50 protein-coding genes (2 of these 50 only partly in view) are annotated in these 56,494 nt (G+C 67.9%); 17 read left to right on the plus strand and 33 right to left on the minus strand.

Features of this window, described 5'->3' with window-relative positions; all coding sequences use genetic code 11:
- Positions 1-1,723, plus strand: the 3' portion of a protein-coding gene (locus AVME950_RS20075) for an ABC-F family ATP-binding cassette domain-containing protein (RefSeq protein ID WP_284431154.1). It extends 320 nt beyond the left edge of the window; the window shows 1,723 of its 2,043 coding nt (coding positions 321-2,043); the start codon falls outside the window, past its left edge; the stop codon is at positions 1,721-1,723.
- Positions 1,724-2,131: 408 nt separating this feature from the next.
- Here AVME950_RS20075 and phbB read toward each other — a convergent pair whose 3' ends face one another.
- From phbB to AVME950_RS20090, 3 genes are all read right to left on the minus strand, one after another.
- Positions 2,132-2,869, minus strand: a complete 738-nt coding sequence (gene phbB / locus AVME950_RS20080; RefSeq protein WP_284404332.1) for an acetoacetyl-CoA reductase — start codon at positions 2,867-2,869, stop codon at positions 2,132-2,134.
- Positions 2,870-3,087: 218 nt separating this feature from the next.
- Positions 3,088-4,269 (minus strand): acetyl-CoA C-acetyltransferase, encoded by a 1,182-nt coding sequence (locus AVME950_RS20085; protein WP_272569517.1) that lies wholly within the window; start codon positions 4,267-4,269, stop codon positions 3,088-3,090.
- Positions 4,270-4,378: 109 nt separating this feature from the next.
- Positions 4,379-6,103 carry a PHA/PHB synthase family protein gene (locus AVME950_RS20090; protein WP_284431155.1) on the minus strand — a complete coding sequence of 575 codons (1,725 nt, stop codon included), beginning with the start codon at positions 6,101-6,103 and terminating at the stop codon, positions 4,379-4,381.
- A 133-nt stretch (positions 6,104-6,236) separates the two neighbouring features.
- On the opposite strand from AVME950_RS20090, the gene AVME950_RS20095 reads away from it, so the two are divergent.
- Complete coding sequence (locus tag AVME950_RS20095) at positions 6,237-6,584, plus strand: hypothetical protein (RefSeq protein WP_284431156.1); 348 nt, start codon at positions 6,237-6,239, stop codon at positions 6,582-6,584.
- On the opposite strand, the gene AVME950_RS20100 is transcribed toward AVME950_RS20095, so the two are convergent.
- Entirely contained in the window at positions 6,492-7,388 is an 897-nt protein-coding gene (locus tag AVME950_RS20100) for a purine nucleoside phosphorylase YfiH/LACC1 family protein (RefSeq protein ID WP_284431254.1), read from the minus strand. The two genes, AVME950_RS20095 and AVME950_RS20100, sit on opposite strands and share 93 nt — an antisense overlap.
- A gap of 14 nt (positions 7,389-7,402) precedes the next feature.
- A complete protein-coding gene (gene maiA, locus AVME950_RS20105) occupies positions 7,403-8,071 on the minus strand; it encodes a maleylacetoacetate isomerase (RefSeq protein WP_284431157.1) in 669 nt (222 codons plus the stop codon).
- A 159-nt stretch (positions 8,072-8,230) separates the two neighbouring features.
- On the opposite strand from maiA, the gene AVME950_RS20110 reads away from it, so the two are divergent.
- A complete protein-coding gene (locus AVME950_RS20110) occupies positions 8,231-8,926 on the plus strand; it encodes a fumarylacetoacetate hydrolase family protein (protein ID WP_272552681.1) in 696 nt (231 codons plus the stop codon).
- A gap of 95 nt (positions 8,927-9,021) precedes the next feature.
- A complete protein-coding gene (locus AVME950_RS20115; RefSeq protein ID WP_284431158.1) occupies positions 9,022-9,570 on the plus strand; it encodes an NUDIX hydrolase in 549 nt (182 codons plus the stop codon).
- A gap of 135 nt (positions 9,571-9,705) precedes the next feature.
- On the opposite strand, the gene AVME950_RS20120 is transcribed toward AVME950_RS20115, so the two are convergent.
- From AVME950_RS20120 to AVME950_RS20155, 8 genes are all read right to left on the minus strand, one after another.
- Complete coding sequence (locus tag AVME950_RS20120) at positions 9,706-10,488, minus strand: transporter substrate-binding domain-containing protein (protein WP_442867380.1); 783 nt, start codon at positions 10,486-10,488, stop codon at positions 9,706-9,708.
- Positions 10,489-10,729: 241 nt separating this feature from the next.
- Positions 10,730-13,306, minus strand: a complete 2,577-nt coding sequence (locus AVME950_RS20125; RefSeq protein WP_284431159.1) for a penicillin-binding protein 1A — start codon at positions 13,304-13,306, stop codon at positions 10,730-10,732.
- 104 nt (positions 13,307-13,410) lie between these two features.
- Entirely contained in the window at positions 13,411-15,639 is a 2,229-nt protein-coding gene (ligA, locus tag AVME950_RS20130) for an NAD-dependent DNA ligase LigA (RefSeq protein ID WP_502869431.1), read from the minus strand.
- Positions 15,632-16,168 carry a hypothetical protein gene (locus tag AVME950_RS20135; protein ID WP_284399789.1) on the minus strand — a complete coding sequence of 179 codons (537 nt, stop codon included), beginning with the start codon at positions 16,166-16,168 and terminating at the stop codon, positions 15,632-15,634. The genes ligA and AVME950_RS20135 overlap by 8 nt, the downstream gene beginning before the upstream one ends.
- A gap of 33 nt (positions 16,169-16,201) precedes the next feature.
- The gene (locus AVME950_RS20140; RefSeq protein ID WP_284425601.1) at positions 16,202-17,308 is read right to left on the minus strand and encodes a cell division protein FtsZ; all 1,107 of its coding nucleotides are present in this window, start codon (positions 17,306-17,308) and stop codon (positions 16,202-16,204) included.
- 28 nt (positions 17,309-17,336) lie between these two features.
- Positions 17,337-20,861 (minus strand): chromosome segregation protein SMC, encoded by a 3,525-nt coding sequence (gene smc / locus AVME950_RS20145; RefSeq protein ID WP_284431160.1) that lies wholly within the window; start codon positions 20,859-20,861, stop codon positions 17,337-17,339.
- A gap of 210 nt (positions 20,862-21,071) precedes the next feature.
- Positions 21,072-21,404: a YnfA family protein gene (locus tag AVME950_RS20150; RefSeq protein ID WP_284431161.1), complete on the minus strand. Its 333-nt coding sequence runs from the start codon at positions 21,402-21,404 to the stop codon at positions 21,072-21,074.
- A gap of 76 nt (positions 21,405-21,480) precedes the next feature.
- A complete protein-coding gene (locus AVME950_RS20155; RefSeq protein WP_284431162.1) occupies positions 21,481-24,633 on the minus strand; it encodes a bifunctional diguanylate cyclase/phosphodiesterase in 3,153 nt (1,050 codons plus the stop codon).
- Positions 24,634-24,872: 239 nt separating this feature from the next.
- On the opposite strand from AVME950_RS20155, the gene AVME950_RS20160 reads away from it, so the two are divergent.
- Positions 24,873-25,343 carry a CopD family protein gene (locus AVME950_RS20160; RefSeq protein ID WP_284431163.1) on the plus strand — a complete coding sequence of 157 codons (471 nt, stop codon included), beginning with the start codon at positions 24,873-24,875 and terminating at the stop codon, positions 25,341-25,343.
- A gap of 60 nt (positions 25,344-25,403) precedes the next feature.
- Here the strand turns inward: AVME950_RS20160 and AVME950_RS20165 are convergent, their stop codons facing one another.
- From AVME950_RS20165 to AVME950_RS20180, 4 genes are all read right to left on the minus strand, one after another.
- Positions 25,404-26,582: a hypothetical protein gene (locus tag AVME950_RS20165; RefSeq protein ID WP_284431164.1), complete on the minus strand. Its 1,179-nt coding sequence runs from the start codon at positions 26,580-26,582 to the stop codon at positions 25,404-25,406.
- A 378-nt stretch (positions 26,583-26,960) separates the two neighbouring features.
- Positions 26,961-27,299, minus strand: coding sequence for a DUF3325 domain-containing protein (locus tag AVME950_RS20170; RefSeq protein ID WP_284431165.1), 339 nt, complete (start codon positions 27,297-27,299; stop codon positions 26,961-26,963).
- Positions 27,292-28,974 carry a PepSY-associated TM helix domain-containing protein gene (locus tag AVME950_RS20175; protein WP_284431166.1) on the minus strand — a complete coding sequence of 561 codons (1,683 nt, stop codon included), beginning with the start codon at positions 28,972-28,974 and terminating at the stop codon, positions 27,292-27,294. Before AVME950_RS20175 ends, AVME950_RS20170 begins: the two co-directional genes overlap by 8 nt.
- 88 nt (positions 28,975-29,062) lie before the next feature.
- Positions 29,063-29,362 (minus strand): iron uptake protein, encoded by a 300-nt coding sequence (locus AVME950_RS20180; RefSeq protein WP_272569545.1) that lies wholly within the window; start codon positions 29,360-29,362, stop codon positions 29,063-29,065.
- 166 nt (positions 29,363-29,528) lie between these two features.
- Here AVME950_RS20180 and AVME950_RS20185 point away from each other — a divergent pair, with 166 nt between their 5' ends.
- Positions 29,529-30,200 carry a hypothetical protein gene (locus AVME950_RS20185; protein ID WP_284431167.1) on the plus strand — a complete coding sequence of 224 codons (672 nt, stop codon included), beginning with the start codon at positions 29,529-29,531 and terminating at the stop codon, positions 30,198-30,200.
- Positions 30,201-30,241: 41 nt separating this feature from the next.
- On the opposite strand, the gene AVME950_RS20190 is transcribed toward AVME950_RS20185, so the two are convergent.
- A complete protein-coding gene (locus AVME950_RS20190; RefSeq protein WP_284431168.1) occupies positions 30,242-31,507 on the minus strand; it encodes an SLC13 family permease in 1,266 nt (421 codons plus the stop codon).
- Positions 31,508-31,751: 244 nt separating this feature from the next.
- On the opposite strand from AVME950_RS20190, the gene AVME950_RS20195 reads away from it, so the two are divergent.
- Together AVME950_RS20195 and AVME950_RS20200 are read left to right on the plus strand one after the other, a co-directional pair.
- Entirely contained in the window at positions 31,752-33,587 is a 1,836-nt protein-coding gene (locus AVME950_RS20195; protein ID WP_284431169.1) for an ABC transporter ATP-binding protein, read from the plus strand.
- 234 nt (positions 33,588-33,821) lie between these two features.
- The gene (locus AVME950_RS20200) at positions 33,822-33,974 is read left to right on the plus strand and encodes a hypothetical protein (protein WP_272569550.1); all 153 of its coding nucleotides are present in this window, start codon (positions 33,822-33,824) and stop codon (positions 33,972-33,974) included.
- 133 nt (positions 33,975-34,107) lie between these two features.
- Here AVME950_RS20200 and AVME950_RS20205 read toward each other — a convergent pair whose 3' ends face one another.
- From AVME950_RS20205 to AVME950_RS20235, 7 genes are all read right to left on the minus strand, one after another.
- Entirely contained in the window at positions 34,108-35,028 is a 921-nt protein-coding gene (locus tag AVME950_RS20205) for an NAD(P)/FAD-dependent oxidoreductase (protein WP_284431170.1), read from the minus strand.
- Positions 35,018-35,479 (minus strand): Rrf2 family transcriptional regulator, encoded by a 462-nt coding sequence (locus AVME950_RS20210; RefSeq protein ID WP_272569551.1) that lies wholly within the window; start codon positions 35,477-35,479, stop codon positions 35,018-35,020. The genes AVME950_RS20205 and AVME950_RS20210 overlap by 11 nt, the downstream gene beginning before the upstream one ends.
- Before the next feature lie 77 nt (positions 35,480-35,556).
- Entirely contained in the window at positions 35,557-36,117 is a 561-nt protein-coding gene (locus tag AVME950_RS20215) for a sugar O-acetyltransferase (RefSeq protein ID WP_284431171.1), read from the minus strand.
- Positions 36,118-36,279: 162 nt separating this feature from the next.
- Complete coding sequence (locus tag AVME950_RS20220) at positions 36,280-36,603, minus strand: helix-turn-helix domain-containing protein (protein WP_284399824.1); 324 nt, start codon at positions 36,601-36,603, stop codon at positions 36,280-36,282.
- Positions 36,604-36,634: 31 nt separating this feature from the next.
- A complete protein-coding gene (locus AVME950_RS20225) occupies positions 36,635-37,948 on the minus strand; it encodes a type II toxin-antitoxin system HipA family toxin (RefSeq protein WP_284431172.1) in 1,314 nt (437 codons plus the stop codon).
- 114 nt (positions 37,949-38,062) lie between these two features.
- Positions 38,063-39,352, minus strand: coding sequence for a M20/M25/M40 family metallo-hydrolase (locus AVME950_RS20230; RefSeq protein WP_284431173.1), 1,290 nt, complete (start codon positions 39,350-39,352; stop codon positions 38,063-38,065).
- Between the two features lie 90 nt (positions 39,353-39,442).
- The gene (locus tag AVME950_RS20235) at positions 39,443-40,330 is read right to left on the minus strand and encodes a LysR family transcriptional regulator (RefSeq protein ID WP_284431174.1); all 888 of its coding nucleotides are present in this window, start codon (positions 40,328-40,330) and stop codon (positions 39,443-39,445) included.
- Between the two features lie 98 nt (positions 40,331-40,428).
- Here AVME950_RS20235 and AVME950_RS20240 point away from each other — a divergent pair, with 98 nt between their 5' ends.
- Positions 40,429-40,857: a nuclear transport factor 2 family protein gene (locus AVME950_RS20240; protein ID WP_284431175.1), complete on the plus strand. Its 429-nt coding sequence runs from the start codon at positions 40,429-40,431 to the stop codon at positions 40,855-40,857.
- Here AVME950_RS20240 and AVME950_RS20245 read toward each other — a convergent pair.
- Positions 40,844-41,770, minus strand: a complete 927-nt coding sequence (locus tag AVME950_RS20245; protein WP_272563647.1) for a LysR family transcriptional regulator — start codon at positions 41,768-41,770, stop codon at positions 40,844-40,846. The genes AVME950_RS20240 and AVME950_RS20245 overlap by 14 nt on opposite strands.
- Positions 41,771-41,878: 108 nt before the next feature.
- On the opposite strand from AVME950_RS20245, the gene metE reads away from it, so the two are divergent.
- A complete protein-coding gene (metE, locus tag AVME950_RS20250) occupies positions 41,879-44,269 on the plus strand; it encodes a 5-methyltetrahydropteroyltriglutamate--homocysteine S-methyltransferase (protein ID WP_284431176.1) in 2,391 nt (796 codons plus the stop codon).
- Positions 44,270-44,283: 14 nt separating this feature from the next.
- On the opposite strand, the gene AVME950_RS20255 is transcribed toward metE, so the two are convergent.
- Positions 44,284-45,234: a hypothetical protein gene (locus AVME950_RS20255; protein WP_284431177.1), complete on the minus strand. Its 951-nt coding sequence runs from the start codon at positions 45,232-45,234 to the stop codon at positions 44,284-44,286.
- 214 nt (positions 45,235-45,448) lie between these two features.
- Between AVME950_RS20255 and AVME950_RS20260 the strand changes: the two genes are divergently transcribed.
- Positions 45,449-45,607 (plus strand): DUF3309 family protein, encoded by a 159-nt coding sequence (locus AVME950_RS20260; protein WP_284404388.1) that lies wholly within the window; start codon positions 45,449-45,451, stop codon positions 45,605-45,607.
- Positions 45,608-45,688: 81 nt separating this feature from the next.
- Here the strand turns inward: AVME950_RS20260 and AVME950_RS20265 are convergent, their stop codons facing one another.
- From AVME950_RS20265 to AVME950_RS20285, 5 genes are all read right to left on the minus strand, one after another.
- A complete protein-coding gene (locus AVME950_RS20265; protein WP_284431178.1) occupies positions 45,689-45,952 on the minus strand; it encodes a hypothetical protein in 264 nt (87 codons plus the stop codon).
- 127 nt (positions 45,953-46,079) lie between these two features.
- On the minus strand, positions 46,080-46,610 hold the full coding sequence (locus AVME950_RS20270; protein WP_284431179.1) for an EF-hand domain-containing protein: 531 nt from the start codon (positions 46,608-46,610) through the stop codon (positions 46,080-46,082).
- Positions 46,611-46,811: 201 nt separating this feature from the next.
- Positions 46,812-48,263: a D-serine/D-alanine/glycine transporter gene (gene cycA, locus AVME950_RS20275; protein WP_284431180.1), complete on the minus strand. Its 1,452-nt coding sequence runs from the start codon at positions 48,261-48,263 to the stop codon at positions 46,812-46,814.
- A 568-nt stretch (positions 48,264-48,831) separates the two neighbouring features.
- A complete protein-coding gene (locus tag AVME950_RS20280) occupies positions 48,832-49,287 on the minus strand; it encodes a DUF2846 domain-containing protein (protein ID WP_284431181.1) in 456 nt (151 codons plus the stop codon).
- Between the two features lie 107 nt (positions 49,288-49,394).
- Complete coding sequence (locus tag AVME950_RS20285) at positions 49,395-50,303, minus strand: LysR family transcriptional regulator (RefSeq protein WP_284431256.1); 909 nt, start codon at positions 50,301-50,303, stop codon at positions 49,395-49,397.
- 252 nt (positions 50,304-50,555) lie between these two features.
- Here AVME950_RS20285 and AVME950_RS20290 point away from each other — a divergent pair, with 252 nt between their 5' ends.
- The 4 genes from AVME950_RS20290 to mmsB all read left to right on the plus strand — a co-directional run bounded on the left by AVME950_RS20290 (position 50,556) and on the right by mmsB (position 54,805).
- Complete coding sequence (locus AVME950_RS20290) at positions 50,556-52,094, plus strand: CoA-acylating methylmalonate-semialdehyde dehydrogenase (RefSeq protein ID WP_284431182.1); 1,539 nt, start codon at positions 50,556-50,558, stop codon at positions 52,092-52,094.
- Between the two features lie 53 nt (positions 52,095-52,147).
- A complete protein-coding gene (locus tag AVME950_RS20295) occupies positions 52,148-52,573 on the plus strand; it encodes a lysozyme inhibitor LprI family protein (protein ID WP_284425624.1) in 426 nt (141 codons plus the stop codon).
- A gap of 80 nt (positions 52,574-52,653) precedes the next feature.
- Positions 52,654-53,820, plus strand: coding sequence for an acyl-CoA dehydrogenase family protein (locus AVME950_RS20300; RefSeq protein WP_284431183.1), 1,167 nt, complete (start codon positions 52,654-52,656; stop codon positions 53,818-53,820).
- 88 nt (positions 53,821-53,908) lie between these two features.
- The gene (gene mmsB / locus AVME950_RS20305; protein ID WP_284431184.1) at positions 53,909-54,805 is read left to right on the plus strand and encodes a 3-hydroxyisobutyrate dehydrogenase; all 897 of its coding nucleotides are present in this window, start codon (positions 53,909-53,911) and stop codon (positions 54,803-54,805) included.
- A 37-nt stretch (positions 54,806-54,842) separates the two neighbouring features.
- On the opposite strand, the gene AVME950_RS20310 is transcribed toward mmsB, so the two are convergent.
- Positions 54,843-55,418: a retropepsin-like aspartic protease family protein gene (locus tag AVME950_RS20310; protein WP_284431185.1), complete on the minus strand. Its 576-nt coding sequence runs from the start codon at positions 55,416-55,418 to the stop codon at positions 54,843-54,845.
- Positions 55,419-55,704: 286 nt separating this feature from the next.
- On the opposite strand from AVME950_RS20310, the gene AVME950_RS20315 reads away from it, so the two are divergent.
- Positions 55,705-56,406: a superoxide dismutase family protein gene (locus AVME950_RS20315; protein WP_284431186.1), complete on the plus strand. Its 702-nt coding sequence runs from the start codon at positions 55,705-55,707 to the stop codon at positions 56,404-56,406.
- Positions 56,406-56,494: the start of a TonB-dependent receptor family protein gene (locus AVME950_RS20320; RefSeq protein ID WP_502869432.1), read on the plus strand. It continues 2,011 nt past the right edge of the window; the window shows 89 of its 2,100 coding nt (coding positions 1-89); it begins with the start codon at positions 56,406-56,408; its stop codon lies off the right edge, out of view. The genes AVME950_RS20315 and AVME950_RS20320 overlap by 1 nt, the downstream gene beginning before the upstream one ends.

Here is a 56,494-nt window from a genome sequence, read left to right on the forward strand (position 1 = left end):
CATGGCCATCGCGCATGCCTATTCCGACCTGGCCGATGCGGGCGACCATGACGCCGTGCCGCGCGCCCAGGCGCTGATCCTGGGCCTGGGGTTCCGCGTGTCCGAGCTGGAGCACCCCGTGAACAGCTTCTCCGGCGGCTGGCGCATGCGCCTGCAGTTGGCGCGGGCGCTGATGAGCCCCAGCGACCTGCTGCTGCTCGATGAACCCACCAACCACTTGGACCTGGACGCTCTGGTGTGGCTGGAAGCGTGGCTCAAGCGCTATGCCGGCACGCTGATCGTGATCAGCCATGACCGCGAATTCCTCGATGCCATCACCAACGTCACGTTGCAGATCGAGAACGCCCAACTGAACCGCTACGGCGGCAACTACAGCCGCTTCGAGGAACTGCGTGCCCAGCAGATCGAGCTGCAGCAGGCCTCGTTTGCCAAGCAGCAGGACAAGATCGCCCACCTGCAGAAGTTCATCGACCGCTTCAAGGCCAAGGCCAGCAAGGCCAAGCAGGCACAAAGCCGCGTCAAGGCGCTGGAGCGCATGGAAAAGATCGCGCCCCTGCTGGCCGAGGCGGAGTTCACTTTTGAGTTCAAGGAGCCGGTCAACCTGCCCAACCCCATGCTGGCGATCAGCGACGCGTCGTTCGGGTACACGCCCGAGGAAGGCGAGCCGACGACCATCCTGCGGCACGTGAGCCGCTCCGTGCTGGCAGGCCAGCGCATCGGCATCCTGGGCGCGAACGGCCAGGGCAAGTCCACGCTGGTCAAGACCATCGCGCGCGAGATGAAGCCGCTGGCCGGCTCAGTCACCGAGGGCAAGGGCTTGTCCATCGGCTATTTCGCGCAGCAGGAACTGGACGTGCTGCGGCCTTCCGACAATCCGCTCGAGCACATGATCCGCCTGGCCAAGGAACTGGGCCCCAACGCCCGCGAGCCCAGCCGCGAGCAGGACCTGCGCAGCTACCTGGGCAGCTTCAATTTCTCCGGCGACATGGTCAAGCAGTCGGTCGGCACGATGAGCGGTGGCGAAAAGGCCCGCCTGGTGCTGGCGATGATCGTCTGGCAGCGCCCCAACCTGCTGCTGCTGGACGAGCCTACCAACCACCTGGACCTGGCCACCCGCGAGGCGCTGTCCATGGCGCTCAACGAGTTCGAAGGCACCGTGATGCTGGTCAGCCATGACCGGGCGTTGCTGCGGGCGGTGTGCGATGAATTCTGGCTGGTGGGACGCGGCGTGGTCGGCCCGTTCGACGGCGATCTGGACGATTACCAGCGCTACCTGCTGGAGGAATCCAAACGCCTGCGCGAGCAGGCCAAGGCGGCCGAGTCCGCGGCTTCGTCGGCACCCGTGGCGGTGGTGACCGCCGCGCCGGTGGCAGCCCCCGTTGCCCCTGCGCCTTCGGTGACGCCCGCGCCAGTGGCCGCTGCGCCCGTGGCGCGCGATGCGCGGGAGCAACGCAAGCTGGGTGCCCAGGCCCGGCAGCAGCTGGCCGAGAAAACCCGCCCCTTGAAGCGCGAACTGGAGAAGGTCAACCAGCGGTTGGCCGCGCTCACGGCCGAGAAAGCCGAGATCGAGGAACGCCTGACCCAGCCACTGCCGCCGGCCGAAATCGCGGAAAACGGGCGCCGGCTGAAAGCCTGTGCCGATGAAACCGACCAACTCGAAGAGCGCTGGCTGGAAATTTCATCCGAGGTGGAAACCCTTGAATCTCAAGCCGGCGAAGCGTAAAACCATGTAACCATTGCCACTGAATTCAGGTTTAGTGGCAAATGGGGCCTCATTGATTAGCTACGTTTTTAGGAGCAAAAAAATCGCCGTCAACTGGTTGCGTTTTTTTGCATTCTTCTGTCAACGGGCCTTCCGGGCGGGGCGTTGTTCATCCATCACAGGAGATAACCGTATGACTACCACCGCTATCATGTCCGCCTGGCCCGAAGACGAACGCGACCGCAAGCGCGCACCGGCCCGCCTCTAAGGGCTGGCGCTTCGGCCCAGAAGGCTCAGGTCACTTCGACACCACAGCCTCCGCCAGCGCCTCCTTCCCTTCTCCCCCATTTCCTCCCCCCATTGAAAAAACCCCGCCTCGGCGGGGTTTTTGTTGCCTTGATGGGTGCCGCGAAAAGCGGCATCCGCCGTTCAGCCCATGTGCAGGCCGCCGTTGACCGAGAAATCGGCCCCCGTGGCGTAGCCGCCCTCTTCCGAGGCCAGCCAGGCGATGATCGATGCGATCTCGCTCGGTTCGCCCAGGCGTTTGACCGGAACCGTGGCCACGATCTTTTCCAGCACGTCGGGACGGATGGCTTTCACCATGTCGGTGCCGATGTAGCCCGGGCTCACGGTGTTCACCGTCACGCCCTTGGTCGCCAGTTCCTGCGCCAGCGCCATCGAGAAGCCGTGCATGCCCGCCTTGGCGGCGGAATAGTTGGTCTGGCCGGCCTGGCCCTTCTCGCCGTTCACGCTGCTGATGTTGATGATGCGGCCCCAGCCCTTTTCCACCATGTCGCCCACGACCTGTTTGGTCACGTTGAACATGCTGTTGAGGTTGGTTTCGATGACCGCATCCCAGTCTTCGCGCGACATCTTGAGGAACATGCGGTCGCGCGTGATGCCCGCGTTGTTCACCAGCACGTCGATGGTGCCGTGATCGGCTTTGGTGGCCGTGAAGGCCTCCACGGTGGAATCCCAGTCGCCGACATTGCCCACCGAGGCATAGAAGGTGTAGCCCAGCGCCTTTTGCTCGGCCAGCCATTTGGCGTGGTCGCGCGTGGGCCCGCAGCCCGCGATGACCTTGAAACCATCCTTGTGCAAACGCTGGCAGATGGCCGTTCCGATGCCACCCATGCCCCCTGTGACATACGCTACTTTCTGGTTCATGTGAGTTCTCCTTATCAACGATTCACGCGAGCACTCTAACCAAGATTCCACGCCCGGCCGCTGAGGAAAACACCGAGCCACACAAATTTTGACAAAGCCGTGCGGGCCCCGCGTGCTATCAGAACCGCAGCAGCCACGCCGCAGGCAAAAAAAAGCCGCACCGAAGTGCGGCTTTTGGCTTGATGCAGCAGCGCGGTGGTCGAAGCACCGCGCGCCGCTCAGGCCCGCTCGACCGCCAGCGACACGCCCATGCCGCCGCCGATGCACAGGGCGGCCACGCCCTTCTTGGCGCCGCGGCGCTTCATCTCGTGCAGCAGCGTGACGAGCACGCGGCAGCCGGACGCTCCGATGGGGTGGCCGATGGCGATGGCGCCGCCGTTCACGTTCACCTTGGCGGCATCCAGCCCCAAAGCCTGGTTCACCGCGCAGGCCTGGGCGGCGAAGGCCTCGTTCAGCTCGAACAGGTCCACGTCGTCCGCGGTCCAGCCGGCGCGCTTCAGCGCCTTGCGGGTCGCCGACACCGGGCCCATGCCCATCGTGGCGGGATCCAGGCCGCTGGTGCCGTAGGACACGATGCGTGCCAGGGGCTCCAGGCCCAGTTCAGCGGCCTTCTTGGCACTCATCACCACCACGGCGGCAGCGCCGTCGTTCAGACCCGACGCATTGCCCGCGGTGACGGAGCCGGCCTTGTCGAAGGCCGGGCGCAGGCCCGACAGGGCTTCCGCATTGGTCTTGCGGTTGAGGTATTCGTCGGCGTTGAAGAGCACGGGGTCGCCCTTCTTCTGCGCCAGGCTGACGGTCACAATCTCATCGGCGAACTTGCCGGCGTCCTGTGCCGCGGCGGCCTTCTGCTGGCTGCCCAGGGCCAGCGCATCCTGCTGCTCGCGGGTGATGCCGTGTTCCTTGGCCACGTTCTCGGCGGTGATGCCCATGTGGTACTGGTTGTACACGTCCCACAGGCCGTCGACGATCATGGTGTCGGTCATCTTCCAGTCGCCCATGCGCTGGCCTTCGCGCGAGCCGTTGAGCACGTGGGGCGACAGGCTCATGTTCTCCTGGCCGCCGGCCACCACGATCTCGCTGTCGCCCGTGGCGATGGCCTGGGCGGCCAGCATGACGGCCTTCAGGCCCGAGCCGCAGACGGCGTTGATGGTGAGGGCGGGGGTTTCCTTGGCCACGCCGGCCTTCATCATGGCCTGGCGCGCGGGGTTCTGGCCGACGCCGGCCGTCAGCACCTGGCCCATGATGACTTCGCCGACCTGGTCCAGCGGCACCTTGGCGCGGGCCAGGGCCTCCTTGATGACGATGGCGCCCAGTTCGGTGGCGGGGGTCTTGGCGAGCGCGCCGCCGAACTTGCCCACGGCCGTGCGAACGGCGGAAACGATGACGATGTCTTCCATATCAGTCCTTTTTGTGCAGAAACGGGAATCTTGAAATCGGGGAGCCCTGCGGGCCGCGGCGCGCCCGTGCGGCCGATTGTGTCAGCCGCCCGGCGCACACACTGCGGCGTCAGGCTTTTTGCTTGACGTAGCGCCCCGGCGCCGGTTCGGTGGCCTTGAAACGCGTGCCGCGGCCATAGGCCTTGGGCGCCGCGACCAGCTTGCCCGCATGGCCCTTGAGCCAGCGCGACCAGTCGGTCCACCAGCTGCCAGGGTGCTCGGTGGCGCCCTTGAGCCATTCGTCGAGCGTGCCGGGCAACTGGCCGTCCTCGCGCAGCCAGTGGCTGCGCTTTTTCTTGGCGGGCGGGTTGATCACGCCGGCGATGTGGCCGGATGCGCCCATGGCGAAGCGCTTCTTGCCCGGCAGCACCTGGGTGGAGGCATACGCCGCGTCGATGGGCACGATGTGGTCTTCGCGCGAGCCGTAGATGTACACCGGCAAATCCACGAGGTTCAGGTCGATGGCTTCGCCGCACACCGTGAGCCGGCCGGGCCGCACCAGGTTGTTTTCGAGGTAGAAGTTGCGCAGGTACCAAGCATAGAAGGGCCCGGGCAGATTGGTGCTGTCGCTGTTCCAGTAGAGCAGGTCGAACGGCGGCGGCGTCTCGCCCTTGAGGTAGTTGCCCACCACGTAGTTCCACACCAGATCGTTGGGCCGCAGGAAGCTGAACGTGGAGGCCAGATCCTGCCCCTTCATCATGCCGCCCTTCCCCATCTGCAGCTCGCGGAACTGCACGAACGCCTCGTCGATGAACACGTCCAGGATGCCGGTGTTGGAAAAGTCGATGAGCGTGGTGAGGAAGGTGGCGCTCGCCACCGGCTCTTCGCCGCGCGCGGCCAGCACGGCCAGCGCATTGCTCAGGATGGTGCCGCCCACGCAGAAACCCAGGGCGTTGATCTGCGCCGCGCCGGTGATGTCCTGCACCGTGCCGATGGCGGCCAGCGCGCCCTCTTGCACATAGTCGTCCCAGGTTTGATGGGCCAGCGAATCGTCCGGATTGCGCCAGCTCACGACGAAGGTGCGGTGCCCCTCGCTCACCGCATGGCGGATCAGCGAGTTCTCGGGCTGCAGGTCGAGGATATAGAACTTGTTGATGCACGGCGGCACCATGAGGAAGGGCCGCTCGTGCACCTTGTCCGTGAGCGGCTTGTATTCGATGAGCTGGAACAGCGCGTTCTCGAACACGACCGCGCCCTCGGTGGTGGCCACGTTGCGGCCGACCTCGAACAGGCTTTCGTCGGTCATCGAGACGTGGCCCTGGCGCAGGTCGTGCAGCAGGTTGGCCACACCCTTGGCGATGCTCTCGCCTTGCGTTTCGATGGCCTTCTTCTGGGCCTCGGCATTGAAGGCGAGGAAGTTGCTGGGCGCCATGGCGGCCATCCATTGCTCCACGCCGAACCGGATGCGTGCGCGGGTCTTGGCATCGGCTTCGACCGCATCGACCAGGCCCATGAGGGTGCGCGCGTTGAGCAGGTAGGCCGCCGCCGAGAAGGCGGCCACGGGGTTCTGGGCCCAGGCCTCGCCGCTGAAACGGCGGTCCGCGCTGGCGTTGGCCTGCGCCCCCTGCGTCCACAGCGCGGTGGCCTCCTTCACATACTGCTGCTGCAGGGCCGCGAGCTTTTCGGGGGCGAACTGCACCGAAGCAGCAGGCGCCTTGGCGAAGGCGCCGGCAGCGCCCGCCGGGGCGGCCTGCTGGAAAGCCTGCATCGCCTGGGTCCAGCCCTTGCCCAGCATTTGCTGGAACTGCTGGAATGCCTGGGTGTCCGCTCCCCAGGGTGCTTCAGAATCCGCCATGTTCGTCTCCTCCACAAGAATATGCATGGCCGCGTCAGGGGCGGACCATTGCGGCCATTGTTGCCGAGCGGCGAGCACCGTGGCAACGCCGCTTGCCTTTTTTCACCAACTGCCTTCCAACCCAGGCCCTCACATGTATCTCGTTGTCATTGGATGGCTGTATGTCACGCTGCTGATGGCGGTGGCCGAAGCCATGGCCCCGAACGGCACGGTGCTTGGCGCCATCGTTACCTTCGCCCTCTACGGGCTGCTGCCCATGTCGATCGTGGTGTACATCCTGGGCACGCCGGGCCGCAAACGCGCGATCCATGCGCGGCAGCTGGCCGAGCGCGAGGCCGCGCAGGCGGCAGCCGCAGGGCAGACGCCCGCCCCCACGCCAGCGCCGGCATCAGCCGCCGGCGGCGCGGTCGAGCCAGATGCAGGCGGCGAAGCGCCCGCTGCCGCCGAAGGCGCTGCCGTACCGGTGCGAAAAGAACCGTGACGGCTGGCCCACGGTGCACCACGCGGCGCTGCCGTCATTGCCGTGGACGCGGTCCACGCCCAAGAATTGCAGCCGCTGCCGCGCCAGGCCGGCCAGATCAGCGAGGTATTTGCCTCCGCCCTGCGGGCTGAAATGCCGGGCGGCCGCAGGCAGGGCGTCGCAGAACGCGGCGCGCACTTCCGGGCCCACCTCGAACGCCGTCGGGCCGATGCAGGGGCCCAGCCAGGCGATGCAATCAGCCCGGGAGTCGGCCGCCGGCTCCGCCACGGATTTCTGCGCCGGCGAGGCAGATGCTACATTTTTTATAGCAATATGCCCTGGTTCTGATTGTGCTGGAGGCCTAAAACACTCCAAGGCTGCTTCCAGCACGCCGCGGCCGTCCTGCCCTGCCAGCCCCCGCCAGCCCGCATGCGCTGCCGCCACGCGGGTGCCACGCGCATCGGTCAGCAGCACCGGCAGGCAGTCGGCCACCATGATCGTGCAGGCCACACCCGGCCCGGTGGCCGTGCAGGCATCGGCCTCGGTGCCGTCCGGGGTGTCGGGGCCGAGCGCGGCCACCTGCCAGCCATGCACCTGGCGCAGGAAGACGGGCCGGGCCGTCTGGCCGCCGCCCCAGCGCAGCGCGTCGCCCAGGATGCGCCGGTTGGCCTGAACAGCCTGCGGATCGTCCCCCACATGGTCGCCCAGGTTGAGGGCGCCGTAGGGCGCGGCGCTCACGCCGCCCGCGCGCGTGGTGCACAGCGCGCGCACATGGGCGGGCGCCGGCCAGTCGGGCACCAGCCAATCGTGGCCCGGTGGTGGCATGGACATCGGCGCGGTCAGGCTTCGTGGTCCGGGCAGGCGGACGGGTGCGCGCCCTGGAAGGCGGGCAGCGCCATGGCGGCTTCCCACGCGGCCATGGTGAGCGGCAGGCCGTCCAGGTTCACGCGAAAGCGCTGGGCATTGAAGATCTGCGGCACCAGGCAGCAGTCGGCCAGCGTGGGCACGTCGCCCCAGCAGAACTGCGATGGGGCCAGTCCGACGGCCTGCCGCTCCTGCGCCAGCAGGCCCAGCTGGCGTTCGAAGGCCGTCAGGCCGTTGCGCGTCCAGTGGTGGTACCAGGCGGTCTTGGTGTCTTCGCTCTGCTGCAGTTCCTGCATGAGGTACTTGAGCACGCGCAGGTTGTTGATGGGGTGGATCTCGCAGGCGATCATCTGCGCCAGCGCCCGCACCTGGGCGCGGCCGAGCGGGTCGGCGGGCAGCAGGGGTGGCTCGGGATGCATCTCGTCGAGGTACTCGATGATGGCCAGCGACTGCGCCAGGGTGTGGCCGTCGTCGGTGACCAGCGCCGGCACGAGCGGATCGCCCAGCCGGTCGGCATAGGCGGGAAGGCGGTGTTCGGCACGCACCAGATGCACCGGCACATAGTCGTAAGGCAGGCCCTTGATCCCCAGGGCGATGCGCACGCGGTACGAGGACGATGAACGGAAGTAGTTGAACAGCTTCATGGTGCGGCGAGCATAACGCCGCCCTGCCGGGGACAGCGACCACGCCGGCCCCGTGGCACACTGCCGGTTTGCGCCCGCGCCGGCACGATGCCGCCGCACGGCCCTCCCCGCATCCGGCGCGGCCAGCCCCGCGCCGTCCCTTTTCGAAGAAAGGCAGACATGAGCTATGTGATTCCTCCCGCAGCCGTGGCCAGCGTGCCCGTCATCGGCACCGGCGACCGGTTCCCCGTGCACCGCATCTACTGCGTGGGCCGCAATTACGAAGAACACGCCAAGGAAATGGGCTTCACCGGCCGCGAGCCGCCCTTCTTCTTCATGAAGCCCGCCGACGCCCTGGTCGTGGTCGATGCCGGCCAGACGGGCACGCTGCCCTACCCCACGCTCACCGCCAACCTGCACCACGAGATCGAACTGGTGGTGGCCATCGGCAAGGGCGGCAAGGGCATCACCGCGGCCGACGCGCTGCAGCACGTGTATGGCTATGCCGTGGGCCTGGACATGACGCGCCGCGACCTGCAGAACGACATGAAGAAGCAGGGCCGCCCCTGGGAGATCGGCAAGGCCTTCGAGCACAGCGCCCCCATCGGCCCCATCACCCCGGCCGCGCAGGCAGGCAACGTGGCGCAGGCCGCGATCTGGCTGCAGGTGAACGGCGCCGACCGCCAGCGCAGCACCGTCTCGCAGCTGATCTGGAACATCGCCGAAACGATCGAGCACCTGTCGGCCGCTTGGGAGCTGCAGCCCGGCGACCTGATCTTCACGGGCACGCCGGAGGGCGTGGCCGCCGTGGTGCGCGGCGACACGCTCGAAGGCGGCGTGGACGGCCTGGGCACGCTGCGCCTGGCCGTAGCCTGACAGCCCCCTCGGGCCCCGCCCTGGCCTCGCGGCCATCGGCCGGGGCCGGTGTTCCCGCTCCGCCGCCCCACGACGCTTCATTTTCAGAAAAACGAATGACCTCCCGCAGCCCCATCAAGCACTGCCGCGAATGTGGAACGGCCGTGGTGTACCGCGTTCCCGACGATGGCGACACCAAGCACCGCGCCGTCTGCCCGGCCTGCCACACCATCCACTACGAGAATCCGCTGAACGTGGTGGGCACCGTGCCCGTATGGCACGACCAGGTGCTGCTGTGCCGGCGCGCCATCGAACCGCGCCGGGGCAAGTGGACCCTGCCCGCGGGGTTCATGGAACTGAACGAAACCACCGCGCAGGGCGCGGAGCGCGAGACCGACGAGGAAGCCGGCGCGCAGATCCAGATGGGGCCGCTGTTCAGCCTGCTGAACGTGCAGCACGTGGGGCAGGTGCATTTCTTCTACCTGGCCCAGCTGCTCAGCGACGCCTTCGATCCGGGCTATGAAACCCTGGAGGCGCGCCTGTTCACCGAGGAGGAGGTGCCCTGGGACGAGATCGCTTTTCGCACCGTGAAGACCACGCTGGAGCGCTATTTCGCCGACCGCAAGGCGGGCAGGTTCGGGCTGCACTGCGTGGACATCGACTGACCCGCCTGCCTTCGCAGGCCATACCCTGCCGCCGGCTCCATGGAAAAAGGGCGCAGCCACATTACTGTGGCCTGCGCCCTTTGGCTTTTCGGGGAGCCGCTACCGGCGCGGCCGCCCGAAGATGGCGTCAGCCGATCACTTGAGCCACTTGTCGGCCGACTGCTTGAGCGTGCCGCGGGCATCCAGCAGGCCCCAGACGAACTCCATCACGCGCGAATAGTCGGCATCGTCCTTGGGCAGCATGAAGCCCAGGGTGTTGGTGGGCGTGAGCGGCGCGTCGATGAACGCGGCGGTCAGGCGCGGGTCGGCCTTGGCGTAGTGCAGGGCTTCGTAGGTTTCGGTGATCATCACGTCGCCCTTGCCTTCCGCGATGAGGGCGGGGATTTCGGCGTTCTTGTCGTGCGTGCTGACCTGCGCGGCGGTCAGGTTCTGCAGCACGAAGGTTTCGTTGGTGCCGCCGGGGTTCTTGATGACGCGCACGGACGATTTGTTCAGGTCCTGCAGCGTCTGGTACTGGGCCTTGTCGGCCGTGCGCACCAGCGCCACTTTGCCGAACGGCGCGTAGCCGGGGAGCATCTCGATCTGGCGAATGCGCGTGACGTTGCGGGTGATGCCGCCCACGGCCACGTCGAACTTGTCGCCCTGCAGGTCCTTCATGAGGTTGGGCCAGCTCGTGGCCACGTACTCGACCTTCACGCCCAGTTCCTTGGCCATGAGTTCGATCACGTCGATGTCGTGGCCGCTGTAGCCGGCATCGGTCTTGATGGCGAAGGGTCGGTAGTCGCCGGGCGTGCCCACGCGCAGGACCTTGCTTTCCATGATCTTGTCCAGCCGGGGGCCGGCGTGGGCAGCGGTCACGAGCGACAGGCAGATCACGGCGCCAGCGGCGACCAGGGAACGCATTTTTCGAGCAATCATGGCAAGGGTATCCAGAGGTTGAGGGAGAGGATCGCAACGGCACGGCGGCCATGGCACCGGCCGCGAACGCACCGCTGGCAAGCATAGCGGAGAGCGGTCGCGCTGCGGTGCATGGCATGCGGAAAGCGGGCAAAGCGCAACACCGCGCGCGCTCGCGGCGGGCCGCGCCAGGCACCGCGCAGCGCTCCCTCCTCTTGCCCCATCCGCGCCCCTGCCACCGCCTGGGTCCAGGCCCGGCGCCTCAAGGCTTGGATTCGATGAAGAACGGCAGCCCGCCGCCCGCCGAGGCCGGCGCCGTGGGCGCGGCGGCATCGCCGGTACCGCCACTTTGGGGAGAGGCCGGTGACGGCGCCGCAGGCTGCCCCGGTGACTGCGGCACCGCCGGCACGGTCGGCTGCCCGCCGAAGCTCGCGCCCGGCAGGCTGCCGCCCCCCTCGATCGGCGTGGCCACGGGCGGCACGTCGGGCGTGGCATCCTGCAGCGGCTTGAGCGGCGCCTCGGAAATGTCCGGGGCCTCGGGCAGGTTCTGAGGCGCCGATGCCTCGGAGGCCGGGCGCATCGCGGGCTCAACCGGGGCCATGCCCTGCGCGGGCGGTGGCGTGCCGGCGGCCGGACCGGTGCGGCGGCCGAAGAGGTCGTAGACCCAGGTGCGCACGCCGCCCACGGCGTTGTCCACCCAGCCGCTCTTTTCCTCCTCGTCGATGAACCGCTCGCGCGCGTCGATCACCTTGGTGCGCAGCGCCTGCTGGAACACCTCTCCCACCATGGGCAGCGCGCTGTGGGCGCCCTGCCCCCAGTAATCGCTGCGCAGGGTGATGCGGCCGTCGTTGAAGCCGGCCCAGGCCCCCGCCACCAGTTGCGGGTGCATCAGGATGAACCAGCCGTCGGTGTTGTCCTGCGTGGTGCCGGTCTTGCCCGCCACGTCGGCGGTGATGCCGTAGCGGGTGCGGATCGCGGCGCCCGTGCCCTTGTCGATCACGCCGCGCATGGCGTCGCGCAGGGTCTGCACGGCCGAAAGGCCCGCGGCCCGCTCGGGGTCGGCAGGGGCGAAGTCTTCCAGCACCTTGCCGTTCTTATCTTCGATCCGCGTGATGACGATGGGCGCGCGGTACTGGCCGCCGTTGGCGATGGTGCCGTAGGCGGCCACCATTTCCTTGAGCGTGACGGGGCTGGTGCCCAGCGCCAGCGAGGGCACCACATCCAGGCGCGACTCGCGCACGCCCATGGCCTGCGCCCACCGCGCCACGCGCTCGGGGCCGACCTTCTGCATGACCTGCGCGGTGATGGTGTTCTTGGAGTAAGCCAGGCCGTCGGCCAGCGTCATGGGCGCGTTGCTGGGCGGGCCTTCATCCGTGGGGCGCCAGACCTGGCGGCCGCCCAGGGGAATCTCCACCGCCTCGTCCATCAGCGTGTCGGTGGGCAGCATCCCGTTGGCGAAGGCCGCGCCGTACACGAACGGCTTGAAGGTCGAGCCCGGCTGGCGGCGCGCGGCCTGCACGTGGTCGAAGGGGTCGGTGGCGAAATCGCGGCTGCCCACCCAGGCCCGCACCTCGCCGCTGCGCGGGTCCAGCGCCAGGAAGCCGGCCTGCACGCGCGTCTTTTGCTGCCGCAGCTGGCGCATGAAAGCGGCGTCGTCCAGCAGGCCCTGCAGGGCTTCGTCGGGCGTGGCGCCCTTGGCCACCGCGGCCTCGTACTGCGCAGATTCGCGCACCAGCGCCTGCACCAGCGGGCCCTTGGGGTTCCAGGCGCTGCGCGAGGCCCAGGCGCCGTCGGCCACGCCCTGCAACTGGCGGCCCTGGCGGGCGACCGCCTGGTTGGCGAGGGTCTGCAGGCGCGAATCGATGGTGGTGCGGACCACCAGCCCGTCGGCATACAGGCTGTAGCCGTTGCGGTCGGCCCAGTCGATGAGCTGCTTGCGCAGCTGCTGCGCCAGGTGCGGCGCGGGGCCGGCGGTTTCGATCTGGCGCTCGAAGCGGATGCGCAGCGGCCGGCGCGACAGGGTGTCGTACTGCTCGGCGGAGAGCTTGCCGCGCTTTTTCATCTGCGACAGCACGGTGTTGCGCCGCTCCTGCGCGCGCTCGGGGTTGAGCACGGGGTTGTAGTAGCTCGTGCCCTTGAGCATGCCGATCAGGGTGGCGCTCTCCAGCACGGTGAGCTTGTCGGCCGACTTGTCGAAGTACGTGCGCGCGGCCATCTCGATGCCGTAGGCGTTGTACAGGAACGGCACGGTGTTCAGGTAGGTCTCCAGGATCTCGTCCTTGGAGTACAGCACCTCGATCTTGAGCGCGGTGATGGCCTCCTTCAGCTTGCGCGTGAGCGTGGGCGCGCGGCCGATGTCCTCGGGGTAGAGGTTGCGCGCGAGCTGCTGCGTGATGGTGGAGCCGCCCTGCTTGTCGCCGCCCAGGGTGCGGATCAGCGCCGAGCCGGTGCGCCGCCAGTCGAGGCCGAAGTGGTCGTAGAAGCGGTGGTCCTCGGTGGCGATGAGCGCGTCCTTCACCGAAGGGGCGATGTCCTCCAGCGCCACCCATTCGCGGTTGACCCATTTGTATTCGGCCAGCAGGCGGCCATCGGCCGAGACGAGTTGCGCGGGCTGTTCGGTCTTGGCCTTGCGGATGTCGCTGATGGCCGGGGTGAACGGGACCAGGGCCAGCACGTACAGCAGCAGGGCCAGGGGCACGGCCAGCAACGCCCAGAGCACCGCGCGGCGGGACCGCAGGTGGCGGGCGGCGAAGGCCCAGGCGCGCGCCAGCAGCGGCGCGGCGTGGCCCCGCCACGCGGCCGTCAGGCGCGCGCGCAGGGAAGCAGACACAGGGGGCATCGGGGGCTCAATGGTCGAAAAGGGCTCACGCCCTAGGTTGATCTGCCTTGGCAGCTATCAAATACATAGCAAGCGAACAAACGCAATGTAGCGACCGCACGTGCTCATGCGCTCTCGCGGCCCAGCAGGGCCAGCATGCCGGCCTCGTCGAGCACGGGCACGCCCAGCTCCTGCGCCTTCACCAGCTTGCTGCCGGCCTCCTCGCCGGCGACGACGTAGCTGGTCTTCTTGCTGACCGAGCCCGCCACCTTGGCGCCGGCCGCCTCCAGCAGGTCCTTGGCCTCGTCGCGGCTCAGGGTGGGCAAGGTGCCGGTGAGCACGATGGTCTGGCCGGCCAGGCGCAGCACGGCCCGCTCGGCCGGCGCGCCCTCGGGCCAGGTGACGCCGCAGGCGCGCAGTTGCTCCACCACCTCGCGGTTGTGCGGCTGGTCGAAGAAGGTGCGAAGGGACTCGGCCACGATGGGGCCGACATCGTTCACCTCCAGCAGTTGCTCCACGCTCGCGTCCATGATCGCGTCCAGGCCGCCGAAGTGGCGCGCCAGGTCCTTGGCGGTGGCCTCGCCGATGTGGCGGATGCCAAGGCCGAACAGAAAGCGCGGCAAGGTGGTCTGCTTGGATTTCTCCAGCGCGGCGAGCACGTTCTGGGCCGACTTTTCCGCCATGCGCTCCAGGCTGCTGAGGGCGGTGAGGCCCAGGCGGTACAGGTCGGGCAAGGTGCGGATGACCTGGCCGTCGACCAGCTGGTCCACCAGCTTGTCGCCCAGGCCTTCGATGTCCATGGCGCGCCGCGCGGCGAAGTGCAGGATGGCCTCCTTGCGCTGGGCGGCGCAGAACAGCCCGCCCGAGCAGCGGTGGTTGACCTCGCCCTTTTCGCGCACCACGGCGCTGCCGCAGATGGGGCACTGCCGGGGCATGCGGAAATTGGGCACGTAGGGCTGGCGCGGCGGTGCGGGCAGGCTGACGGGCGCGTCGTCGCCGGCGGCATCGGCCAGATCGACCAGGTCCACCAGCGCATCGGTGGCCGCCGCGGCGGCGGCGTCTTCACGGATGGGCTCGGGCGCCGGCATGGCCGCGCCCAGCGCCGGCGGCACCACGGCCACGACCTCGGGAATCACGTCGCCCGCGCGCCGCACGATCACCTGATCGCCCACCCGGGCCTTCTTGCGGCGCAGCTCGAACAGGTTGTGCAGCGTGGCGTTGGTGACGGTCACCCCGCCCACGAACACCGGCGCCAGCCGCGCCACGGGCGTGAGCTTGCCGGTGCGGCCCACCTGCACGTCGATGCCGTCCATGCGGGTGACCATTTCCTGCGCCGGGTACTTGTGCGCCACGGCCCAGCGCGGCTCGCGCGTGACGAAGCCCAGCTGGCGCTGCAGGTCCAGGCGGTTGACCTTGTAGACCACGCCGTCGATGTCGTAGGGCAGGCGGTCGCGCGAGGCGCCGATCTCCTGGTGAAAGGCGATCAGCTCCTGAGCGCCGTGCGCCACGCGCACCTGCGCCGCCACCGGAAAACCCCAGCCTTTCAGCGCCTGCAGCATGTCGTAGTGCGTGCCGAAGTCGGGCCCGCCCTCGCCGGCCGGCGTGACGTCGCCCAGGCCATAGGCGAAAAAGCTCAGGGGCCGCTGCGCCGAGATGCCCGAATCGAGCTGCCGCACCGCCCCCGCCGCCGCGTTGCGCGGGTTGACGAAGGTCTTGCCACCGGCCTCGCGCTGGCGTTCGTTGAGCTGGTCGAAATCGGCGCGGCGCATGTAGACCTCGCCGCGCACCTCCAGCACCGGGGGGGCGCCGTTCTTGCCGCCCGTGGGCAGCGTCAAGGGAATCTGGCGGATGGCGCGCACGTTGTGCGTCACGTCCTCGCCGACCTCGCCGTCGCCGCGCGTGGCGGCCTGCACCAGGCGGCCGTTTTCGTAGCGCAGGCTCATGGCCAGGCCGTCGAATTTGGGCTCGGCCACGTATTCGACGGGGGCATCGCCCTCGGCCAGCTTCAGCTCGCGCCGCACGCGGGCATCGAAGGTGCGGGCGCCGCTGGCTTCGGTGTCGGTCTCGGTGCGGATGCTGAGCATGGCCACGCGGTGGCGCACGGGCGACAGGCCCTCCATCACCGCGCCGATCACGCGCTGGGTGGGCGAGTCGGGGGTGACGAGGTCCGGGTGGGCCTCTTCCAGCGCCTGCAGTTCACGGAACACGCGGTCGTACTCGGCATCGGGCACCGTGGGCTCGTCGAGCACGTAGTACTGGTGGGCCCAGCGGTTGAGCTGGGCGCGCAGCGCGTCGACGGCCTCGGCGGGTTGCAGGGGCAGCGCGCCGGCTGCGGAAGGTTTGGAATCAGTCACCACGGATGGAACCCAGAAAAGTAGGAGGCTCCTGCACGTTCACAGGAATGGCAGCGGGCATGGCGCGCTGCAGGAAATCCACGACCCGCGCATCGAGCCGACCGAACCCGGGGCGCACCTCGATGGGCTCGCCCGCGTGGCGCTCGAACACGTAGCTGCGCTGGCCCGGCGTCCCCTTGACCACGATGGCCCGGACATCTGCCAGCGGCACCTGCACGTGGCCGGGGCGCACGTTCTGGGGCAGGCTCAGGAAGACTTCCGAACCGTCGATGCGCACCAGGGGCTTGCCCATGCGGCCGAATTGGCGCCGGGCACGCCAACCGGCGATGGCGGGGGCGATGAACAACCCCAGGTAGACCAGCCCAAAGTAGTTGAACCGGCCGATCGTCCGGTACTGCCACAGCGCAACACCCGCGACCACCAGGCACCCGATGGCTGGCAACCACCGGTCCAGGACGGCGTTCGAGGGGCGAAACAGCCCCTGGGGTGTTTCCACCACCGGGGGAAACAGCACGTGCCACCAGCGCATGGGGTGTCCTTTCGGCCCGGGATGACCGGCCACTCAGCTGAACAGGCGGCGCGCCAGCAGCGAGCCGGCCGACAGCTCGCGGCTGTCGAGCTTGTCGTACAGCAGCTCCAGGTCGGCGGCGATGGGGTCCATGGTCATGGCGGGCAGCGGCGTGCCGTTCTGGTCGCACAGCGCGCCGTCCATGGCCTCGCCCAGGGCGGCGGCCACCTCGCGCAGGCGCGCGAACGGCTGCTCGGAGCGGTGCACCTGGGCCACGTCCAGGCTCAGCGTGATGTCGCGGATGGCCGACTGCTCGGGGTCGTCGGACAGGGCGAACTGCGTGTCGTAGGCCAGGGTGAGGACCGGCGGCAGGCCCGGGCCGCTCGCGGGCAGCACCAGCCGGCCGGGAATGGCGCCCGGCGTGAACCCCAGGCGCACGGCGTTCTGCTGCACGTAGCCGGGGCTCCAGGCCGCATGCCGCGCACGCAGCACGAAGGCCAGCTGCGCGTCGTGGTCGCCGGCGAACTGGTCCAGTTCGCGGGCGCGGGCCACCTCGTGCAGCATGTCGGGGAAGTCGGCCGCGGCGTTGATGGCGTCGGCGAAGCCCTGGGCCTTGACGACGAACTCCGAGAACTCGATCTCGTTGAGCGCGCCCACGCGGTTGGCCAGCTGCACGCCGGCCTGGAAGTGGCTGTAGCGCTGGCCGGCCACGGGCGTCTCCCACTGCTGGGTGGATTCGTTGAAGCCCTCGATGGCGAAGGCCTTGCTGCCGGCGCGGCGCGTGGGCGGCAGGGCCGCCAGGGCCGCGTCGCCCGAGACGATCTGCTCGGCCACCAGCGGGGCGATGGCGTCGATCAGCGGGTCCAGCCCGCCGCGGCGCTCGGACGGCGGCACGGGCAGCTGCATCGCATCGCGCAGGTCCACGGTGTGGCCGTCGAAGGACGGGTCCGTTCCCGCGCCGGGCGCATCGGCACCCTCCACCGGGGCGCCGCCGGCATCGAAGGCGGGCTCCTGGCGCAGCGCGGGCTCGGCCGCGCCGTCGGGCTCGGGCGGTTTCGCGCGCTTGGGGGCGTTGCGGTGGGCGGACCAGGCGTTGAAGGCGACGATGGCCGCCAGAACGACGCCGCCCGCGATGATGAGGCCGAGTTGGAAATTGCTCATGGTGAAAAAACGTGCGGCTTCTGGGGGTTCAGGCATCGGCCATGGACAGCGCGGACTCCATGTCCACGGCCACGATACGCGAGACGCCCTGCTCCTGCATGGTCACGCCGATCAGTTGTTCGGCCATTTCCATGGCGATCTTGTTGTGGCTGATGAAAAGGAACTGCGTGCCGCTGCTCATGCTGGACACGAGCTTGGCATAGCGTTCGGTGTTGGCATCGTCCAGCGGCGCGTCCACCTCGTCCAGCAGGCAGAACGGTGCGGGGTTGAGCTGGAAGATGGCGAAGACGAGCGCGATGGCGGTCAGGGCCTTCTCGCCGCCGGACAGCAGGTGGATGGTCTGGTTCTTCTTGCCCGGCGGCTGCGCCATCACCTGCACGCCGGAGTCGAGGATTTCGTCGCCGGTGATGATGAGGCGCGCATTGCCGCCGCCGAACAGCTCGGGGAACATGCGCCCGAAATGGCCGTTCACCGTCTCGAAGGTGCCCGAGAGCAGTTCGCGGGTTTCGGCGTCGATCTTGCGGATCGCGTCCTCCAGCGTGTTCATGGCCTCGGTCAGGTCCGCGGTCTGCGAGTCGAGGAAGGTCTTGCGCTCGCGCGCGAGGTTCAGTTCCTCCAGCGCGGCGAGGTTGACTGCGCCCAGCGCCGCGATCTCGCGGTGCAGGCGGTCGATCTCGCTTTGCAGGCCGGCCGAGCGCACGCCGCCGGCCTCGATGGACTGCGCCACCGCCTCCAGGTCGGCCTGCGCATCGGCCAGCAGCGTGGTGTATTGCTCCAGGCCCAGGCGCGCGGCCTGCTCCTTGAGCTGGAATTCGGTGATGCGGGCGCGCAGCGGATCGAGCGCGCGTTCCAGCTGCATGCGGCGCTCGTCGCTCGCGCGCAGCTTGGCGGTGAGGTCGTCGTATTCGCTGCGCTGGGCGCCCAGGGCCTTCTCGCGCTCCATCTTGAGGTCCAGCGCCTGCTGCAGGCCGCCCTGCGCCGCGGCGTCGGACAGCCGCGCCATCTCGTCGCGGGCGCGCTGCTGCTCGTCGGCCAGCGCGCGGGTCTGGCTGCCCGCCGTGTCCAGCGTGCGGGCGAGTTCGGCCCGGCGCGCCTCCAGGCTGCGGCGGGAGAACGTGGCCTCCTGCGCCTGGCGCTCCAGGCTGCGCTGCTGCTCGCGGCATTCGGCGAGCTTGCGCTCGGCGGCGATCACGCGCTCGTCCAGCTGCGCGTGGCGCTCCTGGCTGTCGGCCAGCTGCATGTCCAGCTCTTCGAAGCGCGCCTCGGCCGTCACGCGGCGCTCCTGCAGGTCGGCCAGCTGCGCCTCGACCTCGGCCAGGTCGGCGCCGATCTGCTCGCTGCGCGCGCGGGCCTGGTCGGCCAGTTGGGTCAGGCGCAGCGTTTCCACCTGCAGTTCATGGGCGCGGCTTTGCGCCTCGCTGGCTTCGCGGCGCGCGGCCACGAGGCGCTGCGAGGCGTCCGCGTAGGCCGACTCGGCGCGCACCAGGGCCGTGCGCGACTCCTCGCTGATGAGGGCCTGGGCGCGCAGTTCCTTTTCGAGGTGCTCGATCTCCTGCGCGCGGGCCAGCAGGCCGGACTGCTCGGAGTCCTGGGCATAAAAGCTCACGCTGTGCGCGCTGACCGCATGGCCCGTGGGCACGTAGACCACCTCGCCGGGCTGCAGCGTGGGGCGGCGGTTCAGGGCCTCGTCGAGCGTCTGCGCGGTGTAGCAGCCCTGCAGCCAGTCGGTGAGCACGGCGCGCAGGCCGGCATCGCCCAGGCGCAGCAGGTCGGACAGGCGGGTGGCGGCGCCGGTGGGCTCGGGGATGCCGGCGGGCGGCGCGGTGTAGAAGGCCAGCCGGGCCGGTGGCGCATCGTTGCCGCCCGCGCCGAGAAAGCCGCGCACGCTGTCGAGCCGGCTGACTTCGAGGGCGCCCAGGCGCTCGCGCAGCGCGGCCTCCAGCGCGTTCTCCCAGCCGGGCTCGATGTGGATGCGGCTCCACAGGCCCTGCAGGCCGTCGAGGCCGTGGCGCGCCAGCCAGGGCTGCAGCTTGCCATCGGTCTTGACCTTCTCCTGCAGCGCCTTCAGCGCCTCCATGCGCGCCGACAGGTCGGCCTGGCGGGCGCTTTCCACGTTCACGGCCTGCTGGCGGGTGCGGCGGTCCTCGTCCAGCTGCGGCACGGATTCCTGCAGCTCGGCCAGCCGGGCCTCGGCCATTTCGGCGCCCTCCTGGGCGGCATCGAGCTGGCCGCGCAGATTGACCAGCCGCGCCTCGTCGGGCGCGGCCAGCGCGTTGCGGTCGGTGCGCAGGCGCTCGTGGCGGGCATCGAGCTGGCGGCTTTGCTCGTCGATGCTGCGCTGCTCGGCGGCCAGCACACCGATCTGCTGCTGCACCTGCACCACGGCGCCGCGCTGCTCGTTGGCACGCTGCTGGCCCTGGCGCAGCGCCTCTTCGAGGTCGGGCAGCTGCAGGGCCTGTTCCTCAACCTGGGCGGCCAGCAGTTCGGCACGTTCGTCGGCGTCCACGCCGGCACCGGCGAGGTTCTCCATCTCGTGTTCGGCCTCTTCCTTGCGGGCCGACCACTGCGCGATCTGCTCGGCGAGCTGGGCGAGGCGCAGTTCCACGCGCTGGCGGCCTTCGACCACGTAGCGGATCTCGGCCTCCAGGCGGCCCACTTCGGCCGTGGCCTCGTAGAGCTTGCCCTGGGCCTGGTTGACGTGGTCGCCCGCGGCGTAGTGCGCCTGGCGGATGGTTTCGAGGTCGGATTCGACCGAGCGCAGGTCGGCCATGCGCGATTCGAGGTCGTTCACGGCCTGCAGGCCGTCGGCGCGCACCTTGGCCTGCTCGGCCTCGGCATCGGCGCGCTTCAAGAACCACAGCTGGTGCTGCTTGAGGGTGACGTCGGCCTGCAGCGCGTTGTAGCGGGCAGCCACCTCGGCCTGCTTTTCCAGGCGCTCCAGGTTGGCGTTCAGCTCGCGCAGGATGTCTTCGACCCGCGTGAGGTTCTCACGCGTGTCCGACAGGCGGTTTTCGGTCTCGCGGCGGCGCTCCTTGTACTTGGAGACGCCCGCGGCCTCTTCCAGGAACAGGCGCAGCTCTTCGGGGCGCGACTCGATGATGCGGCTGATGGTGCCCTGGCCGATGATGGCGTAGGCCCGCGGCCCCAGGCCCGTGCCCAGGAACACATCCTGCACGTCGCGCCGGCGCACGGGCTGGTTGTTGATGAAGTAGCTGCTGTTGCCGTCGCGCGTGAGCACGCGCTTGACGGCGATCTCGCCGTACTGGTTCCACTGCCCGCCGGCGCGGTGGTCGGCGTTGTCGAAGACCAGCTCCACGCTGGCGCGGCTGGCCTGCTTTCGGCTGGTGGTGCCGCTGAAGATCACGTCCTGCATGGACTCGCCGCGCAGCTCGCTGGCCTTGGACTCCCCCAGCACCCAGCGCACCGCATCCATGATGTTGGACTTGCCGCAGCCGTTCGGGCCCACCACGCCCACCAGTTGGCCCGGCAGCATGAAGTTGGTGGGTTCTGCGAACGACTTGAAGCCGGCGAGTTTGATGGAGTTGAGACGCACGGGTCTGTGGGCGGGCTGGGGGCGTTGAAGCGCTCAAAACGGCGCGGCCGCGCCGCCGGGCGGGCCAGCGTGGCCAAGCCCCGGATGATACCGTGCCGGGGTGGCGCGACTGCCAGGGAAACGACCCGCTCCTACAGCCGCCGCTGCTTCAAGCAAAAAAGGCCTCCAGCGCAATCAGCACTAGGGCATATAGCTATCAAAAGAGTAGCATCAGCCAGCGCGGGGGGCGAAGGCGATGATCGCCATGCCGGCCAGGGAGACGGCCACGCCCGCCAGGTCCCACGCGGTGGGGCGCACGCCGTCCACCGCCCAGAGCCAGCCGAGGGCCACCGCCACGTAGACGCCGCCGTAGGCCGCATACACCCGGCCGGCCGCGGCCGGATGCAGGGTGAGCAGCCAGGCGAACAGCGTCAGGCAGGCAGCGGCCGGCACCAGCAGCCAGGGGCTCGCGCCCTGGCGCAGCCACAGCCACGGCAGGTAGCAGCCCACGATCTCCGCCAGCGCGGTAACGGCGTACAGCGCCAGGGTTTTCAGTTCGAACATGGGACGGCTCGGAAGGACCGGGAGGGACTGGCAGGCCCGCAGGCGTTGCGGGGCGGCGGGCGGCGGCCGGGGCCCCTCACACGATCAGCGGGCTCAGGCCCGCGGCGTGATCGATCACCAGGCGTTCGAAGCCGTCCGCCGGCAGCGGCGGGCTGAGCAGGTAGCCCTGCCACACGTAGCACTGGTTGCGTGCCAGGAAGGCGCGCTGCGCCTCGGTCTCCACGCCCTCGGCGATCACGCGCAGGCCCAGGCTGGTGCCCAGGGCGACGATGGTGCGCGCGATGGCAGCGTCGTTGGGGTCGGTGAGCACGTCACGCACGAAGCTCTGGTCGATCTTCAACTCGTCCAGCGGCAGGCGCTTGAGGTAGGCGAGCGAGGAATAGCCCGTGCCGAAATCGTCGAGCGAGAAGCCCACGCCGTAGGCGCGCAGCTGGGCCATCTTGTCGATGGTGTCCTCCACGTCCTGCAGCAGCAGGCTTTCGGTCATCTCCAGCTTGAGCCGGCGGCCATCCGCCCCGGTGCTCGCCAGCGCCGCCAGCACCTGGCCCACGAAGCCGCTCTGGTGGAACTGGCGCGCGCTCACGTTCACGGACAGGCCCAGGTGCGAGAGCGCCGGCCGCTGCGCCCACCGCGCCAGCTGAGCGCACGCCGCCTGCAGCACCCATTCGCCCAGCGGCAGGATGAGTCCGGTCTCTTCGGTCAGGGGAATGAAATCGGCCGGCGAGACGAAGCCGCGCACCGGGTGGCGCCAGCGCAGCAGCGCCTCGGCGCCGGTGATGCGCCCGTTGTCCATCTGTGGCTGGTAGAACAGCTCGAACTGCTGGAGCGCGATGCCCTCGCGCAGGTCCGATTCGAGTGCCGCGCGGGCCGCCACCAACGCCTGCATCCGCGGGTCGTAGAACTGCAGGCTGTTGCGCCCGCCGGCCTTGGCCTGGTACATGGCCAGGTCGGCGCGCTGCAGCAGTTCGTCCACCGTCTCGCGCACACCCTGGAAGATGGTCACGCCCATGCTGAGCGTGCTGTGGTGGGCCTCGCCCTCCAGCACGAACGGCCGGCGCAGGGCCGCCAGGATCTTCTGGCCCATCTCTTCCGCGCGCGCGGCGGCGTCTTCGGGGCTGTCACCCAGGTCTTCCAGCACCACCACGAACTCGTCGCCGCCATGGCGCGCCACGGTGTCTTCGGCCCGCACGCAGTCGCGCAGCCGCAGCGCCACCTGGCGCAGCAGCATGTCGCCGCGCTCATGGCCCTGGGTCTCGTTCAGGGTCTTGAAGTTGTCCAGGTCGAGCATCAGCACCGCGCCGCAGCGCTGGCTGCGGGTGCTGGCGGCCAGGGCCTGCTGCAGCCGGTCGAGCAGCAGCCGGCGGTTGGGCAACTGGGTGAGCGGGTCGTAATAAGCGAGGTAGCGGATCTCTTCCTCCGCCGCCTTGTGCTGGCTCATGTCCACCACGGTGATGAGGCGGTCGTCGCCCAGCGCCACGCCGGCCAGGTCCACCGTGCGCAACTGCCCGCCCTTGCAGGTGATGGCGTGCTCGCGCGGCGCGATGGCCTCCTGGCCCGGCGCCTCGGCGCACACGGCCAGCCAGTCGGCGATGGCCTGCTCGCGCTGCGCCGCATCCGGAAACGCCAGGCGCCACCAGTCGTCCACCGTGGGGGCGTCTTCGGCGGTGTAGCCGCAGATCTGCACGAAGCGTTCGTTGCGAAAGCTCACCACGCCGTCCTTGCGCACCAAACACACGCCCACCGGCAGGCGGTACAGGATGCCGCGCAGGCGCAGCTCGCTGTCGCGCTGGCTCTCTTCCATCTGCTTGCGCTCGGTGATGTCCTGCACCACGGCGATGGAATGGTGCGCCGGGTTGCCGGGCATGCGCATGGGCGACACGGTCAGATCGGCCCAGATGACGCGCCCCTCCTTGTGGAAGTAGCGCTTTTCGTAGCGGAACTCCTCGATCTGCCCCTGGGCAATCTGCTCCATCAGCGACTCGCCGGCGGCCAGGTCGTCGGGGTGCGTGATCTCGCCCACCGTCTTGGTCGACAACTCGGCCTCGGTGTAGCCCAGGATGTCGCAGAACTTGCTGTTGGCCCGCACGAAGCGGCGGCTGCTGGCCTCGACCTGCGCGACGCCCACGGCAGCCTGGTTGAACAGCGCGCGAAAGCGCTCTTCGCTCTCGCGCAGGGCCGAGCCTGCGGCGGTGGCGAAGCTCACGGCCTGCGTGCGGCGGCGCACCAGCAGCGTGATGAGCGCGGACAGCAGGGCCGTCACCAGCAGGCCGCCGCCGCCCATCATCGCCGGCAACTGCGCCTCCGAGCGCGACAGGAAGGGCTGCAGGGGCTGGAAGGTCAGCCGCCAGCGCCGGTCGTGCACGCGAAGCTCACGTTCATAGCGCTCCATGGCGGGACGCACGCCGCTTTCCAGCGCCAGCAGCGTCCGTTCGGAAGACGCGGAGCCATCGCTCACGGAGCCGATGTCCCGCACCGACATGCCCACGCCCCGCAGTTGGCCCTCGGACTGCAGGGCCTTCACCATGTCGTAGAAGCGGATGGTGGCGGCCACCGAGCCGATGTAGCGGCGCACGCCGCCCGCGCCGTCGTCGAACACGGGCAGCCGGATCACGAACCCGGCGCGGTTGTCGCGCTCCTGCAGCAGGTCGAACGGTTCCGAGGCCACGATCTGCCCGGTGTCGCGGCTGTAGCGGATGGACGCCATGGTGGCCGGCAGCGAGCCGACATCCAGGCCCACGACGTACTCGTTGCCCACGATCGGCCAGATGTAGTCGGCCACTTGGTATTCGGGCCGGTCGCCGGGCGGGCGGATGGCGAACGTGGACGGCGCGCCCGTTCGCGCCAGGTCGTCGGCCCGCACCCGGGCCTCGTAGGCCTCCTTGTCGGCACGCGTCACGTAACGGGTGAAGGCCACGTTCTTCACGCCGGGGTAATGCTGGGCAAGGCGCAACTCACGCGCCGCATGTTCGAAATCGGCGCGCCCCAGCCGTGGGTTGACCAGGAACAGGCTGCGCAGACCGACCACCAGTTCGGTATGCGAGGCGATGCGGGCCTCCAGCGCCGTGGTGAACGACCGTGCCTCCTGGGTGAACCGCTCGCGTGCGATGCGCGCCACCGAATCGCTCTGCTGCTTCCACAGTGCCCAACTGGCAGCCATGCCGAGCAGCGCGCAGAGCACCCCTGGCAGCCAGGGCCAGCGTTGCAATCGCAGTGCTTTTGGAAGCGTCATGGGCAGATGGAGGAAATCCCGGGCGCGGCGCGGGGAATCCGTCCACGATAACCCACGAGGATAGCCACAATCGACGTCGGTTTTGACGTCAATAGCCTCAATGTTCTTTTTTGTAACAATGGCCTGTCCGTTTTCCATAGCCATTGCCGTGCTTGCACCCGCGTTGGCGCCCTATCCTCCCGCCCTGGCGCCCTGCCTGGGCGCCCGTCCCGGCTCCCGAACCCCTCAGAAAGTCTCCCATGCTGTACAACGCGCTCCAATTGGTCCATGTCCTGGCGATCATCGTTTGGCTGGGGGGCATGGCCTTCGCCCATTTCTTCCTGCGCCCGGCAGCCCAGGCGCTGGAACCTGCCCAGCGCGTGGCGCTGATGCACGGCGTGCTGCAGCGTTTTCTGGGGGCGGTGCTGGTAGCCGTCGTGCTGGTGCTGTCCAGCGGGCTGTGGATGATCGGCAACGTCGCCCGTGCCGCGGCGCAGTCGGGCGGCCGTTTTTCCATGCCGCTGTCTTGGACGATCATGGCCACGCTGGGCATCGTGATGATGGCCCTGTTCGGCCACGTGCGTTTCGCGCTGTTCAAGCGCCTGCAGCGCGCGGTGGCGGCGAGCGACTGGGCCGCGGGCGGCAAGGCGCTGGCTTCCATCCGCACCTGGGTGGGCGTCAATATCGCACTGGGCGCTGTGATCGTGGTGGTGGTGTTTCTGTTGCGGTGAGTGCAGACAGAGCGAGGCACCACCAGTGCCATTGCTCGTCACCTGCCCACCGATGGAATGTCAGTGCGTTGATGATCCGCCCACTTCGCTCGGCAGGAAAATGGCTTCCACCTGCCCATGGTCCGGGGCCTTGCTGCCGCTGTTGAAAAACTCCGCTGATTCCTGAATCTCCAAGCTGGTGCCATGGAATGGATCGCGAATGCTGAGAAAGAATTTGCCCTTGCTCTCGCGGACGTTGTCCAGCATCAGCATGTGCCCCCCCTTGCCGAGAATGCAGGGGCCGTATTGGTCGATTTTTTCCGCCAAGTCACGCCAGGCTACTTTTCTGCTTCTGTCTTTGCTGAACAGGCTGCTCTTGTAGCTTAACTCGTGCGTCACCTGGAAAGGCTCCAGGCCAGTGGCCAACTTAATCGAGTGCATGACGGCGCGGGTGTCCCGCGCGGTGTTTGAAGCATAGACCTTGGAAGAATTCAGATCCTCCAGGTCCACCTTCCCATGGTCCAGCAGCAGCATCAGCTCACAGGCTGCGGAGCAGTCTTTGAAGGCAGGCTGTGGAACCATGAATCGGTTTCCTGGCAGGGGATAGACACTGAAATGCCCGAATTTAATGGCCGGAACAGAAACGCCGTTCGCGACAAATACCGGTTTTTTTCCGTCACCACTGACTTCCAGTCCTGCAAACCGCTTTGTCGTCAGTTGCGCAGGAGCGTCATAAATCAAACCATTTTTGATTTGTTCCGCAAAATGCCCGAACTGGCCGCGAATTTCGGGAAAACGGCGTACGACCCCATCCTTTGCACGGATGTAGGGTTCGGCGAACCACTGCGCAGGACCTTGCGAGGGCAGCTTGGATTTGGAATGGTCTACCAACCCGATGATGTTGGAACACGTTGCGTAAAAGCCGCCAATTGTGCTTGCCGGAACCAGTGTTTTTTGCTCCGGGCTCTTCTCCGCTCGAGGCGGTGGCTCCAGCGATAGGTTGGCCAGCCAAGCGCGGGTGTCTATGGGCTCATCGTCGTCACTGCTGCTGGAGTATCCGGGAACACTCGCTCTGGCCGTCATAGGCCGAGGAATTTCGGGCGAGTCCTGCCGAGATCTGCGCTGCGTCAGGTTCTGCAGTTCCGGCGGGATGCGGGTCGAACTGCTGCCTCCGCGAGCGCTTGATGAGGCCGGAGTAGATTCTTGTGAAGACGAACTCGAAGTGCGTCCGCGCGTTCCAGAAAGAGAAAATGGGGTCATGGCACACAGATCCTTAGATCACGCCATGGTCGGCATGGACCTGATGCATCGCTTCACCGCAACCGAAGCATTGAGGACATCTGCGAAAAAATCCCGACCACACCGCCGTTCTCGCGTCACAGTGAGAGCGTTGCCCAAAATAAAACAAGGAACTCAACCGCCCCCACCGAAGCCGTGATTTGCCAGAGCCTTGCCTAATCGAATACGGTTAACCGCCCCGGTGCGGAATCAAGAATCGGTGCATTTAAGCCTCACCTAAGCTGGGATGGGAATCATGGACTCCAGTAGCCCGCATCAATCGATCTCCTCCTCCCTCCTGGGCTGCTTTTCGACCCGCTTCGGCGGGTTTTCTTTTTGTAGCGCAGTTCGCTCGTTCACTCAGCGGCCCGTACCCGTGGCGGCCGGCACCCACGGGACCAGAATTCCCAGTGTTCGCGGGCGCCAGGCCAGTGTCAGGGTGATGCCGAAGGCAGCCCCCGCCAGAGCCATCACCCACACCAGCGAAGCCATCGAGCCGTGGTCCACGCTCAGACACAAAGCCAACGATCCAACCAACGCGGCGGCGCCTGCCACGCGCAGCGCCACTGCCGTGCGGCGGGACTGGGGGGTGGCGTTGCCGAGTGCCTCGTCCCAGTGCACTTCCATGGACAGTGCCAGCCACCCCATCCCGGCGACGTTGGCCGCTACGGCGGCCAGCAAAAGCAATGCGTCAAGCACGAGAAGCCCCCGGTATGCCCTGGGCGGTGCGGCCCACCGTTGCGGCAGCGCTCCGCGCGCGCTGGCGAAGCCTGCGGGCCGCTACCAGGGCCAAAGCGGCGGCAGTCAGCAGGGCCAGGTCCATGCCCGCCACGGGCCAATAGCCGTTAGCAAGTGTGCGCAGCAGATGGTCGCCAGTCGTGGTCCAGTTCAGCAGCACGGCAACCACCGCCAACGCGGCCGCGGCCCAGCACTGCTCGGCCCACGCGGGCGCCATTCGGCCCTGCCCCACCGGCGCCGTGCGCCACACGCCATGCAGGAAAGCCAGCACCCACGCGCCCCAGAACACGGATTGCTCCCAGGTGCCCCGGCCCGGCAGATCGGTCGGCAGCACCCGGTTGCCGATCAGCATGGCGAAGGTGGCGATGAGCATGCCGGTCACGGTGGTCACCGCGAAGGCGTCCACCCAGCGCGCGCCGGAGAGGCCTTGCCTGGCGTGCTGGCGCTTGCGCTTTTCCACGAAGAAGATGAAGCCGGTGGCGATGCAGACGCAGCCCGACAGGCCACCCAGCACGTACAGCCAGCGCAGCAGCCAGTGCCGGAAATGCTGCAGGTGCAGGCCGGTGAGGAAGTTGTTGATGCCCGCGATCGCCGTGGGCGGCGGGTCTTCGCGCAGCACCTCGCCGGTGGCGCCCTTGAAGTGGATGCCCTCCCCCGTGAGCGTGACGCGGTCGGTGCCGGCGCGGAACACGCTCACATAGGCATTGGCATCGCCCACGTGCTGCACGTTCAGATAGCCGACCTCGCCCGCCATGCCCTTGGCGGCCCAGCGGCGCTGGGCCTCGGCCACCATGGCGTCCACCGAGGCGAGCGTGCCGGGCGTGCCCGCGCGCTTGGCCGGCAGGCCGGTTTCCAGCGCTTCGTGCTGCTCATGCAGTTCGTGCAGCGGATGCAACTGGGTTTCGGTGACGGGAAAGTAGATGCCGCCGAAGATCACCAGGCCCGAAAGCGCGAAGATGAAATGGAACGGCAGCGCCACCACGCCGGTCAGGTTGTGCAGATCAAGGGCGCTGCGCTGGGTGTGCTTGCGCGGCCGGAAGGTAAACATCTCGCGGAAGATCTTGCGGTGCATGACCACGCCGCTGACCAGCGCCACCAGCATCATCAGCGCGGCGAAGCCCACGATCCAGTAGCCCAGGCTCTTCCATTCCAGGTGCAGGCTGTAGTGCAGCGGGTAGAAGAACCGGCTGCCGATCTTGAGGTGGTCGTCCGGCAGCGGATTACCGTTGCGCGGGTCGATGGTGCGCGTGCCCCACACCTGGTCGTCCGCGTCCTTGGCATTGGGCAGGGCGAAGCTGGTGAACATGCCGAGCACCGGATCGCGGTGGGTGGTGTAGGCGCCCCAGCTGTTCACGATGGGGAAGGTGTCGGCCAGCGGGCCGTTCACCCGGCTGCGAGCCGCCTCGAGGTTGGCGGCATCGGGCCGCGTCATGGTTTGGAAGGCCGGCTGCAGCACGCGGTCGAACGACGGCATGGGCTGCGGGGCGAACCGGGTTTCGGGAATGGCCCAGCGGTCGATTTCGCGGTCGAACACCGACAGCGAGCCGAAGAAGAAAACGACCATGAGCACGAAGCCCAGCACCAGGCCGAACCAGGTGTGCAGCCAGGCCATGGTGAGCCGAAAGTTCTGGAACACGGGACGAATGCCTTTCCGCTAAAGACAGCACAGACAGGACCGACACGGCAACGGGACGGACACGAAAACCGCCGGCACAGGGGGCCGGTCAGATCAGCGCCATCTGCACCAGCGACGCGGTGCCGGCCATCAGCGCGCCGCCCCCCGCCAGCACCAGCCAGACACGGCCGAGCCGGGAATCCGAAAAGGCCCAGAGGAAGGCCACCAGAAACACGATGAAGCCCACGATGTAGCCCATGGCCTCGGCATCGTGGAACGGCATGCCCGCCGCGAATGCCAGGCCCACGCACAGCGCGATGAATCCCCAGGTGAATGCGTAGCCGCCCAGCATGCCGGCCGCGATGCGCGAGACGACATGCAGGCGGGACGCTGCAGTGCTGCCAGCCATAGTTTGCCTCGGTTTCAAAATGCGATTGGTTCTCAATTATGCCTGCGGATGCGTCCTCCGAAAACCCATGCGCGGCGTGGGCCCACCCTCGCGGCCAGGCCTGTCGCGGCGGCCGGCTATGCTCTGCGCCTTGTCCTGCCCGGCCTCCTTCGACGCTTCTTCGCTTATGTCACGTGCCCGCCTCACCCTCCTGACCCTGCTGCTGGCCATGCTGGCCGCCATCGCCGCCACGGCCTGGTGGGTGGCGCAGGGACGCATGCGCGCCGCGCGCGCCCAGGTCGCGCAGCTGCAGCAGGAGGTGAGCCAGAAGACCGAGCAGTTGCTGGGCTACACGCGCTATACCGACTACCTCACGGTGGGCAAGCAATCGCTGTCGGAGCAGATGAAGCTCATGGCGGCCACCGTGGTGCGCGAGGAAGGCACCACCCAGATCGTCGAAAAGTCCGTGCTGGGCCTGGCCTCCACAGGCGTGGTGGCGATCTGGTACTCGGCCGAATACTCGTTCGGCTACGACCTGCGGCCCCAGAGCTACGAGCTGCGCAACACCCCGGCCGGCATCGAGATCCACCTGGCCAAGCCGACGCTGGTGGCGACCCCGGCCATCAGCCAGCTGCGCCACCGCGTGCTGTCGGGCGGCCTGCTGACCGACAACAAGGGCGCGGTCATCCGCCTCACGCAGGAGGCGTCACAGCGCGCGGCCAAACAAGGCGCGGCCATGGCGTCGGACCCAGCCGTGATGGCGCTGTGCGAAAAGAGCCTGATCGCGTTCCTGTCGGATTTCCTCTCGCGCCAGCCCGGGGTCAAGGCCGTGCCGCGCATCACGGTGGTGTACCGATAGGCCTTCGCGCAGCGGCCGGACGGCCGCGTTGACACAGCCGGTCAGCGCAGCGCGACGTGCGTGATCCACAGGGTGAGCAGCGCCGCACCCAGCCCCAGGGGCATCACCCAGGCGCCCAGCCGCAGGAACTGCCAGCCACTGACCGATTGGCCTTCGCGCCGCAATGCGGCCAGCCACAGCAGTGTGGCCAGCGAACCGGTGATCGACAGGTTGGGCCCGATGTCGATGCCCATCAGGGCCGCGGCCCGCATCGACGGCGAGGCGTTCGCGGCATCCAGCGCCGCCCCCGCCAGCAGGCCGGCGGGCAGGTTGTTGACGAGATTGGCGGCGATACCCAGCAAGGCGCCCACCCCCACGTCCGCGCCGCCCGGCCAGGCCGTGGCCGCCTTGCGCAAGGCATCGGCCAGCAGCCCCACCACGCCGGTGTACTCCAGGGCCTGCACGAACACGAACAGCCCCGCCACCAGCGGCAGCACGCTCCAGGACACCGAGCGCACCGTGGGCCAGACAGCGCTGCCGCACCCGATGCGCAGCAGCGCCAAGGTCACCAGTGCCGCCCCCAGCGTGGGCCAGCCGAGCGGCACGCGCAACCACGCGCAGGCCACCAGCACCACCACCGACACGGCCAGCCCGGCGGCCGCCAGGGCGCCGCCGCGGCTCAAGGGGCTGGGAGGCACTTCGGTGCGGATGGTGGCGTCGATGCGGTGGCGCAGCGCGAACCGCAGCGCCAGGAAGGTCGCGGCGATGGACGCCAGCGAAGGCAGCGCGAACAGCGCCAGCCACTGGGGCAACGGCGGCATGTGCCCGCCCCAGAGCACCAGATTGGCCGGGTTGGAGATGGGCAGCACGAAGCTTGCCGCATTGGCGACGAAGGCGCAGATGAAGAGGTAGGGCAACGGCGAGGCACCCACCGCGCGGGCCACGGCGAACACCGCGGGGGTCAGCACCACCGCGGTCGCGTCGTTGGACAGGAACACGGTGACCAGCGTGCCCACCAGATAGACCCAGGTGAAAAGCCGGCTGCCCGAGCCGCCGGCACGGCGGGCCGCCAGGGCCGCCAGCCAGTCGAACACGCCTTCGCGGCGCGCCATCTCGGACAGCAGCATCATTCCGGCCAGGAACAGGTATACGTCTTCGCCGCGCAGCACGCCCCTCCAGGCCTGGCTGGCCGGCAGCAGCCCGAAACCCACCAGCGCCAGCGCGCCCGCCACGGCCCACACCGCTTCGGGCAGGCGCCAGGGGCGAAGGATGACCGCACTGGTCGCCACGGCGACCACGCCCCAAATCCACTGCTGCGGTGCAAGCATGAAAGCCTTTGTTCCAAAAGATTGATCGACGGCAGGAAAGAGGGCAAAAGAAGGAGCGCCCAGGACCCGGGGGGCGCGCCCGCCGTTCGCCCAGGCCGCTCTGCGGGGGATTCTATGCAGCGGCCCGAAGCGCACCACGTCGGACACGATCGAGGGATCGGGATGGCGAAACGGCAGCGCCAAGACCCCGCGGGCACACGGCCGACGGCGGCCCCTTACGATGGCGGCCCAAGGAGTTGAGCCTGTGTTTGAGTTTTTCGAAAAGCGACTTCCCCCCTACCCCGGCAACGAACCCACCCTGCCCCCCAAGGATTTCATGGCTTTCGTGTGGTCCGGCACACGCGGGCTGCGCCGCTACGTGGTGATGATGGCGGGCCTGTCGGCCGCCATCGCGGTGTACGAGGCCCTGCTGTTCGCCGTGCTGGGCCATGTGGTGGACTGGCTCACCCAGGTCAGCCCCGCGGCGCTGTGGGCCGAGCGCCGGGGCACGCTGGCGCTGGTGATCGGCATGCTGCTGGGCAGCATCGTGCTGGTGGCGGTGCAGACCAGCGTCAAGCACCAGACGCTGGCCATCAATTTCCCGCTGCGCCTGCGCTGGAACTTCCACCGGCTGATGCTGGGCCAGAGCATGGCCTTCTATGCCGACGAGTTCGCGGGCCGCATCACCACCAAGATCATGCAGACGGCCCTGGCCGTGCGCGACATGATCTTCACCACGACCGACGTGGTGATCGGCATGGGGGTGTACCTGTTCACCATCCTGCTGCTGGCCGCCGGCTTCGACCTGCGGCTGCTGGTGCCCTTTCTGGTGTGGATCGTCTGCTACGGCCTGGCGTGCTGGTACTTCGTGCCGCGCCTGGGCCAGGTGGGCAAGGCGCAGGCCGATGCGCGGTCGGTGATGACTGGGCGCATCACCGACGCCTACACCAACATCGCCACCGTCAAGCTGTTCTCGCACACCCGGCGCGAGGCTGAGTTCGCCCGCGCGGCCATGGATGCGTTCAAGCACACGGGCTACGCGCAGATGCGCCTGGTGAGCCGCTTCGAGATCGTGAACCACATCCTGGTGGTGGCCATGATGATGGGCGCCTGCGGCACGGCCCTGTGGCTGTGGTCGCTGGGCCAGGTGGGCGCGGGCGCGGTGGCGGCCGTCACCGCGATGGCGCTGCGCGTGTCGGGCCATGCCCACTGGGTGATGTGGGAGATGACCACGCTGTTCGAGAGCGTGGGCACCATCCAGGACGGCATCAACACCCTCACCCGGCCACGCACGGTGGTGGACGCGCCCGATGCGCGCCCCCTGGCCGTGCCGCGCGGCGAGGTGCGGTTCGACAACGTGACCTTCGCCTACCAGGGCGGCAAGCCGGTCATCGACCGCTTGAACCTCACCATCCGGCCGGGCGAGAAGATCGGCCTGATCGGCCGTTCGGGCGCCGGCAAATCGACGCTGGTGAACCTGCTGCTGCGCTTTCACGACGTGCAGACCGGCCGCGTGCTGATCGACGGGCAAGACATCGCGCACGTGACGCAGGACAGCCTGCGCCAGGCGATCGGCATGGTCACGCAGGACACCTCCCTGCTGCACCGCTCGATGCGCGACAACATCCTCTACGGCCGGCCCGACGCGAGCGAGCAGGACCTGCACGCGGCCGCCCTTCGGGCGCAGGCCGCGGACTTCATCGACACGCTGACCGACCTGCAGGGCCGTCGCGGCTACGACGCCCACGTGGGCGAGCGCGGCGTGAAGCTCTCGGGCGGCCAGCGCCAGCGCGTGGCCATCGCGCGGGTGATGCTGAAGGATGCGCCCATCCTGCTGCTGGACGAGGCCACCAGCGCGCTGGACTCCGAGGTCGAGGCCGCCATCCAGCAGAGCCTGGACGGGCTGATGCAGGGCAAGACGGTGATCGCCATCGCCCACCGCCTGTCCACCATCGCCGCGATGGACCGCCTCATCGTGCTGGATGCGGGGCAGGTCATCGAAGAAGGCACGCACGCGCAGCTGCTGGCACAGGGCGGTGTGTATGCCCGGCTCTGGGGCCACCAGAGCGGCGGATTCCTGGGCGAGTCGGAAGAGGACTGAACGCAGCGCGCCGGGGCCCTGCCTCGACAGGGCCCCGGCGCAGATTCCACGCCGGCAGATAGCTATCATTTATATAGCAATCTGGCAACCATGTCCGAGCGCATTACCGGAGGTTACAGGTCGGCGGCGCCGTGCTCTTTAGACTCGCGCCTTTCCCAGCGCAATGCGGTTGACGCCGCAGGCCGCACCTTCCCTCCCCTTCCCACCCATTCATCACTCTTCAGAGGGAATCCCATGTCCGTTGCATCCATTCTCGGCATCTCGATCGGCGCAGGCGTCGGCACCTATTTTTCGCTCAAGAAAAACCCCATGCCGCAGGGCAAGCGCGTGCTCATGTGCGTGGGCGCCGGCGTCGTCGTTTTCGTCCTGCTCAAGATCATTCTCTGAGCGGCGCGGCGGCCCCGTGCTGCGGCAGCGGGGCCTAGCAGCCCATGGCGAGGCGGCCGCCGCAGCGCCGCCACCCTTCCCTTCTTCCCATCTACCCTCCCACGCTTTCGGGCCGTCCTCCGGCGCCCGGGCATCACGTCCCGAACACCAGCGCCTTGTGCAGCCACACGCCCGCCATCAGCCCGTTGGCGGATGCCAGCGTTGCGTTGTGGCCCGGCATGGCCGCGTCTCCCGCGGCAAACACACCGGGCACCGTGGTCTGCTGCGTGGCATCGGTGCGGATCACCAGGCCGGCCGGCCCCTCGTCGAAGGCGCAGCCCAGTTGCTCGGCCAGCGGGCTGGCCATGTGCGTGCGCGGCGGCACGAACAGCGCCTCGATCGGCACCCGGCGGCCATCTTCCAGGCGCACGCCCGACAAGGCGGGCGCGTCCCCTTCCAGGCCCGCGATGCGCGCCGGCTCGAGGGTGATGCCGCGGGCGGCCAGCTGCGCCAGCGATTCGGCATCGGGCGCCTCGTGGCCATTCAGGAACAGCGTCATCGGGCCCCAGTCGGCCACGAGCAACGCGTGGTGCACCGAGGCGGGCGCGGCGTACAGCGTGCCCAGCGGCCGGCCACCGACCTCGTAGCCGTGGCAATACGGGCAATGCAGCACGGTGGCGCCCCAGCGCTCGCGCAGGCCATCGACGGCAGGCAGCTCGTCGCGCACACCGGTGGCCAGCAGCAGCTTGCGGGCGGCCAGCGACTCGCCCGAATCCAGCGTCACGGCGAATTCACCGTCACCGCCCTCACCTGCCGGGCCGAAGGCTCGGGCCTGCGTGGCCGTTCCCGCCTTGAACGTGACGGACGGATAGGCCAGGAGCTGGCGGCGCGCCAGCGCGATCATGTCCTGCGGCCGCTCGCCGTCCTGGCCGAAGAACCCGTGCGACGCCGCCGCGAAGCGGTTGCGCGGCGCGCCCGCATCCACCACGCACACGCTGCGCCGGGCGCGAGCGATCTGCATGGCGGCGGACAGGCCGGCAAAGCTGCCGCCGATGACCAAGGCATCAAACCGCATGGGACACCTCCTTCATCGACAGGCCACTCTGGGCAAAGCGGCGGTGGAAGTCGCGCGACAGATCGGCCAGGGTGATCTGCTCCAGGCGCGCCAGCAGCAGCGCCTCGGCCTCTCGATAAGTGCCGTCGAGCGCGGCGTTCACCGCCTGCTCCACCAGGCATTCCGGGCGCTCGGTGCGGTGGCCGACTGCGAGAAACGGCGGCTCACCCACGGCACGGTGGATGTCGGCCAGGCTCACCTCCTCCAGCGGGCACGACAGCACCCACCCGCCGCCATGGCCCTTGGCCGAGGCGACGAAGCCCGCCTCGCGCAGGCCCGCCATCACCCGCCGCACGACGACGGGATGCGTGTGCATGGCCTGCGCCAGCGATTCGGAGGTGGACGGGGTGTCGTTCTCGGCCATGTGCAGCAGCACATGGAGAACGCCGGATAGCTTGCTGTCTTGTTTCATGCAACATTATTAGTTGCATGAAAAAGATCTGGCAAGCGAAGGGGCATGCGAGGCGGGCGTCTCCCCGCGCCGGTGTTTCAGCCCTGGCGCGGCGGCAGCACCCTGGCCGGGTTGCCCACCACGGTGGCGCCGGCAGGTACATCGCGCGTGACGACGCTGCCCGCGCCGATGATCGCGTCGTCCCCTACCGTCACGCCGGGCATCACCAGGGCGCCGGCACCGATCCACACGTTGCGGCCGATGGTCACCGGGCGGCCGAACTCCAGGCCCTGGGCCCGTTCCTGCGGCGACCGCGGGTGGTCCGCCGCGAGCAGTTGCACGCCCGGCCCGATCTGCGTGCCGTCGCCGATGCGCACTTCGACCACATCCAGGATCACGCAGTTGAAGTTGAGGAACACCCCCGTGCCCAGGTGGATGTTGAAGCCGTAGTCGCAGTGGAACGGCGGGCGCACCACGGCCCCCTCGCCCACCGAGCCCAGGTGCTCGGCCAGCAGCGCGCGCCGCTCGGCGGGGTCTGCGGCCATCGCCGCGTTGTAGCGCACGAGCCAGCGTTTGTTGGCCGCCATGTCGGCCTGGAGTTCGGGATCGCCGGCGTGGTAGAGCCGGCCGGCCAGCATGTGTTCTTTCTGTGAGGTCATCGGGCCATTGTGAAGGCGCCGCGGGCGCAGGCAGTCGCCCGGGTGACCCCGTGGAGGGGTTCAAGCCAAAATGGCCACCAGCACAATCAACACTAAGGCATACAGCTATTAAATTGATAGCAAACAGAATGCCGCGCGTTGTGTGCCGCGCGTTGTGGCCCGTCAGGCAACGGGGCCACCGCCGTCGTCCGGCGCCACGGGCTCCACCGGTGCCCGCACCACCCCCAGCCGCAGACCGAGCACGCCCAGGATGCGGTTCATCGTCTGCACCGTGCCCGGGCTGCGGCCCTGCTCGATGTCCTGCAGCGCGCGGTGCGAGATGCCCGCCAGGCGCGCCAGTTCGGCCGAGGTCAGCCGCAAGGTGCTGCGCAGGTGGCGGATGGACTCGCGCAGGGTCCATTGCGGGTGGTCCAGCAGGTCCTGCACGGCCTGGCGGCGCAGCAGCAGTTGCTGTGCCAGTGGAAGGGGGGTGTAGCGTTTGTCCATGCGAAAGGGGCCCGCTTTTCAAGTGTTGATGTCACTGGGCCTGCAGCGCCTGCACCTGGGCCGCGATGGCAGGCTGCAGAAAGCGGTGCACCTCCGGCTCCAGGCCGAAGCCACCGCCGTCGCGCGCCACTGCTTCCAGGGGGCCGGCCAGGTCCCGCAAGGCCTGGGCCAGCGGGGCGCGCGGCAGTCCGCATTCGGCGGCGACGGTGTCCAGCACCCGGCGCCAGTCCGGCGCACCGTCGTCCCCCACCGCCCAGCGGATGCGCCGTGCGATGCCATCGGGGTGCAGGTACATGGGCGCGAAGTCGAACACCGGCGTGAGGGCGATGCGCCCGTCGAAACCGCGCTGCACGGCCGTGTTGCGCGCGTGGTTGTCCTTGTTGCCCAGCGCCAGGTTGGCCACGTCGCGGCGCAGGTACTCCGCCACTTCGGCAGCGGGATCGGTGCACACGCGGGCCAGCTGGCGGCACACCTCCTCGTGCGAGGGCACGGCGCCGAATCCCGCCCGGCCGGTGAGCGTGGCGATGCTTTCCTGCGCCAGCCGCACCACGCCGCCGCCCTGCCCCGAGCCACGCGCCGCGTCGCCGGCGATGCGGTCGAAGCGCGGAATGAAAAGCGCCCGGTCGCGCAGCACCAGCGGCGCGTGGACTCGCAGTCCCAGGTGCCGGGCAATGGCCATGTAGGGCGCCTCGTGCCGCAGGATGGCCGCGAGCCGCTCGTTCGTGCCGCGGCCGAACTTGACGATGAAATGCGCTGCCGCCTCGCCATCGGGCAGCGAGTGGTCCAGGTGCAGCAGGCCATCGCTGGCCGAGCGCGTGAGCAGCACCTTGGGCCATTCGCCCTGCACGCCCGACGACCCGGCCACGAAAAGCCCGTGGCGGCCCAGGTAGTCCATGAAGTCGGACGACCGCTCGGCCACCTCGGCATCGGTGAAGCCGCGGCGCGGCCCGGTGCGCGCCTGCAGCCAGTCGGCCGCCTCTTTCACCCGCAGGTGGCCGATGGGGTTGCCGGCCCCGGCCAGCAGCAGCGGCCAGTCGGCCACGGCTTCCGACGCCTCGGGCAGGCCCAGCTGGCGCAGCAGCTCTTCGCGGCCATGGCCCTGGGGCAGCAGGTCCGCCAGAAAGCCGGGCCACTGGCGCAGCTCCAGCGGCTCCAGCCCGGTGGCGAAGCCGCTGGCCAGCGCCCAGGCATCGCGCCGCCCCCCGTGCTCGACAGCCCATTCCACCGCATACCCGGTGTAGCTGGGTGTGCGCCAGCCCTGGGCGGGATCACCCAGCAGCAGGACGCTGGCGGCGTCGTGCCACCGGCCCTGGGCGTGGATCTGGAGCGTGCATTGCGGCTGCATATGCACAGAAATATATCAATATTGCTGCCTTTTAGCCATACAATATGGATAGTTTTCTGCCAAAAAATGGGTAATTGCGGAGCGAAACCTTCTTTGCCCCGCGACACCACTGGCTTACTTGAGCACGCCGCGCGAAATGTCCATCACCATGCGCGTGGCCAGGTACAGCCGGGGCACGATGGTGTCGATCTGCACGTATTCGGCGTTGTTGGAATGCGCCCCGTAGCCCGACAGGCCCATGCCCTCCACCACGGCGCCGCGGGTCTTCAGCGCGGCGAACGCTGCGTCGGTGCCGCCGCCGGTGGCCTTGTCCAGCACGTTCAGGGGCAGGCCCAGTTCCTGGTAGATGGCCTTGCCGTGGCCGGCCACGCGGCGCGAGGCGTCGTTGGCCTCCAGCGGCGGGCGGCGCACTTCGAACTTCACCGACACCTTGGATTCGGGCAGCAACCTGGTCTGCACCTTGGCCTGCAGCTCTTTTTCCAGCCCGTCGAAGTCCGCCACGCGCAGGGCGCGGGCGTCCGCCTGGGCCGTGGCCTCGGCGGGAATGACGTTGCGGTTGGTGCCGGCCTGGGCCACCGTCCAGTTCAGTTTGAGGCCCTGCTCGGGCTTGGACAGGTCCTTGAGCTGCAGCAGTTGGTGCGACAGCTCGTAGAGCGCATTCACGCCCTTTTCGGGCGCGGCGCCGGCGTGCGAGGCCCGGCCCTGCACCGTCAGGTAGGCCGCGCCGATACCGCTGGTGGCCAGGCGCAGGCTGCCGTCCGTGCCGCCGCCCTCGAAGGAAAACACCGCATCCTGGTCGGCCGCGACGCGGGTGATGGTGCTGCGCGCGCCGGGCGAGCTGATTTCCTCATCGCCGTTGATCAGAACGGTGAGCGTGCCGTACTCCTTGAAGCCGAGTTTTTGCAGCAGGCCCACGGTGTGCAGGATGGTGGCCACGCCCTGCTTGTCGTCCGCGATGCCCAGGCCGTAGGCCTTGCCGCCATCGATGCGAAAGGGCTGGTCCTTCAGCATGCCTTTGAGATACACCGTGTCCATGTGCGCGATGAAGAGGATCTTCTTCGTGCCGGAGCCCTTGAACTCGGCATGCACCGCCGGGCCCACCTTCTCGGGCGTGTCGTCCAGGCGATAGATGTCGGTGGGCTGCAGGATCTCCACGGTGCCACCCTGGGCCTTCAGTTGCTGGGCAATGCGCGCGGCGATCTGGTTCAGGCCGTCGATGTCCTTGCTGCCCGACTCGATGTGCACCAGGTCGCGCAGCGTGTCCAGCAACGGCTGCTGCTCCTTTTGCGCCAAGGCGTGCACGTCGGCCACCGGTGCGGCCTGCGCCAGGGTGCCGGCGAAAGCCAGGGAAAGGAATGCGATCAATGGACGCACGAACGATGACGGGGTTTGCGAGGAATGCATGGTGGCAACAGTGGGCATGAATGGGAGAAAAGCCATTATGGGCCGCTGCAACGGAAACTTCACACCCTCTGATTTCTTGCAACATCCCATTCAACCGTGGGACTGCGATAGGGAGGGATCGGTGGCGACCCACTGCGGATCGATGCGCGATGGCCGGGTACGCAGTTCGAACAGCCACATGCCATAAAGCGGCAAGGCCTCGGCGAGTTGAAGCGCCCTGACCACCGGCGTCGCGGCGCCAAGCAGTGCCGGATGGGGCACGACGGCCAACAGATCGGATTGCCCCACCAGATGGAGCATGCTGGCGAAATCGGGACAGCGCACCGCGATCTTGGGCACAGGCATGCGGCGCACGCGGTGCGCCTCGGTGAGCACATCGACGGGACCTTTGACGCTGGGCCCGACGCAGGCCCACGCAGCGCCCTGCAGCTGCGCCAACGTTCGGGCCCGTGCCAGGGGATGGCCGCGGCGGGCATAGACCTGCGGCTGCAGCTCGTAAAGCAGGCGCTCGGACAGGTCCGGGTGCGCAAATTGGCGCGGCTTGGGCGCGATGACCGCATCGAACCGCCCCTGCAGCAGCCCGGCGAGCAACGCGCCCTCGTCCGCCGTCGCCATGTCGAGGCTGCGCCGGGGATTAGGAAGGCACCAGCGCGCATACAGCACGGGGCCCCAGACCAGGGCGGCGGATGGCGTCAGCCCGACGCGCAGCACGTTCCGGTCGGGTGCAGGCACTGGCTTGAACCCCAGCGCTCCCATGCGCTGCCCCAGCGACGACGATTGCGCCGCCACCGATCGCGCCAGCTCGGTCGGCACATAGCGGCGCCCCGCTCGGACCAGCAAAGGGGCGGAAAAGTGCGCCTGCAGCGCCTTCATTCCCTGGCTGATGGCAGGCTGGGAGACGCCACAGGCCTGTGCGGCCCGGGCAAAAGAGCCATGCTCGACGACCGACCGAAGGTATTGCAGATGGCGCAGATACATAAGCACCCTTTATGTATGGGCACCGATTGTGGCTTGCCGGACAGCGCCGGCGCCGCCAAGCTAGGGCGATCTCCCCAGCGACCCACCAAGGACACCGCATGACCACGCACCCGCTCGACACCGTCAAGGCCTACCTGGGCCACCTCCACGCCAGCGATACCGAGGGCCTGATCGCCTGCTTCGAAGACGACGGGCTCGTGCACTCGCCTTTTCTCGGCACCCTGGGCGCCCGCGACTTTTTCCACCGGCTCGCGCAGGCCTCGAATGGCAGCGTAATCACCGTGCTGGACCTCTTCACCTCGGTGGCACCGCAGGACGGCGGCGCCGTGCGCATCGCAGCCTACTTCCGCTACGACTGGACTTTGAGCGACGGCCGCGAGGTGGCCTTCACCTGCGTCGATGTCTTCACCTTTGACCCAGGCAGCCCACGCATCCGGGCCATGCAGATCGTCTACGACACGCATCCCCTGCGCGAAGAGGTCGGTGACAAATACGCACCGGCACCGCCGCCGACTACAGCAGCGTGACGGCCTTGAGCGCAACGAAGCTCGTCTCGCGAATCACGCCAACGAAGTCCTGCAGGTAGTGCCGGCCCGACAACTGCGGCAGGCAGGCCGCGTGCAGCTCGCCCATCAGGCCCTGCTCGCCCACGGGCCGGGCGGTGACATAGCCGCGGTCCAGATAGCTTTGCACCGCCCAGAGCGGCAAGGCCGCCACGCCGCGGCCGCTGGCCACGAGCTGCAGCATGGCGACGGTGAGTTCCGTGGTGCGCCGGGGCGGGCGGATGCCGGCGGGCTCCAGCACCTGGCGCACGATGTCCAGCATCTCGTCAGGCACCGGGTAGGTGATGAGGGTCTGGTCGGCAAAGTCCTGCGCGGCCAGCCACGGCTTGTCGGCCAGCGGGTGCCCGTTGGCCAGCAGCGCGCGGATCTCGAATCCGAACAGCGGGTGGTGGTCGACGCCCGCCTCGTCGCCGTCCACCTCCGACACGATGGCCAGGTCGGCCCGGTCCTGGTGCAGCAAGCCCACCGGGTCGGCGTGAAAGCCGCTCACGATGTCCATCTCCACCTCGGGCCAGCGGCTGCGGAAAGCGTCCATCGCGGGCATCAGCCAGTCGAAGCAGGTGTGGCATTCCACGGCGATGCGCAGTTGCCCGGCGGACGCCATCGACAGCCGCGCCACGTCGCGCTCAGCCGCTTCCACCTGGGGCAGCAAGGCATCGGCCAGCGCCAGCAGCCGCGTGCCAGTGGCGCTGAACTGGGGCGGCACGGACTTGCGCTCGAACAGGGGCGCGTTGTAGCGGTCTTCCAGCAGCTTGATCTGGTGCGACAGGGCCGACTGGGTGAGATTGAGCAGTTGCGCGGCGCGAACCAAGCTGCCGCTGTCGCGCAGGGCGGCCAGGGTGCGCAGGTGGCGGATTTCCAGGATCGACTGGTTCATTAGTTATTCTCAAGATGAAGGCACAAAACTTTCGTTTGAATAATAAATGCAATCACCGGACCATGGCGGCCTGCCTCAGCGCACCACCCATTCAAAGGAATTTCGACCATGGCCCAATCACCCATCTCCACCCACACGCTCGGTTTTCCGCGCATGGGCGCACACCGCGAACTCAAGGTCGCGCTGGAAAAGCACTGGCGCGGCGACCTGACGTCCGAGGCGCTGGAAGCCGTGGGCGCCGAACTGCGCGCCCGCCACTGGCAGGCCCAGCGCGACGCGGGCCTGGCCTTCGTCACCGTGGGCGACTTCGCCTACTACGACCATGTGGCCAACCACATCCAGCTGCTGGGCGCCGAGCCCGCGCGCTACAGCTTCGTGCCTGGCCAGCCCGAACTGGCCCGCTACTTCAAGATGGCCCGTGGCGAGTCCACCGCCACCGCTGCCGTCTGCCAGGGCGAGTCGGGCCAGGGCGCCTGCGGCCACGCACCCGCCACGCCACACGCCAGCCAGTTCGCGCTGGAGATGACGAAGTGGTTCGACACCAACTACCACTACCTCGTGCCGGAATTCACGCCGTCCACCCACTTCCGATTGGCCAGCGAGCGCCTTTTCGACGAGGTGGCCGAGGCACAGGCCCTGGGCCACCCTGTCAAGGCGGTGCTGCTCGGGCCCCTGAGCTTTCTTTACCTGGGCAAGGAAAAGGCCGAGGGCTTCGACCGCTTTACGCTGCTGCAGCCGCTGCTGGACGTGTACGAACAGATCCTCGCGCGGCTCAAGCGCCAGGGCGTGGCCTGGGTGCAGATCGACGAGCCCATCCTGGGCCTGGACCTGCCCGATGCCTGGCGGCACGCGTTCGAGCCGGCGTACTGGCAGCTCAACCGCGCCGGCGCCCAGGTGCTGCTGGCCACCTACTTCTCGCCCCTGCAGGAAAACACCCGGCTCGCGTGCCAGCTGCCCGTGGCCGGCCTGCACGTGGACGCCGTGCGGGCGCCGGAGGACCTGGTGGCCGTGACCGACTGGCTGCCCAGCCACAAGCTGCTGTCGGTCGGCATCGTGGACGGCCGCAACATCTGGCGGGCCGACCTGGACGCCGCGCTGGAGCGCCTGGCCGCCATCGCCGCCAAGCACCGGGGGCCGCTGTGGATCGCGCCTTCGTGCTCCCTGCTGCACGTGCCTTTCGGCCTGGCGTCGGAAGACCGGCTCGATGCCGAGGTGAAATCCTGGCTGGCCTTCGCCCTGGAAAAGCTCGGTGAGCTGCAGACCCTGCAGAGCGCCCTCAACGGACAGCCCGATGTGGCGGCCCTGGCCAGCGCGCGCGCCGCCATCGACAGCCGCCGCGCCAGCCAGCGCGTGCACCGCCCCGATGTGGGCCGGCGCCTGGACAGTGCCCCGGCCGGCGCCGACCAGCGCACCGCCCCCTTCCCTGTCCGACAGGCCGCGCAGCGCCAGCGGCTGCAACTGCCGCTGCTGCCCACCACGACCATCGGCTCGTTCCCGCAGACCGCCGAGATCCGCGCCGCCCGCGCCGCCTTCAAGCGCGGCCAGCAAGCCCCGGACACCTACCGCGCCGCCATGCAGGCCGAGATCGAACGGGCCGTGCGCACGCAGGAGGCCCTGGGCCTGGACGTGCTGGTGCATGGCGAGGCCGAGCGCAACGACATGGTCGAATATTTCGGCGAACAGCTCGACGGATTCGCCTTCACCGCCAACGGCTGGGTGCAAAGCTACGGATCGCGCTGCGTGAAGCCCCCCATCCTCTTCGGCGACGTCGCCCGGCCTCGGCCAATGACGGTGGACTGGACCGCCTTCGCGCAAAGCCTCACCCCGCGCCCCATGAAGGGCATGCTGACGGGGCCCATCACCATCCTGCAGTGGTCTTTCGTGCGCGACGACCAGCCGCGCAGCCGCACGGCCGAGCAGATCGCCTGGGCGATCCGCGACGAGGTGACCGACCTGGAAGGCGCCGGCATCGGCATCATCCAGATCGACGAGCCCGCCATCCGCGAAGGCCTGCCGCTGCGCCGCGCGGACTGGAAGACCTACCTGCAATGGGCGACCCGGGCGTTTCGCATCAGCGCATCGGGCGTGCGTTCGACCACGCAGATCCACACCCACATGTGCTACAGCGAGTTCAACGACATCCTGCCCGAGATCGCGGCCATGGATGCCGACGTGATCACCATCGAGACCAGCCGCTCCGACATGGAGCTGCTGCGGGGGTTCGGGGCGTTTCAGTACCCCAACGAGATCGGTCCTGGCGTGTACGACATCCACTCGCCCCGCGTGCCCGGCGTGCAGGAAATGCGGCGCCTGCTGGAGAAGGCCGCGCAGGTCGTTCCGGTGGAAAACCTCTGGGTCAACCCCGACTGCGGCCTGAAAACCCGCGGCTGGCCCGAAACCGAAGCCGCGCTGCGCAACATGGTGGACGCCACTCGCGCGCTGCGACGCGAGTGGGCGATCTTGAACGTGGCAGAGCCAGAGGTGGCAGCCAGCGCCTGAGAACTTTTGATGGCTTATTTGGGTGCTGCGTCGACCATCGCTTTGGCCGCAGCTTCGACGGTCTTGCGATTAGCCTCAGCCATTTTGGCAATCACGTCGCGAATAGCCGCTTGTTCCTGAATCCTGACATTCAACTCAGTCAGCGCGTTCGCGTTGGCCTCCTGCTGTTCTTGCATCCGTATCAGCCGCTGCGTCTTTTCGTCAACCTGGATTTCTTCATGAAAACCTTGGTTTCCTGGACCAGCATTGATGTGCACATCGACATCGATGTCGCGCTCATCGTCGGAGCCGCTGTCCGAAGGAGGCGGCCCTTCCATGTGCACATCGATTTCTTCATGGGTGTCATGATTTTTCGGCGCGGTGCTGATGTGGACATCCAGGTCCAGCTCAGTCTCGCTGTCGGAATCGGTGTCCGAAGGAGAGGGGGCGTCCATACCCAACTTGATTTCTTCCGGGCTGCTGTGGCTCGGCTTCACCGGCAACGGTGGTGGCGGTGGTGGCGTGGGCGGGCCGCTGACAGGCACCTCGGTCGCTTCGGCAGGTACCTGCTCCTTGGAAGGAGGCGTCATCGTGATGATCGCGTCTTCATTACCGCTATTGGTCTTCTGCATTTTCTGGAAAAGCGGGCTGCTGTGAAGGTCATTCAGCAGGGAGGCTTTACCGTCATTGGAATTTTTACCATCGCGCGATTTGATCAGGCTGTCGCGTACCGCTTCGGCACTCAGTTCTCGCTTCTGGCTCTGAATCAGCGAGTTCTTTCGCAGCAAATTGATGTTGGAGCGCGGTGCCAAGCTGCCTCCAAGCTCCCCTTTCGATTGGCTATTGGCCTGCAGGCCGTCGGGACCACCCAGGCTTTTGCGCGATTCCGACCTCTGAAGGGTCGGCTCCTTGATGGAACCTGAATCCTTCAGGCCGGGAAGCCCTCCCAGCTTATTGGAGGAAAGGTTATTCACAGAAGTAGTCATGGCAAGCCTGGGCGTGGATCGATGGTGATCGAAGTGTGCGCAAGCCCGCCGCCCTTCCCCCAAAAGTAGCGAAGGCATCACCCTCGAAGCGAAGGCGGCAGCACAACTTTGCATCGGACCCCTCCTACGAGTGCAGGGCCCCCAGTCCTGCCGAAACAATTGTTTCAGCATTCGACACTTGGTCTACCGATACTCACCTACTCCAAAGGAAACCATGTCTATTTCTCTCATCCTGCTCATCGTGCTGATCTTGATCTTGATCGGTGCCCTGCCTACCTGGGGCCACAGCCGCTCGTGGGGATACGGTCCCAGCGGCGGTATCGGATTGGTGGTGGTGATCCTGTTGGTCCTGCTGCTGATGGGCCGGATATAAGCCCCATCGACGCCGTGCTATCGCGGTGTCGATTTTTCAAAAAGGCGGCCTACCAAGGCCGCTTTTTTTCGTCTGTTCGGCTTAAGAAACACCCCAGAACAGGGCCAAAGCCAACAACCCATAAAAAGAGAGACCGACGATTCCCAATCCGGCAGTCGTAAAGACGCGTTGCCCGTCTCGTTTGAACGACAGAGCGCCCGACGGGCCATGAATGCGGCTTTCTTTGGCTTGCATTCGCTCTGCGCGCCAACGGCCCCCACTGGCGAAGCCGATCACCAGCCGGCCCGTGAACACGAAGAGGAGTTCGAAGACCGACCAAAGCAAAAAACCAATCAGATCACCCACGAGCGAAGTCCTAATGCGGAAGCCAGCAAGGATGCTGAGTATTGCAGGTGCTGCGATTCGGTCCTGAGCCAGCAAATGTTCGCAAGTGCGGCCCTTTGCCCACGGCCCCCGTGGCTCTCACCACCGATCACGCAGGCCGCTTCTCCGCCGCGATGAATGCCATCGAGAATCGGGCGAACTCCTTGCCGTCCACCACCCCATTGGCATTGCCCCCCTGATCCATCAACTGCAGGATGGCCTGCGACAGTTCGCTGTTGCCGGTCTTGGCGCCAGAGGTGTCTCCCAGGCTCTTCATGAATTCTTCCTGGGAGATCTTGCCGTCGTGGTTGGCATCGAACCCGGCCGTCAGCTGCTCTTTCTGCGCCTGGGTCGCACCGAACTGGGTGAGCAGCTCTCCAAAACTCTCCGCGGAGACCGACCCGCCCTGCGACGACGCGAGGGAAGACCGCGCCGCCACACCCCGAGCGGATGCGGCCGCGCTCTGGCCCGCCACGCCGGACAGCGCCTCGGCTTCTTTGCTCAAGGTGATCTGCGTGGAGGGCTCGGCGGGCGAAGCGCCGCTGTCCCGCGCGGAAGCCGAGGGTTTCGCCGCCCCGGAAGACGACGCGTTGAACAGCAGGGATGCGACCGATGCAAGGCCGGAAATAAGGGGTGTCATCGCCAAAGTACTCCTGTCGGTGGCGAAGCAGTCCACACAAGAAAACGCCCTTCGCCCGGCCCATGCAGGGTAGGCCCTGGTGAAAATTCCAATGGGGCGAAAAAGCCCCGATCTCCAGGCCATTAACTGTCATCGCTCACCCGAGCCGCCCCATTGATGGCCCTCCGGCGCCATGCGCAATGGCGGCCAGCGATCGGGAAATCAGACCCGCTCGGATACCACGCGGGCACCCAGCGCCCCCGTCGGGGCATGGCCCGGTGCCGGCAGCCGGCGCCGGACGAACTGATATGCCAGCGCCAGCAGCACGAACCAGGCGGGCGTGGCCAGCAGGGCCTGGCGCGTGTCGGCCTCGAACGACAGCAGCACCACGATGCCGGCGAAGAACGCCAGGCACACGCCGCACATCCAGGCGCCGCCCGGCATCTTGTACAGCGAGGCCGCATGCAGCTTCGGCCGCTGGCGGCGGTAGGCCATATAGGACAGCAGGATCATCGACCAGACGAACATGTAGAGGATGGCCGAGACGGTGGTCACCAGCGTGAAGGCCTCCACCAGGTCCGGAATCACCCACATGAGAAAAGCGCCGGCCAGCAGGCAGGAGCAGGAGAACAGCAGTCCACTCGAAGGCACGCCCCGGCGCGACAGCTTCGCGAAGCGGCCGGGCGCCACGCCTTTCTCGGCCAGGCCGAACAGCATGCGGCTGGTGGAAAACACCCCGCTGTTGGCCGACGAGGCCGCCGAGGTCAGCACCACGAAATTGATCACGCTGGCCGCCGCGGGCAGCCCGGCCAGCACGAACAGCTCGACGAACGGGCTCTTGCCGGGCACCACCTCGCGCCACGGCGTGACCGCCATGCTGGCCACCAGCGAGAACACATAGAACACGATGATGCGCAGCGGAATGGAGTTGATCGCGCGCGGCAGCGTGCGCTCCGGGTCCTTGGCCTCCGCGGCGGTCGTACCCACCAGCTCGATGCCCGCGAAGGCAAACACCGCGATCTGGAAGCCGGCGAAGAACCCCATCCAACCGTGCGGGAACATGCCGCCGTCGTTCCACAGGTTGGCCAGGCTCGCCGTGCGACCGGAGGGCGAGACGAAATGGGCATAGACCATGTAGAACCCGGTCGCCACCAGCGCCATGATGGCCACGATCTTGATCATGGCGAACCAGAACTCGATCTCGCCGAAGAGCTTCACCGTGAGCAGATTGAGCGACAGCAGCAGCCCCACGCAGGCCAGCGCCGGCGCCCACTGCGGCAGGTGGGGGAACCAGAATTGCGAGTAGGCCGAGATGGCGATCACGTCGGCGATGCCCGTGATGATCCAGCAGAACCAGTAAGACCAGCCGGTGAAGAACCCGGCCCAGGGGCCGAGCAGATCGGCCGCGAAATCGATGAAGGACTTGTACTGCAGGTTGGACAGCAGCAACTCGCCCATGGCCCGCATCACGAAAAACAGAATGAAGCCGATCATCATGTAGACGAACACGATCGACGGCCCCGCGAGGCTGATCGTCTTGCCAGAGCCCATGAAGAGGCCGGTGCCGATGGCCCCGCCGATGGCAATGAGCTGGATGTGCCGGTTGGACAAACTGCGCTGCAGATGGTCGCTGTCGTGCCGGCCCGGAATGTCGGGCGAAACCTGGGTTGCCATGGAAAACCTCCTGATTGATGTTGTTTCTTCGGCGCGAAGGGCATTCAGGGCGGCCACTGCCGTGTCTGGATGGATCGCGCTTCCGGGCTTCTCTCCCAAGACGCACGGCGCGGTACGCCGGACTGGCCCGGCTCAGGGTATTCCCTCCCTGACCGATGGAAGGGCGGGAGGATAAACCAGTCACGCCCCAAATGGGTGCAGCGCTGCTTCCAAAAGTTGGCGGATCGGGTCAGCCGCGTGGCTGTGGGACCCAAGGGCAAGCCGAGCAGTGGATCCGCAACGAGGGCCCGCCATCGTGTGGTGTATCAGGGGGGTAGGTCGCTCATCGGCCCGGATTATTTCTGGCTCGAATCCGGGGTTTTGAATCGGCGATTATTCAAACAGGTTGAACCGATTATCCGAAGGAGCGATTTTTCGAGGCGAATCCAGCAGGCCCTCGCGCCGGTCAATCACCGCGACGGAGGGCCGCCGAGTCAGCACGATCGTCTGATCGATAAACGGCCGCGCCGATCGCGGGCGCCGGCAGCCCGCAGGGTGCAGCCGACGCGCTGCGATCGGTCCGGCGGCGTTATCTGCTGCAGGTGCCTGCCGTAGCCATTTCAAGCTTCGCCACGGCGGCCTTGCCTTCAGCCTCGGGGATCAGTTCGACGTAGGTCCTCCCAGTGAACGCACCGAACTGCATGTATTGCCGGATGAAGTAGTTTTTGCCTTTCTCGAACATCACCTTCAACTCGTTGGGCGAGAACTCGGAATCCGTGGCAATCACGTGCTCTTGTCCACCGGCAACTTCCGTGTGAAAGAAGACATCCGGACCAGATTCCCCCAGACATTTCCCATCCAGCCAAACATTTCTCGTGACTGCTTTGCCTATAAAACTGTCTCGATAGACATAAAGCCCTGAATGACCTTCGCTGGGCTGCGAAAATTCCTTTGACTTTGCCGAAGCTTCCCTACTTTCCATCTTCACGGAAGCGCATCCAGTAAACAGAGCGGACACTAAAACAATCAAAGCCAATTTCTTCATGGGTTTCTTATCAACGAAATTCGCAGGGCATGTTCTCGGGCATGCAAACGGTCAAACCACTCATGTGGTTCCGAGGCGGCGAAATCATACATTCAGTTACGTTCTTATTATTCCGACGCATCCGGCGAGTGAATGATTTTGAGCGTCTTGTCGGAAGACACCTCCTTCAGCCAGGTCCAGACCGCCTGGATGCGTGCCTGGTGCTTGGCCTCCGCCGGCATGCTCATCCAGAAGGTCCGCGTGAACCGGGCCTCTTCGGGCAGCACCCGGGCCAGCACCGGATCGCGGTCGGCCAGAAAGGCCGGGAGCACGGCCAACCCCGCGCCGGCGCGCACCGCTTCGTATTGGGCCGTGATGCTGGTGCTGCGAAACGCGAACCGCGCCGGCCGGTGCAGTGCGTCCAGAAACTGCAGTTCCTTGGTGAAGAGCAAATCGTCCACATAGCTCACGAAGGCATGGTGGCGCAGATCGTCCCGGGTCGAGACCAGCGGGCGACGGGCCAGGTACTCGCGCTGGCCGTACAGGTGCAACGTGTAGTCCGCCAGCTTGGCGACGATGACCGATCCCCGCGCGGGGCGCTCCAGCGAGATGACGATGTCTGCCTCGCGCCGGGACAGGTGCAGCATGCGCGGCAAGGCCAGCAGGTCGATGGTGAGGCCGGGGTTCTTCTGCGTGAGCCGTGCCAGGTGCGGCGCGAGGATGAGTGTGCCGAAGCCTTCCGTCGCGCCCACGCGCACCACCCCGGACAGGCCCGCCGCGGCATTGGCCGGAGCCGCGCGCTCCAGGCCGAGCACGGCGGTTTCCATGGCCTCGACGGCGGGCAGCAGTTGCCGGCCCGCCTCCGTCAGGCGGTGCCCGCCGGCCTCGCGTGCGAACAGCGGTGCGCCCATCTGCTTTTCCAGCGACTGGATGCGGCGGGCCACCGTGGTGTGCTCCACGCCCGTGCGGCGTGCCGCGCCGGCCAGGGTGCCGGAGCGCGCCAGCTCCAGAAAGTAGCGCAGGTTGTCCCATTCCATCGTGTGAGGCCCTCTCATCCATGTGTTCTTCGTGGGGCGCGTGCTGGCCGGCCAGCTGCCGCCTGTGCAAATTTGCAAACCCAAGGTGCATGCATGCGCCTTGTGCTGGCAATTTCGCACAGCTAGGATGCGCAGGCCACCGGGATTTGCCCGCGGTTGCGGCCCGGGCGCCCTGCCGGGCCGCCAGCCCCGGCCGGGCAAATGCCATTGTCCCGGCCCCGCATGACAGAAACACACAGGAGACAAGACACCATGGACGCATCCATCACCGCTCAACAGGCCCCACAGGCCGCCCAAGCCCCCACCGTCAAGCTGCTGATCGGCGGCCAGTTCGTCGAGTCCCAAACCACCCAGTGGCGCAACGTAGTGAACCCCGCCACGCAGGAAGTGCTGGCGCGCGTGCCCTTTGCCACGCCAGAGGAGATCAACGCCGCCGTCGCCTCGGGCAAGGAAGCCTTCAAGACCTGGAAGAAAACGGCCATCGGCGCCCGGGCGCGCATCTTCCTCAAGTACCAGCAGCTGATCCGCGAGAACATGGCCGAACTGGCCGCGATCCTGACGGCTGAGCAAGGCAAGACGCTGCCCGATGCCGAGGGCGATGTGTTCCGCGGCCTGGAGGTGGTGGAGCACGCCAGCGCCATCGGCAACCTGCAGCTGGGCGAGCTGGCCAACAACGTGGCCGGCGGCGTGGACACCTACACGCTGATGCAGCCGCTGGGCGTGTGCGCGGGCATCACCCCGTTCAACTTCCCCGCCATGATCCCGCTGTGGATGTTCCCCATGGCGATCGCCACGGGCAACACCTTCGTGCTCAAGCCCTCCGAGCAGGACCCGATGGTGACCATGCGCCTGTGCGAGCTGGCGCTGGAGGCCGGCGTGCCCCCGGGCGTGCTGAACGTGGTGCACGGCGGTGAGGACGCGGTGAACGCCATCTGCGACCACCCGGACATCAAGGCGATCAGCTTCGTGGGCAGCACCAAGGTGGGCACGCACGTGTACAACCGCGCCAGCCTGAACGGCAAGCGCGTGCAATGCATGATGGGCGCGAAGAACCACGCCATCGTCATGCCAGACGCCAACAAGGAGCAGACGCTCAACGCCCTGGCCGGTGCCGCCTTCGGCGCCGCGGGCCAGCGCTGCATGGCGCTGTCGGTGGTGGTGCTGGTGGGCGAGGCCCAGCAGTGGATTCCCGACCTCGTCGCCAAGGCCAAGACGCTCAAGGTGAGCGGCGGCACCGACAAGGGCACCGACGTGGGCCCATTGGTCTCGTGCGCAGCGAAGGACCGGGTGGAACACCTGATCGAGCGCGGCATCGCCGACGGCGCCAAGCTGGAACTGGACGGCCGCAAGCCGCAGGTGGCGGGCTACGAAAAAGGCAACTTCGTCGGCCCCACGGTGTTCAGCGGTGTGAAGCCCGGCATGTCCATCTACGACCAGGAGGTCTTCGGCCCGGTGCTGTGCCTGGGCGCGGCGGCCGACATCGATGAAGCGATCGCCTTCATCAACGACAACCCGAACGGCAACGGCACGGCCATCTTCACGCAGTCGGGCGCGGCAGCCCGCAAGTTCCAGGAAGAGATCGACGTGGGCCAGGTGGGCATCAACGTGCCGATTCCCGTGCCCGTGCCGCTATTCTCGTTCTCGGGCTCGCGCGCTTCCAAGCTGGGCGACCTGGGGCCGTATGGCAAGCAGGTCGTGCTGTTCTACACGCAGACCAAGACGGTCACGGCGCGCTGGTTCGACGACAGCACCATCTCGCACGGCGTGAACACCACCATCAGCCTGAAGTAGCCCGCTGGCGCGGGAGCGGCCGGCCGGGGCCGCGCGGTGCTACAACGCCAAGGATGCACATTCTCAAGATCACGACGAAACGGTGGGCGGCGCTCGCCTGGGGCGGCGGCGCGGCCTGCGCCCTGCTGTTCAGCGCGGGGGCCCACGCCCAGGCGGGCGCACCCTGCCGACCCGAGGGCACGGTGGCCGAGACCAATGCCTGCGCGGTGCAAACCTACCAGCAGGCGGACACGGCCATTGCGATTCTCTACAGCGACGTGATGCGCGCGCTGTCGGCCCACGAGCGGCCGCAGCTGCGGCAGGAGCAGACCGCCTGGCAGCGCCAGCGCACCATGCTGTGCAAGCAGGGCACCCAGTCCACCGAGGGCCTGCCCGAGTGGCCGCGCCTGTATCACGCCTGCCTGACCGCCGAGACCGAGGCGCGCCGCCAGGGCTTGATGCGCTGGCTGACGCTGGACCATCCCTCCGCCAAGCCGTAACGCATCCGCCACCGTCCACCCCGCCCCGCCCGCAACGAGACAAAGCAGAACAACGAACGACCGCCAGCGAGAACCGACCCATGGACTTTGAACTGACCGAAGAACAGCGCGCCTTCGCCGAGACGGCCCGCGACTTCGCGCGCGCCGAACTGGCGCCGCACGCAGCCCGCTGGGACGCCGAGGGCATCTTCCCGCGCGAGGCGATCGCCGCGGCCGGCGCCCTGGGCTTTTGCGGCCTGTACGCCCCCGAGAACGCGGGCGGCCTCGCCCTGCCCCGGCTCGACGCCACCCTGGTGTTCGAGGAAATGGCGGCGGTGGACCCCTCCACCACGGCCTTCATCACCATCCACAACATGGCCACCTGGATGCTCGGCACCTGGGCGACCGATGCCGTGCGCGACCGCTGGAGCCCCCTGCTAGCCAGCGGCGAGAAGCTCGCCTCGTACTGCCTGACCGAGCCCGGCGCGGGCTCGGACGCGGCCTCGCTCAAGACCCGGGCGGAGTTGGCAGGCGCCGAATACGTCATCAACGGCGCCAAGGCGTTCATCAGCGGCGCGGGCAGCACCGACGTGCTGGTGCTGATGGCCCGCACCGGCGACGCCGCATCGGGCGCGGCGGGCATCAGCGCCTTCGCGGTGCCGGCCGATGCGCCGGGCATCCAGTACGGCAAGAAGGAAGAAAAGATGGGCTGGAACAGCCAGCCCACCCGCACCATCAGCTTCGACAACGTGCGCATTCCGGCCGACCACCTGCTGGGGCGCGAGGGCGAGGGCTTCAAGATCGCCATGAAAGGCCTGGACGGCGGGCGCATCAACATCGCCACCTGCTCGGTGGGCGCGGCGCAAGGCGCGCTGGCCCAGGCGCAGCAGTACATGCAAGACCGCAAGCAGTTCGGCAAGCCCATTGCGAGCTTCCAGGCGCTGCAGTTCAAGCTGGCCGACATGGCGACCGAACTGGTGGCCGCGCGCCAGATGGTGCGGCTGGCGGCCTCCAAGCTGGATGCGGGCGCGCGCGATGCCAGCACCTATTGCGCCATGGCCAAGCGCTTCGCCACCGATGCGGGCTTCAACGTGTGCAACGAGGCGCTGCAGCTGCACGGCGGCTACGGCTACATCCGCGAGTACCCGCTGGAGCGCCTGATGCGCGACGCGCGCGTGCACCAGATCCTGGAGGGCACGAACGAGATCATGCGGGTCATCATCGCCCGCCGCATGCTGGAGGGCGACGCGCCCGACGCCATCCGCTGACCGAATTCACTACCAATTTCATAGCAACATGCCCTAGTACTTATTGCGCCAGAGGCCTGTTTCATTCAAAACCAAAGGAGACACTTCCATGAAGATCGCATTCATCGGCCTGGGCAACATGGGCGGCCCCATGGCGCTGAACCTGCACAAGGCGGGGCATGAGGTCCGCGCGTTCGACCTGTCCCAGCCGGCGCGCGACAAGCTGGCCGAAGGCGGCGTGGCCATTGCGGCCGATGCGGCGGCGGCTGTGCAGGGCGCCGAGGTGCTCATCAGCATGCTGCCCGCCAGCCAGCACGTGGAATCGCTGTACCTGGGCAACGGGCAGCAGCCCGGACTGCTGCCGCTGCTGGCCGCCGGCACGCTGGTGATCGACTGCTCCACCATCGCCGCCGCCACCTCGCGCAAGGTGGCCGAGGCCGCCCAGGCGCGCGGCCTGGCGTTCATCGACGCGCCCGTCTCGGGCGGCACCGGCGGCGCCGTGGCCGGCACGCTGACCTTCATGGTGGGGGGCGATGCCGCCGACCTGGAGCGCGCCCGCCCCATCCTGGAAAAGATGGGCGCCAACCTGTTCCATGCCGGCGCCGTGGGCGCGGGTCAGACGGCCAAGATCTGCAACAACATGCTGCTGGGCATCCTGATGGCGGGTACCAGCGAGGCCATCGCCCTGGGCGTGGCCAACGGGCTGGATCCGAAGGTGCTGTCCGAGATCATGCGCCGCAGCTCGGGCGGCAACTGGGCCCTGGAAAAGTACAACCCCTACCCCGGCGTCATGGAAACCGCCCCCGCCAGCAAGGGCTACGCGGGCGGCTTCGGCACCGACCTGATGCTCAAGGACCTGGGCCTGGCGCAGGAGAACGCCATGGCCGTGAAGGCCGCCACGCCGCTGGGAGGGCTGGCGCGCAGCCTGTATGCGGCGCACAGCCTGGCCGGCCAGGGGGCGCTGGATTTCTCCAGCATCATCCAGGCGGTGCAAAAGAAGGGCTGACCCGCAGCGGGGCAGCGCCCAGCCCCCGGGCCCGCCCTCAGCGGCGTGGCCGCAGCACCATGCGGTCGCGCCCGATCTCCACGTCGAAGTGCTGCAGGAAATTCTGGCCCAGCAGCGCGTCCTCGTCATCGTCGCCCGTGTACCCCGTGCCCACGCGCAGGCCGGACACGGCCAGCGAGCGCACGGTGACCGAATCGGCCACCACCACGCGGCCCTGGCGCGTGCCGTTGGCGGTGCGGAACTGCGTCACTTCCCCGCCCGTGAGGCTGGCCTTGCGCGCGAGCGCATCGGTCACGCCCACCAGGCTGGCGCCGGTGTCCACCATGAACATGACGGGCTGGCCGTTCACCGTGCCGGCCACGCGAAAGTGCCCGTCGCGGTGCCGGGGGATCACCAGGGCACCCTCCGCCGTCACGCTGGCGCCGCGCGGCTTGAGGTAGTGGTCCATGGCCACGTACAGGACGCCCATCAATGCGAGCCAGAAGGCCAGGATGCCCCACATGCCCCGACGGGCCAGCGCGCGCGTGCGGCGCTCGCCGGGCACGTGTGCGTCTTCCACGTCGCCACCGCCCCGCGAGACCAGGCGCTGGCGGTCTTCGCCATCCGATGCCATTCGTTGTCCTTCCGGAAATGTGCTTGGGGCGAGTATGGCCCAGGCACCGCACGTTGCCGCGCCGCGCCAGGCGCATCGCCGCCGTTGTCCTACGCCTTGCGGGCCCGCATGCGGTCATCCTCGGGCCTTCGCCCGCGGCGCCGCCAGGGCACCGCGCGACCACGGTTGCAGCCACTGATCCACCCTTGGCGCCAGGACCGCGCAACGCATCACACGACACCCGTCCCTGCCGCTTCCTTCACCATTCTTTTCGTCGATCCCGACGCACCCTTCCCAGGAGAATTCCATGGCCCCTCTTCCTTCCAGCCCATCCCGCGCTTCATTCCAACGCCGCGGCACCCTCGCTGCCAGCACCGCCGCCGTGGCGGCCGCCCTGTTCCTGGCGGGCTGCGCCGGCAGCGCCTCGGACAACTCCCGCTCCGCCGTCGCCAAGACCCCCGTGCCGGGCCTCGAACGCGCCACCGCCACCGCACGCCTGGTCACGCCTGAAGGCGCGCCGGCCGGCAATGCCGTCCTGACCGAAACCGCCGCGGGCGTGGAGGTGGCCATCCAGGTGCAGGGCCTGTCGCCGGGCAAGCACGGCTTTCACATCCATGCCAATGGCGCCTGTTCGCCGGGACCGGACGCCACCACCGGCCAGACCATCGCGTTCGGCGGTGCCGGCGGCCACTTCGACCCCGGCATGGCCAAGAAGCACGGCCATCCCGGCCAGCCCTCGCACGAGGCCCACGCGGGCGAACTGCCCAACATCACCGTGGGCGACGACGGCCGGGGCAGCGTGCGTTTCGTGAACGCCAACGTCTCGCTCACGCCGGGCAAGACCTCGGTGGTGGGCCGCTCGCTGGTCGTGCACGAAAAGGAAGACGACTACACCACCAACCCTGCCGGCAATTCCGGCGGCCGGCTGCTGTGCGGCCTGATCCAGCCCGCACCGGCCAGCACCGTGGTGGGCGACAAGGCCGCAGTTCCCTCCCTGCTGGTCCGTTGATGCGCCGCGCGCGGCGCGCGGTGCCCCAGGCCGCTTTGTGGTGCTGCGCGCTGGCATCTGCCGGGTTCGCACGGGCCCAAAACCTTCC

Origin of the sequence: Acidovorax sp. SUPP950, from assembly GCF_030158935.1 — a bacterium.
Taxonomy (GTDB): Bacteria; Pseudomonadota; Gammaproteobacteria; order Burkholderiales; family Burkholderiaceae_C; genus Paracidovorax.

Bases quoted from the DNA above. Each gene is read 5' to 3' on its own strand.
- phbB (WP_284404332.1), bottom strand. From the start codon at position 2,869: ATGAACCAGAAAGTAGCGTATGTCACAGGGGGCATGGGTGGCATCGGA.
- AVME950_RS20085 (WP_272569517.1), bottom strand. From the start codon at position 4,269: ATGGAAGACATCGTCATCGTTTCCGCCGTTCGCACGGCCGTGGGCAAG.
- AVME950_RS20090 (WP_284431155.1), bottom strand. From the start codon at position 6,103: ATGGCGGATTCTGAAGCACCCTGGGGAGCGGACACCCAGGCATTCCAG.
- AVME950_RS20095 (WP_284431156.1), top strand. From the start codon at position 6,237: ATGTATCTCGTTGTCATTGGATGGCTGTATGTCACGCTGCTGATGGCG.
- AVME950_RS20100 (WP_284431254.1), bottom strand. From the start codon at position 7,388: ATGCCACCACCGGGCCACGATTGGCTGGTGCCCGACTGGCCGGCGCCC.
- maiA (WP_284431157.1), bottom strand. From the start codon at position 8,071: ATGAAGCTGTTCAACTACTTCCGTTCATCGTCCTCGTACCGCGTGCGC.
- AVME950_RS20110 (WP_272552681.1), top strand. From the start codon at position 8,231: ATGAGCTATGTGATTCCTCCCGCAGCCGTGGCCAGCGTGCCCGTCATC.
- AVME950_RS20115 (WP_284431158.1), top strand. From the start codon at position 9,022: ATGACCTCCCGCAGCCCCATCAAGCACTGCCGCGAATGTGGAACGGCC.
- AVME950_RS20120 (WP_442867380.1), bottom strand. From the start codon at position 10,488: ATGATTGCTCGAAAAATGCGTTCCCTGGTCGCCGCTGGCGCCGTGATC.
- AVME950_RS20125 (WP_284431159.1), bottom strand. From the start codon at position 13,306: ATGCCCCCTGTGTCTGCTTCCCTGCGCGCGCGCCTGACGGCCGCGTGG.
- AVME950_RS20135 (WP_284399789.1), bottom strand. From the start codon at position 16,168: ATGCGCTGGTGGCACGTGCTGTTTCCCCCGGTGGTGGAAACACCCCAG.
- AVME950_RS20140 (WP_284425601.1), bottom strand. From the start codon at position 17,308: ATGAGCAATTTCCAACTCGGCCTCATCATCGCGGGCGGCGTCGTTCTG.
- AVME950_RS20150 (WP_284431161.1), bottom strand. From the start codon at position 21,404: ATGTTCGAACTGAAAACCCTGGCGCTGTACGCCGTTACCGCGCTGGCG.
- AVME950_RS20155 (WP_284431162.1), bottom strand. From the start codon at position 24,633: ATGACGCTTCCAAAAGCACTGCGATTGCAACGCTGGCCCTGGCTGCCA.
- AVME950_RS20160 (WP_284431163.1), top strand. From the start codon at position 24,873: ATGCTGTACAACGCGCTCCAATTGGTCCATGTCCTGGCGATCATCGTT.
- AVME950_RS20165 (WP_284431164.1), bottom strand. From the start codon at position 26,582: ATGACCCCATTTTCTCTTTCTGGAACGCGCGGACGCACTTCGAGTTCG.
- AVME950_RS20180 (WP_272569545.1), bottom strand. From the start codon at position 29,362: ATGGCTGGCAGCACTGCAGCGTCCCGCCTGCATGTCGTCTCGCGCATC.
- AVME950_RS20185 (WP_284431167.1), top strand. From the start codon at position 29,529: ATGTCACGTGCCCGCCTCACCCTCCTGACCCTGCTGCTGGCCATGCTG.
- AVME950_RS20190 (WP_284431168.1), bottom strand. From the start codon at position 31,507: ATGCTTGCACCGCAGCAGTGGATTTGGGGCGTGGTCGCCGTGGCGACC.
- AVME950_RS20200 (WP_272569550.1), top strand. From the start codon at position 33,822: ATGTCCGTTGCATCCATTCTCGGCATCTCGATCGGCGCAGGCGTCGGC.
- AVME950_RS20205 (WP_284431170.1), bottom strand. From the start codon at position 35,028: ATGCGGTTTGATGCCTTGGTCATCGGCGGCAGCTTTGCCGGCCTGTCC.
- AVME950_RS20210 (WP_272569551.1), bottom strand. From the start codon at position 35,479: ATGAAACAAGACAGCAAGCTATCCGGCGTTCTCCATGTGCTGCTGCAC.
- AVME950_RS20215 (WP_284431171.1), bottom strand. From the start codon at position 36,117: ATGACCTCACAGAAAGAACACATGCTGGCCGGCCGGCTCTACCACGCC.
- AVME950_RS20220 (WP_284399824.1), bottom strand. From the start codon at position 36,603: ATGGACAAACGCTACACCCCCCTTCCACTGGCACAGCAACTGCTGCTG.
- AVME950_RS20225 (WP_284431172.1), bottom strand. From the start codon at position 37,948: ATGCAGCCGCAATGCACGCTCCAGATCCACGCCCAGGGCCGGTGGCAC.
- AVME950_RS20230 (WP_284431173.1), bottom strand. From the start codon at position 39,352: ATGCATTCCTCGCAAACCCCGTCATCGTTCGTGCGTCCATTGATCGCA.
- AVME950_RS20235 (WP_284431174.1), bottom strand. From the start codon at position 40,330: ATGTATCTGCGCCATCTGCAATACCTTCGGTCGGTCGTCGAGCATGGC.
- AVME950_RS20240 (WP_284431175.1), top strand. From the start codon at position 40,429: ATGACCACGCACCCGCTCGACACCGTCAAGGCCTACCTGGGCCACCTC.
- AVME950_RS20245 (WP_272563647.1), bottom strand. From the start codon at position 41,770: ATGAACCAGTCGATCCTGGAAATCCGCCACCTGCGCACCCTGGCCGCC.
- metE (WP_284431176.1), top strand. From the start codon at position 41,879: ATGGCCCAATCACCCATCTCCACCCACACGCTCGGTTTTCCGCGCATG.
- AVME950_RS20255 (WP_284431177.1), bottom strand. From the start codon at position 45,234: ATGACTACTTCTGTGAATAACCTTTCCTCCAATAAGCTGGGAGGGCTT.
- AVME950_RS20260 (WP_284404388.1), top strand. From the start codon at position 45,449: ATGTCTATTTCTCTCATCCTGCTCATCGTGCTGATCTTGATCTTGATC.
- AVME950_RS20270 (WP_284431179.1), bottom strand. From the start codon at position 46,610: ATGACACCCCTTATTTCCGGCCTTGCATCGGTCGCATCCCTGCTGTTC.
- cycA (WP_284431180.1), bottom strand. From the start codon at position 48,263: ATGGCAACCCAGGTTTCGCCCGACATTCCGGGCCGGCACGACAGCGAC.
- AVME950_RS20280 (WP_284431181.1), bottom strand. From the start codon at position 49,287: ATGAAGAAATTGGCTTTGATTGTTTTAGTGTCCGCTCTGTTTACTGGA.
- AVME950_RS20285 (WP_284431256.1), bottom strand. From the start codon at position 50,303: ATGGAATGGGACAACCTGCGCTACTTTCTGGAGCTGGCGCGCTCCGGC.
- AVME950_RS20290 (WP_284431182.1), top strand. From the start codon at position 50,556: ATGGACGCATCCATCACCGCTCAACAGGCCCCACAGGCCGCCCAAGCC.
- AVME950_RS20295 (WP_284425624.1), top strand. From the start codon at position 52,148: ATGCACATTCTCAAGATCACGACGAAACGGTGGGCGGCGCTCGCCTGG.
- AVME950_RS20300 (WP_284431183.1), top strand. From the start codon at position 52,654: ATGGACTTTGAACTGACCGAAGAACAGCGCGCCTTCGCCGAGACGGCC.
- mmsB (WP_284431184.1), top strand. From the start codon at position 53,909: ATGAAGATCGCATTCATCGGCCTGGGCAACATGGGCGGCCCCATGGCG.
- AVME950_RS20310 (WP_284431185.1), bottom strand. From the start codon at position 55,418: ATGGCATCGGATGGCGAAGACCGCCAGCGCCTGGTCTCGCGGGGCGGT.
- AVME950_RS20315 (WP_284431186.1), top strand. From the start codon at position 55,705: ATGGCCCCTCTTCCTTCCAGCCCATCCCGCGCTTCATTCCAACGCCGC.